This is a genomic window from Methylobacterium ajmalii (assembly GCF_036448855.1).
Taxonomy (GTDB): domain Bacteria; phylum Pseudomonadota; class Alphaproteobacteria; order Rhizobiales; family Beijerinckiaceae; genus Methylobacterium; species Methylobacterium ajmalii.
On record NZ_JAZFXT010000064.1, the window covers coordinates 55,190 to 95,949 of the forward strand.

Sequence of the window (40,760 nt, forward strand, 5' to 3'; positions counted from 1 at the left end):
TGGTGGTGCTGTGCACGCCGATCGGCGCCTGGAGGTAGGGCCGGTCGAGGGCCTCGCAGAGCAGCCGCCCGAACTCGCGGTAGAGGCAGATATTGGCGTCGGCCTCGACGAGGCGGGGGATGTCGGCGAGATGCGTGCCGAGGGGGAAGACGAGGTTCACCTCGGCGCCGATGCCCTCGACGAGGCGCCGGATCTCGGCGAGGTCGGAGGGCATGTTGAAGGTGCCGTAGGCCGGGCCGATCAGGTTGACCCGCGGCTTCACCCCCGGTGCCCGCTCCGGCCGCGGCGGGATCACCCCCTTCTTCGCGGCTTTCTTGGCCCCGTACTCGGCCCAGAGCCAGGACAGGGCCCGGTCGGCGGCCTGCCACTGGTCCTCGTCGATGGTGCGGGGCAGGAAACGCTGGAGGTTGGTGCCCTCCGGCGTCACGCCGCCGCCGATCATCTCGGCGATCGAGCCGGTGACGACGACGCTCGGCTGCGCCGGATCGAGCGTCGCGTGGGCGCGGCGCATCGCGCCCTCGGTGCCGTGGCGGCCGAGTTCCTCCTCGGCCAGCCCCGTGACGACGATCGGCAATTCGTGCGGAGGCAGCGCGTCGGTGTAGTGCAGCACCGAGGTCACCGGCAGGTTCTCGCAGCCCACCGGGCCGTCGATGACCACCTGCAGGCCCTTCACCGCGGTGAAGACGTAGACGGCGCCCCAGTAGCCGCCGGCGCGGTCGTGATCGAGGACGAGCATCAGGCCATCTCCCCGACCGGCTTCTCGGGCGCGGCACGCTTCACCGCCGCGCGCTTCTTCGGCACGTCCTCCCAGATCCCGGCGGCGTGCCCGGTGCCGACACCGGCGAAGAACGAGCGCATCGCGTCGAACCGCTCGGCCTGCCCCATCGCGCCGTTGATCACTTGCGCGAGCGAGCCGGCGCCTGCGACGCCCATCAGCGGGCGGGCCGAGATCAGGTTGGTGAAGTAGAGGGCGGGGATCGCCCGCTCCTTGGCCTTCTGCACCACCGGCGTCGTGCCGATGGCGAGATCGGGCCCGAATTCCTCGACGGCCTGCAGGTCCTGCTCCAGGGAGGCGCGGAACTGCACCCGGCAGCCCTTCGCCTCGAGCCAGTCGCGGTCGGCCTCGGAATGCCTGGTGCGCGGGCAGGCGGTGCCGACATACGGCACCTCGGCGCCGCTCTCGATGAGGAGGCGGGCCACCAGCAGTTCCGAACCCTCGTAGCCGGTGAGCGTGATCCGGCCGCGGATCGGGTTGGCGGCAAGCGCGCCGCGGATCGCCGGCAGGAACCGGTTCTTGGCCGCCGCGACCATCGCGGGCGCGACCCCGCAGGCCTCCCCCACCGCGTCGAGCCAGGCGGCGGTGCCGTCATGCCCGACCGGGGCGGAGGCGATCGCCGGGCGGCCCGCCGCCTCGAATTCTCGCAGGGAGGCGGTGTAGAACGGGTGGATCGCCGCTACCGCTGTGCAGTCGAGCGCGGCGTACAATTCGCGCCATTCCCGCGTCGGCACGACCGGGCCGGCGGCAAGTCCGAGCGGATCGAGGAGCGCGCCGATCTGCATCGGATCGGCCGGGAACATCTCGCCGAGGAGCGCAATCGTCGGGCGCCCGTCCCGGGGCTGGCGCGGCGCCGCGACGGGGCCGTGCTCGGCTTCCGCCCGCGCGACCTTCAGCATCGCGCCGGCGAGCACGTCCTTGGCCTCGGCATGCGTCGGTACGCCGAAGCCCGGAACGTCGATCCCGATGATCCGCACCCCGTCGATCTCCCGCGGCAGGAGCCGCAGCGGCACGCCGGAGGCGGTGGGAACGCAGAGGTTGATGACGACGACCGCGTCGTGGAGCGCCGGGTCGGCGGTCTCGCGCACCGCGTCGCGGATATCCTCGAACAGCTTGCCGGTGACGAGCGTCTCGGAGTTGAACGGCACGTAGCCGACGGTCCGTCGCGCGCCGTAGAAATGCGAGGTGAAGGTGAGGCCATAGACGCAGCAGGCCGAGCCCGACAGGATCGTGGCGGTGCGGCGCATCCTCAGACCCACCCGCAGCGCCCCGAAGGCCGGGCACATGCTCTGCGGCTGGTCGTGCGGGCCGACCGGGTAGTCGCGCTTCAGGGCATCCAGGGTCTCGCCCATGCCGGCGGAGTCCGCCGCCCGGCGCATCGTCTCCTTGCCGGAATGGCAGCCGAGTCCGTCCTGGCGCGTCGCCTCCAGGTTGACCGGGGCATCGACGGGCTTTCGGGCGCGCAGCGCCTTGAGGTCGAGGGAGGCGCCCATGGTCACACCGCCTCGTAGACGACTTCGAGGGAGGGCTTTCGCTCGACGGCCCGGCCGCGCATGTCGGCGTCGCTCGCCGGATCGAGCACCACGCCGCGCCCGACCGCCTCGCCCTTGAACAGGCCCAGCAGCTGGTCCTGGCTGAGCGGCGTCGGCCGGTGCGGCAGGGCGGTGCCGATATTGTCGGCGAGTTCGGCGAAGAGCGGACCCCAGCGCCCGTCCGGCCGGCCGATGATCTCGTAATTCGCGCTCTTCTTGCGGATGTCGTCGTCGGCGGGGATCGAGGCGAGGATCGGGATGCCGGCCGCTTCCGCGAAGGCCTGCGCCTCGCCGGTGCCGTCGTCCTTGTTGATGACGAGGCCGCCGACGCCGACATTGCCGCCGAGCTTGCGGAAATACTCCACCGCCGAGCAGACGTTGTTGGCGACGTAGAGCGATTGCAGGTCGTTCGAGCCGACGACGATGACCTTCTGGCACATGTCGCGGGCGATCGGCAGGCCGAAGCCGCCGCAGACCACGTCGCCCAGGAAGTCGAGCAGGACGTAGTCGAAGCCCCATTCGTGGAAGCCGAGCTTTTCCAGAAGCTCGAAGCCGTGGATGATGCCGCGCCCGCCGCAGCCGCGGCCGACCTCCGGCCCGCCGAGCTCCATCGCGAACACGCCGTCGCGCTTGAAGCAGACGTCGCCGATCTCGACCGATTCGCCGGCGAGCTTGCGCCGGGTCGAGGTCTCGATGATCGTCGGGCAGGCCCGGCCGCCGAAGAGCAGCGAGGTCGTGTCGCTCTTCGGGTCGCAGCCGATCAGCAGCACCCGCTTGCCCTGCTGGGCCAGCATGTAGGACAGGTTGGCGAGCGTGAAGCTCTTGCCGATGCCGCCCTTGCCGTAGATGGCGATGATCTGCGTCTCGCGGGTCGCGGTGGTGGGCACCGGGTCCGGCGGGATCGCGGCCTCGGCGCGCAGGATCGAGGCCTGGAGGGCGGCGCCGGTCAGCGAAGCGTTCATGGCTGGGCTCTCCAATCGAGGACCATCTTGAGGCAGGCGGGGTCGCCGAAGGCGACGGGGTAGGCCTGTGCCGCCTCCCGGGCCGGGCGGCGATGGGTGACGAGGCCGTCGAGGGACAGCGTCCCGGCGCCGGCGAGCGCCGCCACCGCGTCGAGGTCGCCGGGCTGCCACTGCGCGGCGACGCGGATGCGCGCCTCGCGCAGGAAGGCCGGCGGAAAGGCGAAGGCGAGCGGCGCCTCGTAGAAGCCGGCGAGCACCACCTCGCCGCCGGGCGCGAGCCGGGCGATCAGGGTGTCGAGGAGGCCGGCATCGCCGCTGGCGTCGATGATGCGGGCGTAGGCCGTCTCGTCCTGGGCCGGGTCGATGACCGCGTAGCCGTCGGCGCCGGCGCGGCGGGCGGGATCGCGCTCCCACACCACCGGGTCGTGGCCCGAGGCCCGCAGGAGGCGGGCGAGGAGCCGGCCGAGCACGCCGTGCCCGACGACGAGCTGGCGGCCTTCGCCTTCGCTGCCGTCGAGGGCGTGGCGGGCGGTGGCGGCAAGCGCCAGCAGGATGCCGCGCTCGCCCAGGGACTCGGGGACCGGCCGCAGCCGGTGGCCGGCGGAGACGAGGTGCGAGGCCGCGCCACCGAACAGCCCGCGGACCGGCCCGAAGCAGCGCGCGCCCGGCACGAACACCGTCTCGCCGACGCGGCGGCCGGACTGGGGGCCGGCATCGACCACGACGCCGACGGATTCGTAGCCCGGCACCAGCGGGTAGCCCATGCCGGGGAAGTCCGGCATCCGCCCGGACCAGAGCAGGCGCTCGGTGCCGGTGCTGATGCCGCTCCAGGCGACCGCCACGGTGGCGTCCGCGGGGCCGGGTGCGTCGAGAGCGAGGTCGGCGAGGCCGAGCCGTTCGGGACGGTCGAGGATCACGGCCTGCGCGTGCATGCGGTTCGGCCCCCGCCTGTGCGGTGACGCCGCTCGAAGCGGCAAATGTCATCTTATTTGGACGAATGCGTGCGTCAAGTTTACTTTACATTTTTACGCCGGAGACCTCCGATCACGGCGCCGCGGCGACGAGCAGGCGCACCAGCAGCGGCCGGCGGGTGCGGTGCTCGCGCACCCGGGCAAAGCCCGCCTCGCGGAGCATGGCGCCGAGCTCGTCGGCGGTACGGGGCCGGCCGCTGCCCATGGCGAGGAGGTAGAACCCGAAATAGGCGTCGCCGATCGGCTCAGCGCCCGGGGTCCCGGCCATCGGCTCGGCGACGAGGAGCCGGCCGCCGGGCGGCAGGGCGGCGCGCGCGCTGCGCATCAGGGCGAGCGCCGGCGCATCGTCGTGATCGTGGACCACGCGCACCAGCGAGGCGACGTCCGCCCCGCGCGGCAGCCCGTCGTGGAAGGAGCCGCCGACGGTCGCGGCGCGGGTCGACAGACCTTCCTGATCGAAACGACGCCCGGCCCGGGCCGCCACCGGCGGCAGGTCGAACAGGGTGACGCGCAGGCGCGGGTTCGCCCTCGCCGCCTCGACCGCGAAGGCGCCCTCCCCGCCGCCGATCTCGAGGAGATGGGCGTGGCGGCCAAGCGGATAGGCATCGAGGATGTCGCGGGCGACGAGGGCCTGCGAGGCGCCCATCAGCGCGCCGTAGGGCGCCACCACGGCGTCCCCGACCTGCGTCGGGTCGTCGGCGCCCGCATAGGCCCAGTAGCCGGAGAGCCGCGTCGGTCCGCCGGTGCCGCGCAGGAGCGCCACGGGGTCGCGCAGGTCGTCGTACAGGAGGGCGTGGTGGGCCACCATCGCGGCGACCGAGGGGTTGCCGAGCAAAGCCGCCCCGAGGTCGCCGAGCGCGAAGCGGCCGTCGCGCAAGCGTGTCAGGAGCCCCAGGGATGCGGCGGCCCGCAGGAGGCACACGGCCCGGTCCGGCGGTAGGTCGAGGCGGCGCGCGAGGTCGTCCGGCGTCATCGGCCCGTCGGCGAGGATGCCGAACAGGTCGAGGCGAAGACACGCCGTCAGCACCTGGGCGTAGACGAAGCCGGCGCAGAGATCGAACAGGGCCCGCGCGTTGCGGCGAGCCACCGGCCGCGTCGGCGGGAAGGCGGCGGCGAAGCGCTGGAAGGCGGGACTGGCGATCAGGCGATGGCGCCAGGCGAGGAGGCGGTCGCGCCAGGGGGCCGGAGCGGGCGGGGTCGCCGGAAGGACGTGCGGTTCGGACCTCACGACCCTCCCCCCTCTGCACGGAAGGGCGGCCTGCGGAGCAGGCCGGGAGAAGGGGAACACGCCTGCGGACGAGGCAGGACCGCTCCGAGGAGGGCCGTCCGGGTCGGCATCGCGCCGCCCCTCTCCCAACCGGCCACCCTCCCCCGCGGAGGGGGGAGGGTTCGGGCCCGCAGCCCGTCTTCCGCGCGAGCCGTGCGGGCCATCCCCTACACCACCAGGCTCTGCGCCAGCCGCTCCGGCAGGAACCGCCGCGTCTGGGCCAGGATCTCCTCCCGCAACGCCGCGACCCCGGGGCAGTCGGGGATCACCTCCATGGCCTCGTGGGCGAGGTCGGAGAGGCGGCGCAGGGCCCCGTCCATGCCCAGCAGGGCCGCGGCGTTGGGCCGCCCGAGGGTGACGTCGCGCCCGACCGGCTTGCCGATCTCCTCCTGGCGGCAGGCGACGTCGCGCAGGTCGTCGGCGACCTGGTAGGCCTCGCCGAGATATTCGCCGAGCAGCCGCCAGCCCATCGGCTCGGCCCCGGCCGAGGCGGCGCCGGTGACGGTGGCGGCGGCAAAGAGCGCCCCGGTCTTCGCCTGCTGGTAGGCCGAGAGCCCGACCTGCGGCTCGGATTCCCAGGCCTGGCCGGCGACGATACCGGCGGGCGAGCCGACGGCGCGCGCCACCAGCCCGACGAGGGCGGGCAGGCGCGCGGGGCGCCGCGCGGCACCGCGGGCGAGGGTCTCGAAGGCGAGCACGATCAGCGCGTCGCCCGTCAGGAGCGCCACCGGCTCGCCGTAGGCGACGTGGACCGCCGGCTTGCGTCGGCGTTCCGCCGCGTCGTCGAAGCAGGGCAGGTCGTCGTGGACCAGCGAGGCGCAGTGCAAGAGCTCGATCGCGGCCGCCGCGGCGTCCGCCGTCGCCGGGTCGTCGTCGCCGCAGGCCCGCGCCACCGCGAGGCACAGCCGCGGCCGGATGCGGTGGCCGCCCGGAAAGACCGCGTAGCGGATCGCCTCCGCCAGGCGCGGCGGCGCGCCGGGCGCCTCCGCGTAGGACACGGCCACGTCCAGGGCCTGCTCGATGCGCCGACCGTCGTCCATCCGATCCTCCTTGGCGTGCTCCCTCGACCGTGCGTCCCGGGCGCTCGTCCCGGGGCTTCGCGTCGAGGCGTCATTTTGTTTGAACATTTCAAACTGTCAATTTAGATTGACACCATCGGGGGAGGATCGACGCCGTGCCGGACGAACGGGTGGTGGTGATCGGCGCGGGGATCGGCGGCCTCGTCGCCGCCCTGAAGCTCGCCGCCGCCGGGCTTCCCGTGACGCTGGTCGAGAAGGAGGCCCGTCCCGGCGGCAAGATGCGCCGGGTCGCGGCCGGGCCGGTGACGGTCGAGGCCGGTCCGACCGTCTTCACGATGCGGTGGGTCTTCGAGGAGATCTTTTCGGAGTGCGGCGCGGACCTCGCCGCGCGGGTGGCCCTGCGCCCGGCCGACATCCTCGCCCGCCACGCCTGGGGCGCGGGCGCGCATCTCGACCTCTTCGCCGACCCGGAGCGGTCCGCCCGGGCCATCGCGGATTTCGCCGGCCCGCGGGAGGCCGAGGGGTTCCGCCGCTTCCGCGATCAAGCGGGGGCGATCTACCGCGCCCTCGAGGGGCCGTTCATCCGCGGCGAGCGCCCCACTCCCCTCGACCTCGTGCGGCGGGCCGGGCCGCGGGGCCTCGGCGGGCTGATGCGGATCCAGCCCTTCACCACCCTGTGGGCGGCGCTCGGCGAGCATTTTCGCGATCCGCGCCTGCGCCAGCTCTTCGGCCGCTACGCCACCTATTGCGGCTCCTCGCCGTTCTCGGCCCCGGCGACCCTGATGCTCGTGGCGCATGTCGAGATGGCCGGGGTCTGGACCGCCGCCGGCGGCCTGTCGCGGCTGGCCGGCGCCGTGGCGGACCTCGCCGCCGAGCACGGCGCGGATCTGCGCTACGGCACCGGCGTCGAGCGGATCCTGGTCGAGCACGGGCGCGTCGCCGGCGTCGTCCTCGCCACCGGCGAGCGGCTGCCCGCGACCCACGTGGTGGCGAATGGCGACGCCGCGGCCCTGGCCGAGGGGCTGTTCGGGCCGGAGGTTGCCCGGGCGGTCGACCCGGTGCCGGAGCGCGAGCGCTCGCTCTCGGCGGTGACCTTCGCGGTGGCGGGGCGGCCCGCGGGCTTTCCCCTCACGCGCCACAACGTCTTCTTCTCGGGCGATTACGCCGCCGAGTTCGCCGACCTCACCGACCACGCCCGCCTGCCGCGGGACCCGACCGTCTACGTCTGCGCGCAGGAGCGCGAGGACGACGGCGCGCCGCCCGGAGCGCCGGAAGCCCTGCTCTGCCTCGTCAACGCGCCCGCCCGCGGCGCCGCCCTGTCGCCCCAGGAGATCGCCCGATGCCACGACACGATGAGCCGGCGGCTCTCCGCCTGCGGCCTGACGATCGGCGAGACGGCGCGGACCACCACGACGCCGGCGGATTTCGCCCATCTGTTCCCGGCGACGGGCGGGGCGCTCTACGGCCGGGCCTCGCACGGCTGGATGGCGTCCTTCCGCCGCCCGGGCGCGCGCACGAAGGTGCCGGGGCTGTACCTGGCGGGGGGCAGCGTCCATCCGGGGCCGGGCGTACCGATGGCGGCGCAATCGGGCCGGCTGGCGGCCGCGAGCGTGCTGCAGGACCTCGCTTCGACCGCCCGGTCGCGCCGGGCGGCTATGCCTGGTGGTACGTCGATGCGGTGAGCGACGACGGGCAGCACGGCCTGACCGTGATCGCCTTCCTCGGCAGCGTGTTCTCGCCCTACTACGCCTGGAGCGGGCGCGGCGACCCGATCAACCATTCGGCGATGAACGTGGTGCTGTACGGTCGCCCCAAGGCCTGGGCGATGACCGAGCGCAGCCGGCGCCACGTCGACCGGACCGCGACCTCGCTCGCCATCGGTCCGAGTTCCCTCGACTGGGACGGCACCACCCTGACGATCCGGATCGACGAGGTGACGACACCCCTGCCCTCGCGGCTCTCCGGCACGATCCGGGTCCGGCCCGGCGGGTTCACGCCCGCCCCCTTCACCCTCGATGCGGACGGGCGCCACCGCTGGTGGCCGCTCGCGCCCTCCTCGCGGGTCGAGGTGGCGTTCGACCGGCCCGGCTTGCGCTGGAGCGGCCACGCCTATTTCGACACCAACGACGGCGACGTGCCGCTGGAGGCCTCGTTCAGGAGCTGGACCTGGTCGCGCGCGACGCTCCGGCACGGCGCGGCGATCCTGTACGACGTCGCGCGGCGCGACGGCAGCCGCCAGGAGCTGTCGCTGCGCTTCGATCCCGACGGCACCCCGCGCCCGATCGAGCCGCCGGTGCCGGCCGCGCTGCCGCGCACGCTCTGGCGCCTGGAGCGGGCCACCCGAAGCGACGACGGACAGGCGAGCGTGCTGCGTCGGTTCGAGGACGCGCCGTTCTACTCGCGCTCCCTGCTCTCGGCGCGGATCTGCGGCGAGGCGGTGGAGCCGGTGCACGAATCGCTCGACCTCGACCGTCTCACCCATCCGCTCGTGCGATTCATGCTGCCCTTCCGCATGCCCCGTCCCCACGGCTGAGGGCCCGCGCGTCCAGGGCCGAGCGCCGCCCCGCCCACCGTCCCCGGAGAACGCCATGGTGGAGACCGCGAAACTCGAGAAGGCCGAGAAGGAGGGCGGGTGGCTCACCCGGCTCTCCGCCTTCGTCTTCCTGCACACCGAGCACGCGATCTACGCCGCCCTCGGCGTGCTGCTGGCCCTCACCGCCGTGATGGCGCTGGTGGACGCCGCCGGCATGACCCTCAAGGCGGTGACCTCGATCGGCGCCGCCGCGCAACTCCTCGACGTGGTCGACCGGCTGCTGTTCCTGCTGATGCTGGTCGAGATCCTGCACACCGTCCGGGTGTCGATGCGCTCGGGCCGGCTGACCTGCGAGCCGTTCCTGATCGTCGGCCTGATCGCCTCGATCCGGCGCGTGCTGGTGCTGACGCTCCAGACCGCCGAGCAGATGCACGCCGCCGACTGGAGCCCGCAGAAGGAGGCGCTGTTTCGCGCCTCGATGATCGAGCTCGGCGTGCTGGCCGGGCTGATCCTGGTGATGGTGGTGTCGATCTTCCTGCTCCACCGCGCCCGGGACACCGGTGCGCCGGCGGGAGAGGAATAGTCGTGGGGACCGGCGTGCAACCCCCGCCGGCCGCACGGCATTGACGGGGTTGGATCTGGTGCAATCGAAGGAGGCGCGTGATGGGCTTGCTGTTCTTCCTGGTCTTCGTCTGTCCGTGGATCGTGGTGGCGATCGTCTCGAGCCGCGGCTCGCTGATGAAGGTGAAGCCCTTCTGAGCACGACGCGTCGCCGCCTCGGCGACGACACGACGCTTCGGGAGGAGCCGCGTCCCGCCGCTCCGCCCGAAGCCCAACCCCGGGTGACGGGACGCCCGCGCCCTCAGGCGAAGGGGCCGATCCGCCACCAGCGCCGGGCGCGCGCCCGCGCCTCGGCCGCATCCCGGGCGAGGCGGTGGACCAGCGGGTTGCAGGCCTCCTGGTCGGCCAGGAGCGGCGAGGCCGGCAGGCGCGAGAGGCCGTGCCGCGCCCGGTAGGCCGCGGCGTCGAACTCGTGACCGCTGTCGAGGTCCCGCCGGGCGCCGTGGCGCAGGAGATGCGCGAACGCATCCCGGTTGCGGCCGATCTCGGCGCCGTAGCGCGCGAGGTAGCCGGCGAGGTCGAACCGCGCGTTCGGCGCGTAACGCTGGCTGCGGCGGTGCTGCAGGTAGTGGTGCAGGGCCGGGGTGCCGCGGGGCAGCCCGTAGGTCGCCGCGTACCAGGCCGGATCGAAGTAGCAGATCGGGCGCAAGCCCTTGCGCTCGCCGACCTCGACGTAGTGCCGGACCGGGTTCACGCCGTCGCGCGCGCCGCCGAGATAGAGGTCGGCATACCAGCCGGGGTCGAAGTAGAGGTTCGGGCGCCGGCCCTCGCGGGCACCGAACCGGCAGAAATGCTCCAGCGGATCGGCGCCGTCCGCGACGACGTCGGGCGATTCGAGCAGGTAGTGATTGACGTCGAACAGGCCGGAGCGCTCGACGACCGCGTAGTCCCGCGCCGTCGTCACGGGCTGCCTGCCGGCGCCGGAAAACGCCCGTCCGGGGCGAGGCCGACCACCCGTAGCGGTGCCGGCCGCCGCGACGTCGAAGCCAAGCCTGCCCGCGCCGTCACGATGCCACGACGGACGCGTAGTAATGCGTCGTCTCGAACTGCAGCTCGACTCGCGACCCGGCGATCCAGTCGGTGGCGTGGTGCGTCTGGCCGCGGCAGCGTTCGATGAGGTCGGTGCGCTCGTTGGGAATCGCCAGGTGGTCGGTCGGCCAGTCGTTGCGGATCCGCAGCAGGCTGTAGCCGAGGCCGAGCAGATGCTCGATCACCGCCTTCGAGCTGGAGCCGTGCCGCCGCAGGTGCTCCTCCTCGATCTCGACGAACAGGACCGGACGGTCCCGGGCGAGGAGGTCGCGCATGCCGGCGAGCGCCACGGCCTCCGCGCCCTGGATGTCCATCTTGACGAGCGCGATCGGCGGCAGGGGCAGGTCGTCGATCCGGACCGTGAAGGCAAGGTCGCCGCCATGGCCGGATCCGACCCGGCCGATGCCGGTATGCCCGATGTTGAGGGCGCCGCCCGCCGTCAGGGTCGCCTCGAGCGGCTCCATCTCGATCGTGTCGCCGGAGCGGTCGGTGACCGCCATCTTGTAGGTGCGGACATGGTGGCAGCGGTTGGCCAGGACGTTCCGCTGCAGCAGCGAGAAGCAGAGGTCGAGCGGCTCGAAGGCGTGGACCGAGCCGCGCGGCACGAGGCCGGCGAGGCGGACGGTGTGGTAGCCGAGATTGGCGCCGAGATCGACGACGTTCGAGGTCTCGTCGAGGACGAGGCGGGCGAAGTCGATCAGGTGCGGCTCCCACTCGCCGGTCTGCGCGATGGTGCGGCCGATGAAGTCCTGCTCCACCACCACGAAGGTGCCGTGCCGCGCCTCGACCGTGCGCAGGCTCGGGACGAAGCGGGGGCTTGGTGCCGGCGCCGCGAGCCCGTCGACGAGGGCCTGCCAGGCGGGCACCCGCACCCGCCAGTCGTAGGCCTGCCGGCACTGCGCCTGCTGCGCCGCCGCCCGCTCGGGGACGCCCTGCCAGGGATCGGCCAGCTCCTCGGTGAGCAGGGCCGCGAAGGTGCGGGCGTGCTCGGCCGGGTCGGCGACGAAGGGATAGAGGCGCGCGAAGCCCGCGGTGGTCTCCGGCAGCGCCCCGAGGCTCGGGCAGATCACCCGGCAGCCCGCCGCCATCGCCTCGATGACCGCGAGGCACGAGGTCTCCGCGAAGGTGTTCGGATAGGCCAGGATGTCGATGTCGGCGAGCGCGGCGCGCAGCTCGGCATTGGGCAGGAGCCCGTGGTAGTGCACGTTCGGCAGCGCCGCGGCGCGGGCATAGAGCGCGGCGTAGGGCGCGTCGTCGGCGCCCGGGCCGTAGAGCTTGTGCGACGACCAGACGTGCAGCTCGGCCCCCTCGGGTGCGGCCTGCGCCCAGGCCTCGAGCAGCACCGACAGGCCGCGATAGGGCGTGCTGGTATAGGCGACCTTGAGCGGGCGGCGACGATCAGGCGCGCGGTCGCGGTCCGGCACCTCGGTGGCGTTGCGCAGCACCAGGCAGCGTTCGGCCGGCAGGGCGTAGGCGGCGAGGAACTGGGCCCGCTGCCACTCGGAGACGAAGACGAAGCGCGCCACGCGGCCCACCTTGGCGGGATCGCGCAGCCAGGCCACGGCGGGCTGGTCGGGGGCGTGGTGGATCCAGACCACGAGCGGGCGCCCGTCGATCCGGCCCTCGTCGTAGCCGTTGAGGCAGAGCTGGATGCGCTGGAGCGCCGGCCCGAGGCGCCGGGACAGGCCCTCGTGCATCAGCTCGGTGCCGCCCTGCGGCCGCGCCGGTACCCAGGGCTGGTGACGGGTCAGGCCGGACCAGAAGCCCGGCAGCTCGCTCGGGGCGATGCCCGGCCGCGTCGTCGACAGGAAGCCGCCCCGGGCCTCCAAGGGGATCGGCAGCTTCTCGAGGGCGAAGCGGGCATTGGCGGCGTAGCGCTTGCGCTCGCCCTCCGGCGCGGTCGGGCAGGCCAGCAGGTCGAGGCAGGCGGCGAGGCATTGCCGGTAATGGCCGGCCCAGTAGGCGTTGACCGCGTACTCGTCCCGCAGGCCGTACTCGTAGACCCAGGGCTCGACGAACAGCCCGCCCTCCGGCTTCACCAGGGCCAGGGCGGCCTCGGCGAAGCGGAAGCCCTCCTCGTACCGCTCGGCGAGGCGGCAGGCATAGGCGGCGTGATGGGGCGCCTCGGCCCGGCGCGGGCAGAGCGCGATGGCCCGGCGGAAGGCCGCCAGGGCGTCGTCGAGCGGGCGCCCGAGGGTGCCCATCAGCCGGGCCGCGGCGACGAGGGCGACGTAGGCCTCTTCGTGCCAGTATCCGAGATCCGCCCGCTGCAGGTAGGCGGCGACCGCCTGCTCGTAGGCGCCGCAATCGCGGTAGCTCTGGGCGAGGTAGAAGGTGTAGCGGGAAACGAAGAACGGGTCCGTCTCCGTCGCCAGCGCCGCCTCCAGGACCGCGGCGTCGCGCCGGTAGGTCTCGCCGTCGCGGCGGCGGGCGCCGTCGTGGTTGCGCCGCATGGCTAGGTCGAGGAGGGCGCGGTCCGTCCCGTCCGGGCATTCGACGAATTCGTGCAGCACCCCGCGGTAGCGCCACGGCAGGGTGTTCCGCACCAGCTGGATCCGCCGGTAGACGAGCCCGACATCCGCGATGACGACCTCGTAGGCATCGGCCGTGAGGTCGGGCAGGACGTAGCCCGGCGGTACGATCATCTCGTCGTCGGCATCGATGACCAGCGTGTAGGTGCCGTGCGGGCGCGCCAGCGCCAGCGCCTCGGAGCGGTTGTGGGCGAAATCGACCCAGGGGCGCTCGACCAGCTCGCCCGGAAGGTCGGCCAGGATCTCCCGCACAAGGTCCTGGGTCCCGTCGGTGGAGCCGGTATCGACGACGATCCAGCGGTCGATGAGCGGGCGCACCGAATCCAGGCATCGGCGGATCACCGGGGCCTCGTTCTTGACGATCATCGCGAGGCAGAGGGTCTGGCCGGACGGAGTCATGCGCGGTCCTGGTGCGCGGGCCGTGCCGCGAAGCGAGGGAGGGGCGGGCGCCGGCGGGGACGATCCGGACCAGCGGTGCTTCGGGCAGCGGTGCTTCGGGAATGAGGCCGGGGTGGGGTCGGCGCGCGGGCCGTTGCCTCTCCCAGCGGGGCTGGCGTGTGCTCACAAATCCGGTGCGAGCGCTTTTCTCCCACCGGAGGTCGCGCGCCCCTCTCCTCCGCCGGACGGGAGGGTCCGGCGCCCCGATCGTCCCCGCAACGCCCCTGCGTTCCGTGAAACGTCCCTGACGACGAAACCCGCGGCGCGCCTGTCGGGGCGCCGCGGGCCGGTCTGGTCACGATAGTCGGGCCGGCCCGGAGGCCGGCCGCGTCTCACGCCCGCCGCAGGAGGCGCGCGAGGAACGAGGGCCCGGCATCGGCCGTGCGCTCGGTGCCGGACCGGGCGTCCTGCGCGGCGAGCCGCGCCCGGACCCGGTCGACGATCGGGCCGTGGAGGACGACCGGCGCGCAGGCCAGCTCTAGGTTCAGCGCCGAGGCGACGAGGTCCGGATGCAGGGCGACCGGGCCGTCGTGGTTCTCGAAGGTGCCGCGGTTGCCGCAATCGAGGTAGCTCTCGGCGGGCATCCCGTCGGCGACCAGCACGTCGTGCACCGGCAGCTCGACGTGGTGGTAGATCACCTCCGCCCGGTCGAGCTGCGCCACCGAGGTGCCGTTGACCAGGCTGCCGGCCGGGATCAGCACGTCGTCGACGAAGAGCGCGTGGCCGGGCGACACGACGAGGTCGCGGTGCGGCAGGCCGGGCCCGAAGGCGTGCGCCGCGATCCGCACCGGCCGGGCCCGCTCGGGCCGCGGGTGACGGGTGAGGTCGAGGTGACGGTGACCGACCCAAGCGACCGGGACCGTCTCCCCGGAGGCGGTGACGACGACGTCGCCGGGCCGCAGGGCCTCCACCGGGCGCTCGCCCTCCGGCGTCAGGATCATCGTGCCGCGTGCGAAGCAGATGACCGGGCCGGTCGCACCGGTGGCTCCCTCCGGACCGGTCGCGCCCGTCGGACCGGTGGCCCCCGTCGCGCCGCCGGCACCCGTCGGACCGGTCGCGCCCGTGGTACCCGCGGATCCGGTCGGACCGGTGGCCCCCGTGACGCCCTGGGCGCCGGTGGCACCCTGGACACCGGTCGCGCCCTGCGAACCGGTGACGCCCTGGGCTCCCGTCGCGCCTTGCGAGCCGGTGACGCCCTGTGCTCCCGTCGCACCTTGAGAGCCAGTTGCGCCCTGGGCACCGGTGGCACCCTGGACGCCGGTCGCGCCCTGGACGCCGGTCGCGCCCTGCGAACCGGTGGCACCCTGTGCTCCCGTCGCGCCTTGCGAGCCGGTCACGCCCTGGGCACCAGTGGCACCCTGTGCTCCCGTCGCGCCTTGCGAACCGGTGGCACCCTGGACACCGGTCGCGCCCTGCGAACCGGTGACGCCCTGGGCTCCCGTCGCGCCTTGCGAGCCGGTCACGCCCTGGGCACCGGTGGCACCCTGGACGCCGGTCGCGCCCTGCGAACCGGTGACACCCTGGGCCCCCGTCGTGCCTTGCGAGCCGGTCTCACCCTGCACGCCCTGATCGCCGGTCGCGCCTCGCGAACCGGTGACACCCTGGGGACCGGTGGCACCTTGCGAGCCGGTCGCGCCCTGCACTCCCGTCGCGCCTTGGGCGCCGGTGGTGCCCTGCGCACCGGTCGTCCCCTGGGCACCGGTGGTACCCTGCGCACCCGTGGCACCCTGGACGCCGGTCGCACCCTGGGCCCCCGTCACGCCTTGCGTTCCGGTCGCGCCCTGAGAGCCGGTCGCACCCTGCACGCCGGTCGCGCCTTGGGCGCCGGTGGTGCCCTGCGCACCGGTCGTCCCCTGGGCTCCAGTTGTACCCTGCGCACCCGTTGCGCCCTGGACGCCTGTCGCGCCCTGCGCACCCGTCGTGCCCTGGGCACCGGTGGTACCCTGCGCGCCCGTCGCACCCTGGGAGCCGGTGGCACCCTGCGCGCCGGTGGTGCCCTGTGCGCCCGTCGTGCCCTGGGCACCAGTGGTGCCTTGCGCGCCCGTTGCGCCCTGTGCGCCGGTGGCGCCCTGCGCACCCGTCGCACCCTGGGCGCCGGTACTACCCTGCGCACCCGTCGTGCCCTGGGCGCCCGTAGCGCCCTGGACCCCCGTGGCGCCCTGCGCGCCGGTGGTGCCCTGTGCGCCCGTCGTGCCCTGGGCACCGGTGGTGCCCTGCGCGCCGGTGGTGCCCTGCGCGCCCGTCGCGCCCTGCGCGCCGGTGGTGCCCTGCGCACCCGTCGCACCCTGCGCGCCGGTGGTGCCCTGCGCACCCGTCGCACCCTGCGCGCCGGTGACGCCCTGCGCGCCCGTCGCACCTTGCGCGCCGGTGGTGCCCTGCGCACCCGTCGTGCCCTGGGCGCCGGTGGCGCCCTGCGCACCCGTCGTGCCCTGAGCACCCGTGGCACCCTGCGGGCCGGTCGCACCATCAACGGTTGCGGCGGCTGAATTGAGGGTCAGGGTGGCGTCCGTTGTTGACGACGAAGTACTTCCTCCGCCAACGGTGTCTGTTACAGAAAATACTCTACCGTTTCCATCTAGCGTGTAAGCGGTAAAACTTCCCGGAGCACTCGTAGGATCGCCGTTGTAAATATATTGGTAAAAATAGTTAACGGTACTATTGCTAGTAGGCAGCATCCCAGGCGAACCCGCAATAATTCCCTGCGTTCCAACATCTCCAATGTAATTTCCACTACCATCGTAGATACTTATTGTTGATCCTGCACTACCGCTGTCTCGATATGTTCCGAATATATTAAATAATGTTTGAGGCATTGCCGCGTCCAACCGTTTTCGTGTGAAGCGGGCCCCTCATCCGAGTGCCCGGCTTCATCCCTTCGCACTTACGACAAAATGCCTGCCGAGCACCAAAACGGAAAGATAGAAGATGTGTCTTCAGTCGATTCCATCAGAAATTTCAACCTCAGTGGTATTTTTCTCACTCGGAAAATTTTGATTATCGTCGGCTCGTAATAAAATGATCAATCGGAATATTGTTTCGATAAATATCATATCATAATTTTTTTGACCATAAAATCGCAAGCTCAATCCAAAAAGTAAAAGAATCTTTTATCAATTATATTTGATGAAACTGTCGAAGACTGTTGGCCATGTGGATCGACACTAACGCGCTTACCCCTGGCATCTCGTAAAGCACAGGCCGTCCTAGACTGAGCAACCAACGCTGCGGTGCCGGTCTGACGATGCCTGCCGGCCCCGAGCCCTTGCCCTGATCACCGGCCCCGAGCCCCTCCCCCGATCGGACGACGAGGGTAATGTCACAGCGGACCGGCGGGCCCGAGCACGACAATTCAACGAAACCTCCTGGGATCTGAAAAATATTTTTTTCTTGCGACGCTTGCGGGCAATCGTCGGGAAGTCGTAACCGTTTAGTCGCTCGACGAATCGGCGATTCATGACCGGTTCGGCAACCTGCTACGATTTCGTCTGCGCAATCAAAGGGGAGAACGATCAGTCATGGAAGTTTTCATCGGCACGATCCTGTCGTTCGGTTTCAACTTTTCGCCGCCAGACTGGCAGATGTGCGCCGGACAGCAGATGCCGCTCAACCAGTATCAGGCTCTGTACGCGCTGATCGGCACATATTACGGCGGCAATGGTACCACGTACTTCAACTTGCCGGATCTGCGTGGCCGCACCCCGATCGGCATCGGCAATGCGCCCTTCACCCCGCCCCAGACCTTCAACATTGGCCAAGCGACCGGCGCCCCAACGCAGGCGCTCGGCCTCGCCAACCTGCCGCCCCACAACCACGCGGCGACCTTCACCCCCACCACGGGGCCGCAAAACGTCACTATTCCGGGGACGACCGGCGACCTGGGCGTCACCGTCACGGTGAATGCTACGTCCAACACTGCCGTGGCCTCCGGCCCTTCGGTGGGTCTCAACTCCATGCTGTCCAGCACGGGGGTAAGTTCGCAGAAGGTGTACGGCACCACGGCGACTACCAACCTGGTCCCACTCAGTGGCGTCTCGGCGGGGGTGACGGGCAACCCGTCGATCCCGCAGCAGACCGTGTCCGTGCAGACGGTCACCGGCGGCACGGTGCAGACCGCGCTCGCCGGCAGCGGCACGCCGGTCAGTGTGTACCAGCCCTCCCTCGCCGTGAACTTCATGATCGCGGTGAACGGCCTCTTCCCCAGCCGTCAGTGACCCTCTCGCTCGGCACCCTCTCGGCCGCGCTGTTCTCCCCCCTGGTGGGAGAGGAGTGCCGGCTAGGCAGCCCGGACCACACGGCGGTGGCTGTGACCCTGGCGCAGTGCAGGGAATATCCCCGATCGACCATACCGGGCAGCGCACGCACGGCGTTCAGCCTGATCTTCACCTGCCCTGAGGACACGGTCGGCGGCTTCACGGGGGGCCCCTGCGTGCTGACCCACCCGACCCTGGCGGAGATCGAGCCGTTCCACGTCGAGAGGATCCTGGCGGTGGGCTACCCAGCCGGCACCGTCGCCCTCCAGGCGCTCTTCAACTGAGTTCCGGCGCCCCCGCATCCCGCATGCGGGGGCGCCTTTCGCATATCCCCTACCTGACAGGAGCCCAGCCCCATGGCCTCGCCCGCCGGTTCCCTCCGACTCTTCGGCGGCCTCGCCCTGTGCCCGATCCGCCCGTCCGACCAGGGCTTTCTGCTGCAACTCTTCATCGAATCGCGGCCATGGCTGTCCCTGGTCGATCTCGACCGCGACGCCCTTCAGGCGCTCTACGAGCAGCAATACCGGGTGCTGCGCGCCGGGCTGGAGAGCGTGTATCCCGAGCACCTGGACTTCATCGTCGAGCGCACCGGCCAGGCGGTCGGGCGCCTCGTCGTCGATCTCGGCTATGCCGACTGGCGCATCACCGAACTGGCGATCGTCCAGGCTGCCCGCGGCAAGGGCATCGGCACCGACCTGGTGCGCAGCCTGCAGGCGGCGGCCGAGAGCGTGCGCCTGCCGATCACCCTCTCGACCCCGATGGCCGGCGCCACCGACGGGCGCTCCCTCTACGAGCGCCTGGGCTTCCAGGTCACCGCCGTGCGCCCGCCGCTCTACGAGATGGCGTGGCTTCCGGCCTGCCTGCGGGCGCCGCAGCCGGCCGGCCTCGCCGCCGGCTGAAGCCGCGGGGCGTCCGGAACGGCGCGCTACGGGAACATCGCGTCGACGGCGTCCTGCGATACCGCCGCGGCGCCGGGCAGGGCCGGGCCGTTGAGGAGGGAGTCCTCCTCGCCGCGGGTGTCGGGCTTGGGCCGGGCGGGCGAGGGCGTGGCGCCGGACCACAGGCGCAGCATCTCGCCGACCCGCTCCTCGACGTCGACGATGGTGCGCACCACCTTGGAGATCCGCTGGCCGGTCAGGTCCTGGAAGTTGCAGGCCTCGAACACGGTCTGCATCTCGGCCTGGATCGCGCGGGCATCCTCCCTCGTCGCCTCGTCCTGCGCCCGCTTGGCGATGCCGCGGGCGAGGGCATCCACGGTCTCCGAGACGGTCAGGATGGTGTGGGTGGCCTGCTCGGTGCCCTGGACGACGGCGTGCAGTTCGTCGCGGGCGCGGCCGCTCTCCTGCTGCTCGCGCAGGTCGGCGATCTCCTGGCGCGTGCGGGCGATGGTCTCGGAGATCGACATCAGGTGACGCTGCAGCAGCGCCGTCGTGTCTTCGAGGGATCCCGGGCTCACCGTACCAGTCATCATGATCGCAGGCCGTTGCAAGACATCACGCTGCGAAAGACCGTAGCCCGTCCGACTTAATCAATTCCGAACGTCGCCGTACCGTCATCCGGGCGCCGCGCCGCCGGCCAATACTGTCGTGCGGCGGCCCCGGGCGGGCGGCCGGAACGGCGAAGGCCGGACCCCGCCCGCGGGCAGGATCCGGCCTTCGGCCGCGATCGATCGGTCCTGGCGGGGAGCGACCCGGTCAGGCGGCGCGGACGCTGGCGAGGAAGCCATCGACCTCCCGGCGCAGGCGGGCGCATTGCTCGGCGAGGTCGTCGGAGCCCTGCGACACCTCGGAGGCGGCGCGGCCGGCCGCGGCGGCGGCACCGGCGACCTCGTTGATGTCGGTCGTCATCGCGGCGGTGCCCTCGGTCGCCTCGGCCATCTGGCGCACGATCTCGTGGGTCATCGCGCCCTGCTCCTCGATCGCCGAGGCGATGCCGGTGGTGACCTGGCTCATCGCCTCGATCTGCGCGGTCACCCCGGCGATGGCGCCGCCCGCCCCCTCGCTGGTGGCCTGGATCGCCGCGACGTGACGGCCGATCTCCTCGGTCGCCTTGGCGGTCTGGCCGGCCAGTTCCTTGACCTCGGCGGCCACCACCGCGAAGCCGCGGCCGGCCGCGCCCGCCCGCGCCGCCTCGATGGTGGCGTTGAGCGCGAGCAGGTTGGTCTGGGAGGCGATCTGCGAGACGAGGCCGACCACGTCGCCGATGCGGGTGGCGGCAGCCGACAGCTCCGCCATCGTGCCGCCGGCACCGCGGGCCTGGGCCACCGCCTCGGCCGACATCCCGGCGGCCTGGACCACCTGCCGGCTGATCTCCGCCACGGTGGCGCCGAGTTCCTCGGCCGCCGCCGCGACGGCGCCGATGTTGCCGCTGGTCTGCCGGGCGACCGCCGCCACGGTGACCGAGCGCGACGAGGTCCCCTCGACCGCCTGATGCATGGCGCCGGAGGCGCCGATCAGCCCCTCGGCCGCGCCCGACACCCGGCCGACGATGCCGCCGACCGAGGCCTCGAACCGGTCGGCGAGGTCGCGCAGCAGGCTGCGCCGGGCCTGTTCCTCGCGCAGGCGCGCGGCCTCGGTGGTCTGGAGCTGCTGGGCGGCGTCCTCGAGCGACATGTCGCGGATCATCACAACGGCCCGGGCGATGTCGCCGATCTCGTCGCGGCGCTTGAAGCCCGGCACCGCGTCGAGGACCTGGCGGGCGGCGAGCGCCTTGAGCGCCGTGGTCAGGGCGCCGAGGGGCCGCACGATCGCCCGCGACATCAGGAGGCCGAGGAGCGCCGTGCCGGCGAGCACCGCGAGCCCGATCAAAACGAGGAGGCGAGAGAGCTCGCCCACCGCCTGGAGCGCCTCCGCCTCGGACTGCTCCGCGACCAGGGTGTAGGGCACGCCGAGCACCGGCACGACGGCGCTCACCGCCCGGTGGCGGCCGTCGGCGCTGTCGTAGCCGAAGGGCTTGTCCGCCGCCAGCTGGTCCGGCGCGATGCCGAGCTCGCTCAGGGGCGCGCCGGCCTTGACGGCGGGGTCGAGGGGCGGGTTGGCGCGCAGCTTGCCGTCGGCGCCGACCGCCAGGGTCTGGCCGGTCTCGCCGAGGCCGGCGCGATGGGTCAGGGTCTGGTCGAACAGGGCCGGGGTGATCCGCATCACCACGTAGCCGGCGCGCTCCACCGCCTGGGCGGTGCCCATCGCGACGTTGGCGCGCCGGTTCATCGGCTTGCCGATGAAGGCGGCCTGCCCGCCGACCGGGTAGGCGGCGAAGTCGGCGAAGCTCACGGCGTTGGGGCCACCCGCCTTCATCCGCTCGAACAGCTTGGCGAGGCTGGTGTCGCGCAGGGCCGGGTCGGAGAGCGAGGCGGAGAAGTCGTCGCCCTTGGTCGCCGTGTAGACGATGCGCCCGTTGGTATCGAGGAACATCAGGTCGGCGTAGCCGGCCGGGCCGACGAGCTTGCGGGCGACCTCCTGCACCTTGACGTGCCGGCGGCCGTACATGGTGTTGGTGGTGGTGCCGTCGAAGGCCAGCCGCGCCTCGATCCCCTGCGGCGCCCGGAACGCCGCCAGGATGCCGGCATAGTCGGGCTTGCCCGGATCGAGGGTCTCGATCAGGTCGGTGAAGTTCGAGGCCACCTGCGGGTGGTTGGCGGCGGCGACGAACTCGGCCTGGGCCCGGTCGGCGACGAGCGCCATGCCGTGGCCGGTCGCGGTCGCTGCGAGCCGCAGGCGGTCCTCGACGGCCGAGACGAGGCTGCTCCTGGCCGTGTACCAGCTCAGCCCCCCCATCACGGACGAGCTGACGAGGGCCAGGCCGACGATGGTGGCGGGCAGCCGGACGGCGAGCTTCGACAGGGTCAGCATGTAGGGTAATCCAGCTCGCGATGCGCTGCTTGCCGTTGAAGGCATGGGGATTCAAGGCAGAACCCCCGTTGTCCTGAGAGCATCATAAGCGAGGAAATTTTTCGTAAAGCGCAGCCCTCTGCGGCCCTCGGCCAAGGCGATAACAGTTACGACCGGACCTTTGGCCTAGTCCGGACTGGCGCCAGCCCGGTGGATTGGATCGCTTCCGCTACTGCCGTGTAGTTTCCGCGGCAGGTCTCATGCCGATGACCATCGGGCAATCGCCATGCCCGGAGCCGGCCTCCGGGCGCAGCGCCGATACTGGACTGCAGGCCGCCCTCAGGCGTAGTCGCCCGGCGCGATGTCGGCGCTGCGCAGGAAGATCTGGAGCGCGGGCTGCATCGCGCGGTGCAGCCGTGCGAGGTCGTCGCGGGGGCCGCCGAGCGCCCGGACCATCGCGTCGTCCAGCGTTCCCGGGCCGTAGGGAGCGTCGGCATCGACCGCCGGAACGCCGCGTGCCTCGTCCCACCCCAGGGCGAGGTGGCGGATCAGGGCGATGTGCTCGGGGCCGACCTCGAACACGATCTGCTCGGGCGAGGTGCCGGCGCTCTCGTCGCGAAACACGTCGGAGACGTGCGTCAGGTCGAGCTTGGTCAGCGGGTTGTGGTAGCCGTAGCGGCCGGGCTTCAGCTCGGCGTGGCGCAGGAAGGCGACGAGCGCCGCGCCCACCGCCCGGTGCTCCTCCGCCGCGCCCTCGTCGTCGCCGGTGACGTTGGCGATGTCGCCGTCGCGGTCGAGGCTGCCGTAGGGGGCGTCCGGGTGGATCGCCGGGGCGCCCTGCCCCGCCGGGTCCCAGGCCACGACCAGGCGCCGGATCAGGGCAATGCGCTCAAGCGTGATCTCGGTGGTGGGGGTGGTCATCGCTGGGTCTCCGTGCCGGGCCTCTGTAGAGCATCGGGATCGGCAGCGGGAGTCACGGATCAGATCCCGAGATAGACCCGGCGCACCTCCGGATCGTCGCGCAGGGTCGCGGCGGGGCCCGAGAGCATCAGCCGGCCGGTCTGGAGCACGTAGGCCCGGTCGGCGATGCCGAGGGATTCCGCGAGGCGCTGCTCGACCAGCAGGATCGTGGTGCCCGACGCCCGGATCGCCTCGATGGCGGAGAAGATCTCGTCGACGAGCTTGGGCATGATGCCCTGCGAGGGCTCGTCGAGCATCAAGAGGCGCGGCCTCGTCATCAGGGCGCGGCCGATGGCGAGCATCTGCTGCTCGCCGCCCGAGAGCGTGCCGGCGCGCTGCGGCAGGCGCTCCTTGAGGCGGGGAAACAGCGAGAACACCCGCTCCAGCGGCGCCTCACGGTCGGCCGCCTTGCGGTGGAGGTAGCTGCCGAGGCGCAGGTTGTCGGCGACCGAGAGGCGGGGAAACAGCCGCTTGTTCTCCGGCACGTAGGCGATGCCCCTGGCCGTGATGGCGTGGCCGGGCAGCCCGTCGATGCGGGCGCCGTCGAAGACGACCTCGCCGGCTTTCGGCCGCTCCATCCCGGCGATGGACTTGAGCAGCGTCGACTTGCCGGCGCCGTTGGCGCCCGCAACGACGACGATCTCGCCGCTCGCGACCTCGATCGAGACGCCCTGGATGGCGAGCAAGCCCTGATAGGCGGTGGAGAGCCCGCGGACCTCAAGCAGCACGGTGGCGCTCCCCCAGATAGGCGGTGATCACGCCCTCGTGGCGCACCACCTCGGTCGGGTGCCCTTCCGCGAGAACCCGGCCGAGATGCAGGACGACGGCGCGGTCGACGAGCGGCATCACCACCTCCATCACGTGCTCGACCATGATGACGGTGACGCCGCTCGCCGCCACCTTGCGGATCAGCTCGACCCCGGCCTTGGCCTCGCTCGGGGTGAGGCCCGTCAGCACCTCGTCGAGGAGGAGGAGCCTCGGCTCGGTCGCGAGCGCGCGCGCCACTTCCAGGCGGCGCTTCTCCGGCGGGGTCAGCTCGCCGGCCACGGCCTCGGCGCGGTGGGCGAGCCCGGCGAAATCGAGGGTCTCGAGCGCCCGGCGCCGGGCCGCTGCGGCGCCGGCGTGGCGGGCAAAGCCCCCGACGATCACGTTCTCAAGCACGTTCATCGAATCGAACGAGCGCGGCACCTGGAAGGTGCGGGCGATGCCGCGCCGGCAGCGCTCGGGGGCGGAGAGCGGGGTGATGTCCTCGCCCCGGAAAAAGATCCGTCCCTCGCTCGGCTGGTAGGTGCCGGAGATCAGGTTGAACAGCGTCGACTTGCCGGCCCCGTTCGGCCCGAGCAGGCCGAGGATCTGGCCCTCCGGCACGTCGAGGCTGACATCGGCGTTGGCGACGAGGCCGCCGAAGCGGAGCGTGACGTGGTCGATGCGCAGCAAAGGTTCGCTCACGGCGCGGCCTCCTCGTTGCGGGCCCGGCGGCTGCGGGCAAACAGGCTGAGCACGCCTTCCGGCCGGGCGAGCGCCACCACCATGACGAGGACGCCGTACAGCATCAGGTCGAGGCCGTTGCCGCTGCCGCCGAGATACGAGCGGCTGATCTCGGTGAGCGGGATCAGGATCGCCGCGCCGACGAGCGGCCCCCACAGGGTGCCGATGCCGCCGAGCACCGCCGGCAAGGCGAAGAGCAGCGAGAAGCGGAAGCTCATCACGCTCTCGGGGTCGATGTAGGAGACGTAGGCCGCGTAGAAGCCGCCGCCGATCGCGGTGAAGAAGGCCGAGACCGCGGCCGCCGCCATCTTGGACCGGAACACCTCGACGCCGAGGCTCTCGGCGGCCTGGGCATCGTCCTTGACGGCGCGCCACCAGTAGCCCCAGCGCGAGCCCTCGATCAGCCAGGTGACGAACCAGACGACCGCCAGGAAGCCGACCGCGAAGTGGACGTACGGGACCTTGTCGCGGGCGAACTGGAGCGTCCACCACGAATCGGGGTTGAACGGCCACTGAATGCCCATCGCGCCGCCGACGAAGTCCCAGTTGTGGACGAGCAGCAGCCCGATCTCCGCGATCACGATGGTGGCGATCGAGAAGTAGTGGCCGGCCAGGCGAAAGCACGGATAGCCGAGGACCAGCGCCACCGCGGCCGAGAGAAGCCCGCCCGCCAGCATGCCGAACCACGGCAGCACGCCGTAATTCACGAACAGGACCGAGGTCGCGTAGGCGCCGAAGCCGAAATAGAGCGCGTGGCCGAGCGACACCTGCCCGCAATAGCCGCCCAGGATGTTCCAGCTCTGCGAGAGCGCGGCATACATCAGGGTCAGGATCAGGACGTTCTGCAGGTAGACGTCGGTGATGCCGTAGGGCAGCGCGGTGAGGCCCGCGAAGACCAGGGCGGCGACGACGAGCTTGCGCCGGCGCCTGGCGGCGTGGCTCGCTTCGGCCCGCGCGAGGCCGGAACCCGGGGCCAGGGTGGTGGTCGCGGCGGTCATCAGAGCCTCCCGAACAGGCCTTGCGGCCGCACGAACACCACGGCGAGGTAGAGGGCGTAGACCCCGATCGATTTCAGCGCCGGCGGCAGGATCACCGCCGTAAACGCCTCGACGAGGCCGACGATGATCCCGGCGACTAGCGCCCCGGCGACGCTGCCGAAGCCGCCGAGCGCCACCGTGACGTAGGCGATCAGCGCGAAGCTCGCCCCGACCTGGGGGTGGATGTAGTAGAAGATCGCCAGCACCGCGCCGGCGAGGCCGACGAGTGCGGCGCCCAAGCCCCAGCCGAGGGCGAAGACCCGGTTGCGGTCGATGCCGACGAGCGCCACCGCGCCCTGATCCTCGCGCGTCGCCTCCAGCGCGCGGCCGAAATCGGTGCGGCTCATCAGGAGGTGCAGGCCCCCGAAGGCGGCGAGCGAGACCACGGCGCCGAACAGCTGCGGCCAGGGCAGGAAGATCCCGCCGAGTTCGAGGGTGCGCCCGCCGAGCCAGGTGTTCTGGACGTTGCGGTAATCGGGCGTGAACAGGTACTGGGCGGCGCCCTGGAGCAGGATCGCGAGGCCGAAGGTGGCGAAGATCTGCACCATGCCCTGGTTGGCCTTGGCCCGCATGGCGAAGCGGACCACGCCCAGATAGGCGGCGGCGCCGAGCACGAAGAGCAGGGCGGCGACCAGCGGCATCAGCACCACCGGATCGAGCCGGGTGACGAGCACCAGCCCGAAGGTCGCGTACATGGCGAGCATCAGGAACTCGCCATGGGCGAAGTTCACCACGTCCATCAGGCCGAAGATCAGCGAGAGGCCGACCGCGATCAGGGCGTAGATCAAGCCCATCAGGAGGCCGCTCGCCAGCACCTGCACAAGGGCTTGCGTGGTCATGGGGGTGGGGGGCTCCGGTGGGGGCGTGTGGTTCGCGGGCGCCTTCGCATCAAAAGGGAGCGCCTCCCCTCCCCCCTGTGGGAGGGGTAAGGGGGGTGGGGGTGGTGCCGGAGAAATCTCGCGCTCGATCCTGCACCACTCCCACCCCTGACCCCTCCCCACAGGGGGGGAGGGGAAAGTGCTTCATGCGTTCATCGGCCACTTGGCCGGCGCCACCGCGGCCGATTCCGGGAAGACGGTGATGAACTTGTCGCCGATCCACTGCAGCAGGACCGGATCGGCGTGGACGTTCTGGCCGTCGGGGCCGAAGGCCACCTTGGTCCAGGGCATCACCGTGCGGTTGCCCGGGATGTCGGTGGCGGCGAGCGCGGCACGGATCTTCTGGCCGTCGGTCGAGCCGGCGCGGTCGAGAGCGTCGGCGAGCACGATCATCGCCATGAACTGGCGCGAGGAGTTGTCGTTGAGGTCGCGGCCGGCGCGGGCCTTGTACATGGCGTTGACGGTCGCGACCATCGGGCGCTTGGCGGCGAGGTCGAGGGAGAAGCTGCCCCGCGAGATCAGGCCCTGGAGCTTGTCCCCGACCGCGTCGTAGGTGACCTTCTCGGAGAAGCCGGCCGCTTGCGCGATGATGCTCTTCGGCTTGTAGCCGAGCTCGGCCATCGTCTTCGTCAAGAGGATCGCGTCGGTGGTGTAGCTCGTCGGCAGGAGCACGTCGGCGTTGGCGGTCTTGAGCTGCTGTACCTCGGCGGTCAGCGAGGGCGAGTTGCTCTTGTACTTCACGTCGGCGACGAGCTTGTAGCCGCGCTCGGCCGCCAGCTTGCGCTGCACCGTCGAGGAATCGACGCCGTAGATGGTGTCCTCGAAGAACAGGGCGACCGAGTCGATCGTCTGGCCCCGCTTGCGCTGGGCGTCCAGGAAATCGAACATCGCGGTCGAGAACATCTCGTCGTGGGCGGCCGGACGGAAGAAGTACTTCAGGCCCTTGCGATGCAGGCTCGGCGACGAGGAATCGGCGCAGACGAAGGGCACGCCGTAGCGCTCGGCGGTGGCGCTGACGGTGGCCGAGACCGCCGACTGGTAGCAGCCGACGAGCGCCGCCACCTTGTCCTGGGTGATCAGGCGCTCGGCCTCGGCGCGGCCCTTCTGCGGATCGGCCTGATGGTCGGCGAAGACGAGGCGGATCTTGGCGCCGCCCATGCCGGCGAGCCCCACGCCCTTGGCGCCCGGCAGGTCGAGGTCGTGGTCGTTGTTGATCAGGTCGAGCGCGGTCTCGATGGCGTGGCGGGCGTCCACCCCGACCTGCGCGCTCGCCCCCGACATGGCGTAGAGCACGCCGACCACCACCTCCGGCGCCGCGGCGCGGGCGGGCGCACCGCGGAGCGAGGCGAGGGAGAGGGCGCCGGCGCCCACCAAGAGTTCTCGACGACGGATCATGCGCTGGCCTCCAGGGGTCGGGGAGTTCTTCTAAGCCTCATTCCGCTGCTTTTGAAAAGCCGACGCCGGCACCGTCGACGGCCCGAACGCGGGAATAACGCGAACAAGAGGCTAAGACGAAGTGATAGGGGACATCTGTTAGAGTACCGCATATTCGCTGTTGCGCCGGTCGGTGATCAGCATGCAGCCCGGGGCGTGGGTGATGGCGAAGGCCGGGCGCACCGCGGCGATGACCGATTGCGGGGTCACGCCGCAGGCCCAGAAGACCGGGATCTCGTCGGCACCGATGGTGACCGGATCGCCGTAATCGGGGGCGGCGATGTCCGCGATGCCGATCAGGTCCGGCCGGCCGAGATGGACCGGCGCGCCGTGCACGGCGGGGAAGCGCGAGGTGATCTGCACCGCCCGGATGGCTTGGGCAGGGGTGAGCGGGCGCATCGACACCACCATCGGCCCGGCGAAGCGGCCGGTCGGGGTGCAGGGGATGCTGGTGCGGTACATCGGTACCCGCACCCCCATCTCGACGTGGCGCAGCGGCAGGCCGTCCTCGGCCATCGCCGCCTCGAACGAGTACGAGCAGCCGATCACGAAGGCGACGAGGTCGTCGCGCCACAGATCGGCGACCTCGTCGCGCTCGGCCACCACCTCGCCGTCGCGCCAGACCCGGTAGCCCGGGATGTCGGTCGCGATGTCGAGGTCGAGGCCGAGCTCGGGGATCCGCCGCTCGCCCGGCGCGGAGACGCCGATGATCGGGCAGGATTTCGGGTTGCGCTGGGCAAACAGCAGGAACTCGGCGGCGAGGTCGGCCGGCAGCACCGCGAGGTTGCCCTGGACGAAGCCGTCGGCGATGCCGGCGGTGCAGCCCGTGATGGCGCCGCTGCGGCAGGCGAGCCGGGCGGCCTCGCCGCTCATCCGCGCCCGGTCGAAGGGAAGGGTCATCGCAGTTCCCCTGCTCGCGGCAGATGTCCTGCCCAAGGATGAAGCATGATCACATCGCAGGCACGTCACGGCCAATCATGATTTCGCATCGGTTTCGATAAGCGGGCCTTATCCGTGTCACTGGCGCCAATCCGGTGCGGCGGCGACCTCGCAGGCGAGCCGCGCGGCCTCCGCCGCGAGGCCGCTGTCGGGCAGGCTGGCATAGGTGGCCGTGAAGGCGATGTCGGGCAGGGCCGGCGCCGGGGCGATCACCCGCAGGGCCCCCTCCTCCAGGTCCCGGCGCACCACCTCGGGCGGGATCACCCCGATGCCGATGCCCTCGCGGGCCATGCGCACGATGGTGGAGAGCGAGGCGTTGCTGTGCAGCCGCGGCGGCGGCAGGTCGGAGCGCGCCAGCATCTCGCGCAAGGACACGTAAGGGTTGGTGTTCTTCGGGTAGGTGATCAGCGGATGCCGCAGGAGGCTCGCCAGGTTGACCTCGCCTGGGCCGAGATCGAGCTGCGGCGCGGCGATCCAGGCCAGGGACACGCTGCAGAGCGGCAGGTTGACGAGGCTCGGCATGGTGATCGGGCCGACCAGGAAGGCAAGGTCGAGGTCGCGGTTCAGCAGCGCATCGCGCATGTTGGGCGAGATGTCGACCGCGATGTCCACCGTGACCCCGGGATGGGTCTCGTTCATGCGGGCGATGAAGCGCATCAGCCAAGTGTGCACGATGGTCTCCGACACCCCGAGGCGCAGGACGCCCCGCATCGTGCCGGGCCCGGCCACGCTCCGCATCATCTCGGTGCGCAGGTGCAGGAAGCGCTCGGCATAGCCGAGGAGGTCGCGCCCCTTGGGCGTGAGCGCGACCGACCGGGCGCGGCGCTCGAACAGCCGCACCCCGAACTCCTCCTCCAGGGCGGCGATGCGCTGGGACACCGCCGGCTGCGAGGTGTTCATCCGTTCCGCCGCCTTGCGGAAGCTGCACAACGAGGCGGCCCAGTAGAAGATCTCCAGGCTTCGCAGGTCCGCCATGCCCCGTCCCGGTTCGCGTTCGCCGGGCATCTTGGAGCAAGGATCGGACCGGGCGCAAATTCCGGCCGGGGCGGGCGGTGTCAGCCCTCCGGGATGAGCGCGGCCACGCGGCGCGCGCCGTCATCGCCCGCCGCGAGCCCGGCCGCAACGCCGGCGCGGTCGGCCGCGCTGCGGTTCTGGCTCATCTTGCGCTTGCCCTCGAGCCGGGCGATCGGCAGCCGCAGGCCGACGATGCCGCGCAGTTGCGCGGCGACGAAGTCGGCCGGCGCATCCGCGACCGCCCAGGGGGCCGGCCGCGCGCCCTCGTGCCGCTCGGTGAGCCGGGTGACGACGGCGAGCAGGCGGTCGGGCTCGTCGAAGAACTCGGCGGTGCCGTAGGCGTGGATCGCGACGTAGTTCCAGGTCGGCACGACCTTCCCGGTCTCGCGCTTCGTCGCGTACCAGGACGGCGTCACGTAGGCGTCGGGCCCGGAGAAGATCGCCAGGGACTCCGCCAGGGCCGGCGCACGCCAATGCGGGTTGGCCCGGGCGAGATGGCCGTAGAGCACGCCCCGCTCGCCCTCCTCCGGCGCGAGGAGGAGCGGCAGCGGCGTGCACAGGAGCCCGTCCGCCGTCGCGGTCACGAGGCTCGCGAGCGGTGCGGCCCGCATCGTTTCGTGGATCGCGGCCTCGTCTGTCTCGCGGAAGGCGGGCGGGACGTACATCGAAGGTCTCCTCCGGCGGCGGGTCGTTTCGGGCGGCGGGTCGTTTCGGGCGACACGGGTCCGGCACTGGTCCTTGCCCCGAAACCGGCCCATGCTGAACGGCCAGTTCGCAGAGAAAACGGTGGGCCAGCTTGATCGACGCGTCACCCCGCACCGCGCCCGGCAGCCGCCGGATCGGCGCCGACCTGAAGGCGCAGATCGTCCGGGGGGTCTATCCGCCGGGATCGGCGGTGCCCTCGAGCCGGGCGCTCGCGGCCGAGCTCGGGGTCTCGCGCACCACCGTGACGGCCGCCTACGACCAGCTCGCCGCCGAGGGCTGGCTCGAGACGAGGCCCGGCGGGCGCACCCGCGTCGCCGCCGGCATCCTGCCCGTGCCGGCGGCGATGCCCGACGCCTCGGCTGCACCGCCGCGGCTCGCCGCCTTCGGGCGGCGCCTCATGGCTGAGCCGCCGCCCGACGCGCGCCCGGGCCCGGCGATCGATTTCCGCTACGGCGACCTCTCGGGGAGCGACTTTCCGGTCCTTGCCTGGCGGCGGGCGCTCAACACGGTCCTGCTGCGCCGGCCGGCCCGGCTCGGCTACGGCGACCCGCGCGGGCTGCCGGAGCTGCGGGCGGCGCTCCAGGGCTACCTCTGGCGCACCCGCGGCCTGCGCTGCGAGCTCGACCAGATCGTCGTGGTCAACGGCTCGCAGCAGGGGATCGACCTCTGCGCCCGGCTCTTCGTCGATCCCGGCGACCGGGTGGCGTTCGAGGATCCGGGCTACGGCACGGCGCGGCGGGCCTTCGCGGCCGCGGGCGCCGCGATCGTGCCGGTCCCGGTCGACGCGGAGGGAATGCGGACCGAGCGCCTCGCCGGGCTCGGGCCCGCACGGCTCGCCTACGTCACGCCCTCGCACCATTTCCCCCTCGGCGGCGTGATGCCGGTCGCCCGCCGGCAGGCCCTGCTCGCCTGGGCGGAGGACTGCGGCGCGATCGTCGTCGAGGACGATTACGACGGCGAGTACCGCTTCGACGGCCGGCCGGTGGAAGCGCTCGCGAACCTCGATCGCACCCGCCGCGTCGTCCATGTCGGGACGGTGTCCAAGACCCTCTCGCCGCAGCTGCGCCTGGGCTACCTCGTGGTGCCGCCGGCCCTCGCGACCGTCGTGGCCGAGGCCAAGCGCCTCGCCGACCGGCAGGCGCCGGGGCTCGAACAGGCCGCCCTGGCGGAGCTGATGGCCTGCGGCGCCTACGAACGCCACCTGCGCCAAGCCCGCCGGCGCAACGCCGCCCGCCGCGCCGCCCTGATGGCCGCCCTCGCCGAAAGCTTCGGTGACGCGGTCCGGGTCGAGGGCGCGGCGGCGGGCCTGCACCTCGTCGCCTGGTTCCCGTACGAGCCGGCCTCGCGGGAGGCCGCCATCGTGGCGACGGCGCGGGCGGCGGGGGTCGGCGTCTACCCGGTCGGCCCGCTCTACCACGATGCGGCGGCGCGGCCCGACCGGGCCGGGCTGGTACTGGGCTTTGCCGGCAGCGAGCCCGCCGCGATCCGGACCGGTATCCGGGGCCTCGCCGCCGCCCTCGCCGGCCACGCGGATCGGCTTAACGGGTGAGCCGGGCGGACCGGATCGCCCCGCAGCGATTCGGCAACGCTTTTCCGTTAGGCCCAGGCGACCCCGTCCCGCGGCCCCTCCCCTGGCCCCGCCGCGCGACGACACCGCGCAGCGTCGATCCAGCCTCGCCGGGGACTTCCGTGCAGCAACCCTCTCCGGAATCGGCCGCTTCCTCGGGCATGGCAGGAGCCGGGCCGACCCGGCGGCGGGAAATCGGGCTCGGTCGCAGGCTCCGGGGCACCGCCCTGCTGCTGGCGGCCGGCCTCCTCGCGCTGACGGCGATCGTCGTCGCCCCCTCGGTCACCGCCTACCGCGACAGCCGGAGCCACCTCGCGCGCATCGCCCGACTGCGGCAGGTGCTGGAGGCTGCCAACCGCCTCTCGGCCGAGCGCGGCCCCTCGAACGTCGTCATGGCGATCGCACCCGGAAGCGACCCGGCGGCCGAGGGCCGGCTCGCGGCGTTCCGGGGGACGAGCGATGCGGCCCTGGCAGTCCTCGAACGGGCCGGCCCGGCCGCCTCGCCGGGGGAAGACGGGTCCGTGCCGGCCCGCGTCGTCGCAACGACCCTGGCCCGGCTGGAGGAGGCGCGCCGGGAGGTCGACCGGGTCGCCGCGCTGCCGGCCGACGGGAGGCGGGCCGGCGACATCGCCGCGGCGATCGCCCGGATGGTGGAGGTGGTCGACGTCTTCCAGGAGGCGGTCGCGTGGGAGATCCGCGCCCTCGGCCGGGCCGACCCGGTCCTGATCGGGCCCGGCCTCGTCGCCCACGTGGTGAGCGACCTGCGCGAATATGGCGGCCGGATCGGCTCGGCGATCATCCCGGCGGTCGCGGTGCAGCAGCCGCTCGGCGTGGCACAGCTCGCCGAGGCGAGGCAGATGCGAGGCCGCATCGTCGAGCTGATGCGGCTCCTGCGCGGCCAGGCGGCGTTCGGGCCGGGTGGGCCGCTGGCGGACCTGCTGCGCGAGGTCGAGACGACCTTCGGCGAGACCGGGCTCGGCCTGATCGACGCGGCGATCGCGGAGGGCCGGGCGGACGGGCGCTACACCCTCTCGGCCGACGAGCTCACCCGCCGCTACGTCCCGACCCTGAAGCCCGTCGAGGCCCTGCGCGACCGCTACCTCGCCGGGATGGTCGCGGGCTTCGCCGCCGAGCGCGACGCCGTGGGGACCCGGCTCGCCGTCGTCGCCTGCGGCACCGTCGCGCTCCTGGCGCTGCTCGTCGCCCTGCTGCAATCGCTGCGCGCCTCGGTGCTGCGCCCGCTGCTGATCGCCCGCGAGACCGTGATGGCGCTGTCGCAGGACGGCGTGCCGGCCCCGCGCCGGCCTCTCGCCGGGCGGGTGACAGAGATCCGGCGGCTGTTCGATGCGCTCGGGGTGCTGGAGGAGCGGATGCGCGAGCGTACCCGCCTGATGGCGAGCCTGCGGCGCCAGGCCGAGACCGACGGCCTGACCGGCCTGAGCAACCGCCGGGGCCTCGCCCTGGCGATGGCGCGCCTCGCCGACGCGCCAGAGGGTTCCGGGGCCGCCGCCCTGATGATCGACCTCGACGGGTTCAAAAAGGTCAACGACAGCCTCGGCCACGAGGCCGGCGACGACCTGATCCGGCAGGCCGGGGCGCGGCTCTCCGCCTGCATCGGCCGGGACGGCCACGTCGCCCGGATGGGCGGCGACGAGTTCGCGGTGCTGATGCCCGGCTGCGGCGAGCCCGGGCCGGCGACGGCCTTGGCCGACACGCTGCTGCACAGCCTCTCCGAGCCGTTCCAGGTCGAGGATCAGGCCATCCATATCGGGGCGAGCGTCGGCATCGCGCTCAGCCCGCTCCACGCTCCCCTCGCCGACGGGCTGCTCGCCTGCGCCGACATGGCGCTCTACGAGGCCAAGCGCGCCGGACGGCACTGCCACCGCCTGTTCACGCCGGCCCTGCGCGACGCCACCCTGTCCTGGAACGCGCGCCAGCAGGAGCTGCCGCGGGCGCTGGCGGCCGGGGAGTTCGTGCTGTTCTACCAGCCGCAGCTGCGCCTCGCCGACCGCCGGGTGGTCGGCGCCGAGGCGCTGATCCGCTGGCGCCATCCCCGCCTCGGCCTCCTGTCCCCGGCGGAGTTCCTGGCTCCCCTCGAGGCGAGCCGGCTCGCCGTGCCGGTCGGCCGCTTCGTGCTGAGGGAGGCCTGCGCCCAGGCCGCCGCGTGGCGCCGGGCCGGAGCGGGCGACCTCCGGATCGGCGTCAACCTGTTCGGGGCGCAGTTCCACTCGGCGAGCCTCGTCGACGAGGTGAAGGCCGCGCTGGCCGATTCCGGCCTGCCGGCCTCGACCCTCGAACTCGAGATCACCGAGACCATCATCCTGCAGCACGACGAGGCCCTGATCGCCCCGCTGCGGGCGCTGCGCGCCCTCGGCGTCGGCCTCGCCTTCGACGATTACGGCACCGGGTACGCGTCGCTGAGCCTGCTCAAGCGCTTCCCGCTCACCCGGCTGAAGATCGACCGCTCGTTCGTGCAGGGCATGGTGGCCTCGTCCCAGGACCGGGCGATCGTGCAGTCGGTGCTGACGCTCGGGCGCAGCTTCGGGCTCGACGTCATCGCGGAGGGCGTCGAGACCGAGACGATGGCGGAGGGATTGCGGGCGGAGGGCTGCGAGGAGGCCCAGGGCTACCTGTTCGGCCGCCCGATGCCCGCCGAGGCGTTCACCGCCCTCGCCTGCCCCGGCGAGCGGCGTACCGCGTGAGCGGGGCCGCGCAGGACGGTCGTCCGGGAGGCGGACCGGCGGTTCGGGACGGGATACCACGATGGAAAAGCCGGCATGCGACCGCGCGGACCGGGTCTCCGTCGACCCGACGGTCGTTCGGCGGCCGCTCCGCGGCGCGGAGGCGGCTCAGCCCGCCGCCTTGAGCGACTCGCCGAAGGACTGCACCAAGCGGGCTTCGAGCTTGCCGTCCATGGCGGACAGGATCGCCATCGCGTCGGCCATCGGCATCGGCGCCTTGTAGGGGCGGCGCTCGGTCAGGGCGGCGTAGATGTCGCAGATGGTGAGCAGGCGCACGATGTCGCCGATCTGGCTGCCGACGAGGCCGTCGGGATATCCCGACCCGTCCAACATCTCGTGGTGATGGCGCGCGGCCGCGAGGGTGATCGGGTCGCGCTCGCCGCCCGCCACCAGGATCTCGTGGCCGATGGCGGCGTGGGTGCGCATCACCACCATCTCGTCCGGCGTGAGCCGGCCGGGCTTGTTGAGGATCTCAAGCGGAATGCGGGCCTTGCCGACGTCGTGGATCAGCGCGGCGCGCACGAAGCGGAGCTGGTCCTCGTGGCGGAAGCCCAGATGCAGCGAGAACTGCGCGGCGTGGCCGGCGACCAGCAGGCAGTGCTGGTAGGTGGCGTCGTCGTGGGTCCACACCGTGTCGAGCCAGCGGGCGAGGCCGCCCTCGCGCACCGCCGTCAGGATCGGGCCGAGGCCGGCCTCGACGGCGCCCATGCGCAGCGGCTGACCGGCCCGCGCCTCGGCGAGAAGGCCGTTCAACGCCTCGCCGGCCCGGGCCACGCCCTGGCTCACCGTCTGCGCCTCGCCCTCGGCGACGATCCCGACCTGGTTGGCGAGGGCCGCCACGATGGTCTCGGGCGGCACGTAGGCCGGCATGCACACCGTCGCCCCGAGGGTCTTGGCGTGGCGCAGCGCGTCCTGGGTCGCCTTCCGCAGGAGGCAGATCACCGGAAGGTTCTTGTCGGGGAACCGGCGCTGCAGGGTACGCAGGCAGTGGTCGGCTTCCGGCCGGGCCAGGGTCATGTCCGAGACCACCCCGGCGAGCGCCCGGCGGCCCCGCCACGTCTCATCGGGGCCGACGACGTCGCAGAGGCCGATCCCCCGCAGGGCCGCGCTGATCGCGGCACTGCGATCCGGCCTGTCTGTCACGAGGACGAAGGTCCTCTCGTCGGGCATCGCGTCCCTCCCGGCAGCCGCACGGCTCTCCTGCATCCCTCGATTACAGGTTTAGTCCCGAACAAATGCTTACGGCGATGGCGGAGGCGGCGGGGCGGCAAGCTAAAGATCGGGTCGTCGGCACGCCGTGGAGCGTCGTCGCACGGGCACGACGGCCTCGCCCGAGCACCCGTACGCAAAGCTGCCGCCGGCCGATGGATACAACCTGTGAATGGGGGCTGCACGGCGGCACCTGACCATGCGTTATGACGATCGTAACTGTTAGGCGTCAGACGCAACGGACAAGCCGACCCGATCGGAACCTCCCTTCGACACGCCACGCCCATCCCGCCCGCCGGTCCGCACCCGGCGAGCGGGCGTGGCCCGTCGCATCCGGAAGCCTGCCATGTCGCTCAAGATCGCCGCGCGGATCCAGTCCCTGACGGGCGTCGCCCTCGTGGGGCTCGCCCTGATCCTGGGCCTCGCCGCCTACGACCTCGCCGGCGCGGTGAGCGGGGCTCGCGCCCTCAAGACGAAGGACCTGGTGGAGACCGCCCACAGCCTGCTCGCGCATTTCGAGGCCGAGGAGCGGGCCGGCCGGATGACCCGGGAGGCGGCGCAGGCCGCCGCCGCGGCGGCGGTCACCGGCCTGCGCTACGGCGGCAAGGAGTTCTTCTGGGTCAACGACCGGCAGTCGCGGATGATCGCGCATGCCGATGCCCGCATGATCGGCCGGGACGCGAGCACCTTCACCGAGCCGTCGGGCCGCCGGTTCTTCGCCGAGATGATGCGCAAGGTCGAGGCGGACGGCGCCGCCTTCGAGACCTACACCTGGTTCCGGCCCGGCTCCGACGTGCCGGTCGAGAAGCTGTCCTACGCGCGCCTGTTCGCGCTCTGGGGCTGGGTGGTCGGCACCGGCGTCTTCGCCGACGATACCGCGTCCCAGGTCCATGCCTGGCTGCGCAACCTCTTCGCCGGGGCCGGCCTCGTGGCGCTCGTCGTCGGCGTCGTCGCGACGCTGATCGGGCGCGGCATCGCCCGGCCGCTAACCGCGCTGTCGGGCAGCATGGCGGCGCTGGCGCGCGGCCGGCTCGACGAGCCGGTGCCGGCGGTCGGCCGGAGCGACGAGATCGGCGCGATGGCGGGCGCCGTGCAGGTGTTCAAGGAGAGCATGCAGCGGGCTCGCGCCCTGGAGGAGGAGACCGCGCTCGCCAGGGCCTCGGCCGAGGAGCAGCGCCGCGCCGCGATGCGCCAGATGGCGGACGCCTTCGAGACGGCGGTCGGCGGCATCGTCGGCCAGGTCTCGGCCTCCGCGACCGAGTTGCAGGCGACTGCGGAGGCGATGACCGCGGCGGCGCGGGAGACCGCCGCGCAATCGACCAGCGTGGCGGCGGCGGCCGAGGAAGCCTCCTCCAACGTCGGCACGGTGGCGGCGGCAGCCGAGGAACTCGGTGCCTCGGTGGGCGAGATCGGCCGCCAGGTCGACGGCTCGGCCCAGCTCGCCCAGGCCGCGGTGGCGGAAGCCGGCCGGACCGCCGACCAGGTCCGCACCCTGACCGAGGCGACCCATCGCATCGGCGACGTGGTCGGGCTCATCTCGTCGATCGCCGCCCAGACCAACCTCCTGGCGCTCAACGCCACCATCGAGGCGGCGCGCGCGGGTGCGGCCGGCCGCGGTTTCGCGGTGGTGGCGGCGGAAGTGAAGGAACTGGCCGGCCAGACGGCACGCGCCACCGAGGAGATCACCTCGCAGATCGCCGCGATCCAGGCCTCCACCGGTCTGGCGGCCGGGGCGATCGGCGGGATCACCACGCGGATCGAGGAGATCGCAGGCGTCGCCACCGCGATCGCCGCGGCGGTCGAGGAGCAGGGCGCGGCGACCCGCGAGATCGTGCGCAACATCGCCCAGGCGGCGCTCGGCACCGAATCGGTCACCGGCAACGTCGCGGCGGTGGCGGGTGCCGCCGAGCAATCCGGCCTCTCGGCGAGCCAGGTGCTCTCGGCCTCCTCCGCCCTGTCGCACCAGTCGGAGCATCTCGGCGGCGAGGTCGCGCGCTTCCTCGCCTCGGTCAGGGCGGCGTGAGGCGAGACCGCAGGAGAGTTTTCCGGCGATCGGGCGGCATCCCCAGGGAAGCCGTCCCGCGCGCTTCGACCGGGAGCGGGCTGCGTGCATCGCCGACGCCTCCGGATCTTTCGAGGGTTTTCTCGACATAATTACTGGTGATCACGAAGATATTTTATACCGATCGAAAACCTGATCCGTTATTTCTGCCCATCAATTATCATATAATCGTGAACAATACATTCGGTTATTTGCAGATAGTTTTTTGAAACTTCTTTGAGATCGGTCGATCTGGGATCGGCCAGCATCTCAGAATGAATGCGAGCGTGAGACGAGATTTTCAATTCGGCCCACCAGACGCCGCTCCCCACCGCGCCGGAGGTCCGGACTGCCCGGACAGCGGCGTCCGACGGCTGGCAACAGGCGAAGCGAGCCGCTTCACATGCCCTAATGACGTAAAGTCATGTCGTAAAATCTTCAAAAAGCCCATCCAAAGCATCGGCGCAACGCTGCCGCCGGAACGGATCGCAGATCCTCGATGTCGAACTTGATGTTTCCTGATATTTCCATCGGCACATCGTCATCGGGACTTCATATGGCCACGCTAGGCGCCGGCCCGCGATAGAGAAAAATCTCTCGAGGGGTCCATGCGTCCGACGCTCAACGCCGCGCTTCTGGCGGCGACATGCCTGTTTCCGATCGACGCGTGGGCACAAGGGGTTCCGACCTCGCCGCCGGTGGGCTTTGCCAACAGCACCTCGGTCAATCCGGGCACGGTGATGAACCGCGTGCTCGACTCGTATACCGGGCTCGTGACCGGCAACCCGGCGGTGCTGACCCAGAACTACCAGACCGTCGTCGCGATGACGCGGGCGCGCACCGACGCGCAGACCCTGGCGGCGATCCACGACGACCGCACCGGCCAGGCCTACAGCATCCTCAACGGCCTCGGGCCGCTGACATCGGCCTATCTCACCGGCGCCGGCGCCTCGTTTTCCGGCACCACGCCGACGAGCCTGACGCCGACCACCTACGTCGCCACGACGCTCGCCGACTACGCCGCCAACATCCGCACCGGCAACGATGCCAATGCCGGGTCGCGGACCTTCGGCAATGGGACGGCGACGCCGCTCGCGGCGGCCGTCGCCTTCATCGACGATGTCGCCCGCGCCAGCGGCTCGACCGAGCCGGCCAAGCGCATCTTTGCCCGCTACCAGGGCGCCAATCCGGCCATCGACCCGCTCGATCCCCGCTTCGGCAACTACAGCGCGACGACGAACAAGGCCGGCCTCTCGACCCGCGATACCGCGGCCCTGGTGGTGCCGACCTACCTGGCGAATTTTTCCGTCCCGGCGGTCTACGGCACAGCGGATCGGTGGGTGCGGGGCTTCACCGTGACGCAAGGAATGATCGACGCCAATGGCGGCCGGCCGCTGACCGTGCCGAATGTCGGCACCTTCTCGGGTTCCGTCTTCACCGCGGCGACCTTCGGGGTCGGCGACTACGTGCCGGGCATCGGCACCTCGCCGCGGCCCTACCGCGTCTCGACCGACGTGAACATCCCGACGCTCCTGCAGCCGATCATCAACAGCACCAACCCCTATGCCGACGGGGCCTATCCGAGCGGCCACACCAATTCCGGCACGATGCAGGCGCTGGCCACCGCCTTCCTGGTGCCGGAACGGGCCCAGCAGCTCCTGACCCGGGCCTCGGAGCTCGGCTACAACCGCATCCTCGCCGGCATGCACTCGCCCGCCGACGTGATCGGCGGCCGGATGGAATCGACGGCGATCGTCGCCACCAACATCTACGGCGCGCTCTACGACGCGAGCGGCAACCGGGTCGACTGGACCAACCCGGCGAACACGACCGCCTACGGCGTCTACCAGGCCTACCGCCAGACGCAGTCCTACCTCGCTTCGGCCTGCGGCGCGTCGAGCGTCGCCGCCTGTCTCAACGCCGCCTCCGGCAGCCAGGACGCCTTCGGCAATACGGCGCAGAACAAGGCGGACTACACGGCCCGGTTGACCTACGGCTTCCAGCCCACCGGCCCGGTCATGCCGATGACGATCGCCGACGTGCCGCTTCAGGCGCAGGTGCTGCTGCTCACCCGCTTCCCCTACCTCACCGACGCCCAGCGCACGGAGGTGCTGGCGAGCACCGGCCTGCCCTCCGGCACTCCGCTCCTGAGCGGCAACACTTATGACGGCTGGGGCCGGCTGAACCTCTACGCCGCCTTCGACGGCTACGGCGCCTTCTCCCGCGCCGTCACCGTGACGATGGATGCCGCCCAGGGTGGCACCTCGGCCTTCGACACCTGGCGCAACGACATCTCCGGCCAGGGCTCGCTCACCAAGGCCGGCAGCGGCACTCTGGTGCTGACCGGCACCAACTCGTATGCGGGCGGCACCACCGTCGCGGGCGGCACGCTGGTGGGCCACGCCGGGGCCTTCGGCTCGGGTGCGATCCGCAACGATGCCAGCCTGGTTCTCGACCAGGCCGGCGACGCCACGATGGCGAACGCCGTCTCGGGCACCGGGACGCTCGCCAAGATCAATGCCGGCACCCTGACCCTGACCGGCCAGAGCGGCTTCACCGGCGCGACCGCGGTGCTCGGTGGCGCCCTGGCGGTGAACGGCTCGCTCGCCGGCTCGACCGTCACGGTCGGCGCGGGCGCGCGGCTCGGCGGCACCGGCACGGTCGGCGGGGTGGCGGCGCAATCCGGCGCCACGATCGCCCCCGGCAACTCCCTCGGCACCCTCACGGTCGCCGGCAACGCCAGCTTCGCCGCCGGCTCGACCTTCCAGGTCGAGACCGACGCGGGCGGCCAGTCCGACCGCCTCGCCGCCACCGGCACCGCCACGATCCAGGGCGGCACCGTCCGGGTGCTGGCGCAAAACGGCGCCTACGCCCCCCGCACCGGCTACACCATCCTGTCGGCCGCGGGCGGCGTCTCCGGCACCTTCGCGGGCGTCTCCTCCAACCTCGCCTTCCTCACCCCGACGCTGCGCTACCAGCCGGCGCAAGTCGA

The 40,760-nt window shown here is 72.0% G+C and carries 31 protein-coding genes (1 of these 31 cut by a window edge); 10 read left to right on the forward strand and 21 right to left on the reverse strand.

From position 1 onward, the window contains the following. From bchZ to V3T34_RS26550, 6 genes are all read right to left on the reverse strand, one after another. On the reverse strand, nucleotides 1–736 hold the 5' portion of the coding sequence (bchZ, locus tag V3T34_RS26525) for a chlorophyllide a reductase subunit Z (RefSeq protein ID WP_305078559.1). It extends 725 nt beyond the left edge of the window; the window shows 736 of its 1,461 coding nt (coding positions 1–736); it begins with the start codon at nucleotides 734–736; its stop codon lies off the left edge, out of view. Continuing rightward, nucleotides 736–2,268, reverse strand: a complete 1,533-nt coding sequence (bchY, locus tag V3T34_RS26530) for a chlorophyllide a reductase subunit Y (protein WP_305078560.1) — start codon at nucleotides 2,266–2,268, stop codon at nucleotides 736–738. Before bchY ends, bchZ begins: the two co-directional genes overlap by 1 nt. A gap of 2 nt (nucleotides 2,269–2,270) precedes the next feature. Next, the gene (locus V3T34_RS26535) at nucleotides 2,271–3,269 is read right to left on the reverse strand and encodes a chlorophyllide a reductase iron protein subunit X (protein ID WP_331369321.1); all 999 of its coding nucleotides are present in this window, start codon (nucleotides 3,267–3,269) and stop codon (nucleotides 2,271–2,273) included. After that, nucleotides 3,266–4,201: a chlorophyll synthesis pathway protein BchC gene (gene bchC, locus V3T34_RS26540; RefSeq protein ID WP_305078562.1), complete on the reverse strand. Its 936-nt coding sequence runs from the start codon at nucleotides 4,199–4,201 to the stop codon at nucleotides 3,266–3,268. The genes V3T34_RS26535 and bchC overlap by 4 nt, the downstream gene beginning before the upstream one ends. A 112-nt stretch (nucleotides 4,202–4,313) precedes the next feature. Beyond that, nucleotides 4,314–5,468 (reverse strand): methyltransferase, encoded by a 1,155-nt coding sequence (locus V3T34_RS26545; protein WP_305078563.1) that lies wholly within the window; start codon nucleotides 5,466–5,468, stop codon nucleotides 4,314–4,316. A 206-nt stretch (nucleotides 5,469–5,674) separates the two neighbouring features. Further along, complete coding sequence (locus tag V3T34_RS26550) at nucleotides 5,675–6,547, reverse strand: polyprenyl synthetase family protein (protein ID WP_091887767.1); 873 nt, start codon at nucleotides 6,545–6,547, stop codon at nucleotides 5,675–5,677. Between the two features lie 134 nt (nucleotides 6,548–6,681). Here V3T34_RS26550 and crtD point away from each other — a divergent pair, with 134 nt between their 5' ends. From crtD to V3T34_RS26565, 3 genes are read left to right on the forward strand one after another with little or no spacing between them, the layout of a single operon-like run. Further along, nucleotides 6,682–8,208 carry a 1-hydroxycarotenoid 3,4-desaturase CrtD gene (crtD, locus tag V3T34_RS26555; protein ID WP_305078564.1) on the forward strand — a complete coding sequence of 509 codons (1,527 nt, stop codon included), beginning with the start codon at nucleotides 6,682–6,684 and terminating at the stop codon, nucleotides 8,206–8,208. Beyond that, the gene (locus V3T34_RS26560) at nucleotides 8,205–9,059 is read left to right on the forward strand and encodes a carotenoid 1,2-hydratase (RefSeq protein ID WP_091887771.1); all 855 of its coding nucleotides are present in this window, start codon (nucleotides 8,205–8,207) and stop codon (nucleotides 9,057–9,059) included. The genes crtD and V3T34_RS26560 overlap by 4 nt, the downstream gene beginning before the upstream one ends. 55 nt (nucleotides 9,060–9,114) lie before the next feature. After that, nucleotides 9,115–9,642: a phosphate-starvation-inducible PsiE family protein gene (locus V3T34_RS26565; protein WP_060849998.1), complete on the forward strand. Its 528-nt coding sequence runs from the start codon at nucleotides 9,115–9,117 to the stop codon at nucleotides 9,640–9,642. Nucleotides 9,643–9,921: 279 nt separating this feature from the next. Here the strand turns inward: V3T34_RS26565 and V3T34_RS26570 are convergent, their stop codons facing one another. The 3 genes from V3T34_RS26570 to V3T34_RS26580 all read right to left on the reverse strand — a co-directional run bounded on the left by V3T34_RS26570 (nucleotide 9,922) and on the right by V3T34_RS26580 (nucleotide 15,438). After that, nucleotides 9,922–10,584: a hypothetical protein gene (locus tag V3T34_RS26570; RefSeq protein ID WP_091887773.1), complete on the reverse strand. Its 663-nt coding sequence runs from the start codon at nucleotides 10,582–10,584 to the stop codon at nucleotides 9,922–9,924. A gap of 100 nt (nucleotides 10,585–10,684) precedes the next feature. Continuing rightward, the gene (locus V3T34_RS26575; RefSeq protein ID WP_305079415.1) at nucleotides 10,685–13,639 is read right to left on the reverse strand and encodes an FkbM family methyltransferase; all 2,955 of its coding nucleotides are present in this window, start codon (nucleotides 13,637–13,639) and stop codon (nucleotides 10,685–10,687) included. Between the two features lie 371 nt (nucleotides 13,640–14,010). Next, nucleotides 14,011–15,438: a Hint domain-containing protein gene (locus tag V3T34_RS26580; protein WP_331369322.1), complete on the reverse strand. Its 1,428-nt coding sequence runs from the start codon at nucleotides 15,436–15,438 to the stop codon at nucleotides 14,011–14,013. 1,755 nt (nucleotides 15,439–17,193) lie between these two features. On the opposite strand from V3T34_RS26580, the gene V3T34_RS26585 reads away from it, so the two are divergent. From V3T34_RS26585 to V3T34_RS26595, 3 genes are all read left to right on the forward strand, one after another. After that, nucleotides 17,194–17,889 (forward strand): phage tail protein, encoded by a 696-nt coding sequence (locus tag V3T34_RS26585; protein WP_060849995.1) that lies wholly within the window; start codon nucleotides 17,194–17,196, stop codon nucleotides 17,887–17,889. Beyond that, nucleotides 17,886–18,212: a DUF6916 family protein gene (locus V3T34_RS26590; protein WP_060849994.1), complete on the forward strand. Its 327-nt coding sequence runs from the start codon at nucleotides 17,886–17,888 to the stop codon at nucleotides 18,210–18,212. Before V3T34_RS26585 ends, V3T34_RS26590 begins: the two co-directional genes overlap by 4 nt. A 72-nt stretch (nucleotides 18,213–18,284) precedes the next feature. Continuing rightward, on the forward strand, nucleotides 18,285–18,827 hold the full coding sequence (locus V3T34_RS26595; protein ID WP_305079417.1) for a GNAT family N-acetyltransferase: 543 nt from the start codon (nucleotides 18,285–18,287) through the stop codon (nucleotides 18,825–18,827). 26 nt (nucleotides 18,828–18,853) lie between these two features. On the opposite strand, the gene V3T34_RS26600 is transcribed toward V3T34_RS26595, so the two are convergent. From V3T34_RS26600 to V3T34_RS26650, 11 genes are all read right to left on the reverse strand, one after another. Continuing rightward, the gene (locus tag V3T34_RS26600; protein WP_244533727.1) at nucleotides 18,854–19,384 is read right to left on the reverse strand and encodes a protein phosphatase CheZ; all 531 of its coding nucleotides are present in this window, start codon (nucleotides 19,382–19,384) and stop codon (nucleotides 18,854–18,856) included. A 238-nt stretch (nucleotides 19,385–19,622) separates the two neighbouring features. Next, on the reverse strand, nucleotides 19,623–21,776 hold the full coding sequence (locus V3T34_RS26605) for a methyl-accepting chemotaxis protein (protein WP_305079418.1): 2,154 nt from the start codon (nucleotides 21,774–21,776) through the stop codon (nucleotides 19,623–19,625). A gap of 318 nt (nucleotides 21,777–22,094) precedes the next feature. After that, nucleotides 22,095–22,676 (reverse strand): hypothetical protein, encoded by a 582-nt coding sequence (locus V3T34_RS26610; protein ID WP_305079419.1) that lies wholly within the window; start codon nucleotides 22,674–22,676, stop codon nucleotides 22,095–22,097. Nucleotides 22,677–22,735: 59 nt separating this feature from the next. Continuing rightward, nucleotides 22,736–23,440 carry an ABC transporter ATP-binding protein gene (locus tag V3T34_RS26615; RefSeq protein ID WP_060850849.1) on the reverse strand — a complete coding sequence of 235 codons (705 nt, stop codon included), beginning with the start codon at nucleotides 23,438–23,440 and terminating at the stop codon, nucleotides 22,736–22,738. Then, nucleotides 23,433–24,164 (reverse strand): ABC transporter ATP-binding protein, encoded by a 732-nt coding sequence (locus tag V3T34_RS26620; RefSeq protein WP_305079420.1) that lies wholly within the window; start codon nucleotides 24,162–24,164, stop codon nucleotides 23,433–23,435. Before V3T34_RS26620 ends, V3T34_RS26615 begins: the two co-directional genes overlap by 8 nt. Beyond that, nucleotides 24,161–25,201 carry a branched-chain amino acid ABC transporter permease gene (locus V3T34_RS26625; protein ID WP_060849988.1) on the reverse strand — a complete coding sequence of 347 codons (1,041 nt, stop codon included), beginning with the start codon at nucleotides 25,199–25,201 and terminating at the stop codon, nucleotides 24,161–24,163. The genes V3T34_RS26620 and V3T34_RS26625 overlap by 4 nt, the downstream gene beginning before the upstream one ends. Then, a complete protein-coding gene (locus V3T34_RS26630; protein ID WP_060849987.1) occupies nucleotides 25,201–26,079 on the reverse strand; it encodes a branched-chain amino acid ABC transporter permease in 879 nt (292 codons plus the stop codon). The genes V3T34_RS26625 and V3T34_RS26630 overlap by 1 nt, the downstream gene beginning before the upstream one ends. Before the next feature lie 183 nt (nucleotides 26,080–26,262). Next, the gene (locus V3T34_RS26635) at nucleotides 26,263–27,513 is read right to left on the reverse strand and encodes an ABC transporter substrate-binding protein (RefSeq protein ID WP_091887789.1); all 1,251 of its coding nucleotides are present in this window, start codon (nucleotides 27,511–27,513) and stop codon (nucleotides 26,263–26,265) included. Nucleotides 27,514–27,651: 138 nt separating this feature from the next. Continuing rightward, nucleotides 27,652–28,452: a putative hydro-lyase gene (locus V3T34_RS26640; protein ID WP_060849985.1), complete on the reverse strand. Its 801-nt coding sequence runs from the start codon at nucleotides 28,450–28,452 to the stop codon at nucleotides 27,652–27,654. A gap of 117 nt (nucleotides 28,453–28,569) precedes the next feature. Next, on the reverse strand, nucleotides 28,570–29,466 hold the full coding sequence (locus V3T34_RS26645) for a LysR family transcriptional regulator (RefSeq protein ID WP_305079421.1): 897 nt from the start codon (nucleotides 29,464–29,466) through the stop codon (nucleotides 28,570–28,572). Nucleotides 29,467–29,546: 80 nt separating this feature from the next. Then, nucleotides 29,547–30,170: an FMN-binding negative transcriptional regulator gene (locus V3T34_RS26650; protein WP_091887791.1), complete on the reverse strand. Its 624-nt coding sequence runs from the start codon at nucleotides 30,168–30,170 to the stop codon at nucleotides 29,547–29,549. A 131-nt stretch (nucleotides 30,171–30,301) separates the two neighbouring features. On the opposite strand from V3T34_RS26650, the gene pdxR reads away from it, so the two are divergent. After that, on the forward strand, nucleotides 30,302–31,759 hold the full coding sequence (pdxR, locus tag V3T34_RS26655) for a MocR-like pyridoxine biosynthesis transcription factor PdxR (protein WP_305079423.1): 1,458 nt from the start codon (nucleotides 30,302–30,304) through the stop codon (nucleotides 31,757–31,759). A gap of 140 nt (nucleotides 31,760–31,899) precedes the next feature. Beyond that, nucleotides 31,900–34,479 carry a putative bifunctional diguanylate cyclase/phosphodiesterase gene (locus V3T34_RS26660; protein WP_305079424.1) on the forward strand — a complete coding sequence of 860 codons (2,580 nt, stop codon included), beginning with the start codon at nucleotides 31,900–31,902 and terminating at the stop codon, nucleotides 34,477–34,479. Nucleotides 34,480–34,626: 147 nt separating this feature from the next. Here the strand turns inward: V3T34_RS26660 and V3T34_RS26665 are convergent, their stop codons facing one another. Next, nucleotides 34,627–35,688: an HD-GYP domain-containing protein gene (locus V3T34_RS26665; RefSeq protein WP_060849980.1), complete on the reverse strand. Its 1,062-nt coding sequence runs from the start codon at nucleotides 35,686–35,688 to the stop codon at nucleotides 34,627–34,629. Nucleotides 35,689–36,073: 385 nt separating this feature from the next. On the opposite strand from V3T34_RS26665, the gene V3T34_RS26670 reads away from it, so the two are divergent. Continuing rightward, nucleotides 36,074–37,750, forward strand: a complete 1,677-nt coding sequence (locus tag V3T34_RS26670) for a methyl-accepting chemotaxis protein (RefSeq protein ID WP_305079425.1) — start codon at nucleotides 36,074–36,076, stop codon at nucleotides 37,748–37,750. Nucleotides 37,751–38,376: 626 nt separating this feature from the next. After that, on the forward strand, nucleotides 38,377–40,760 hold a 2,384-nt coding region (locus V3T34_RS26675; RefSeq protein WP_331369323.1), incomplete at its 3' end, for an autotransporter-associated beta strand repeat-containing protein.

Coding starts and splice junctions, on each gene's coding strand:
- bchY (WP_305078560.1), bottom strand. CDS start 2,268: ATGGGCGCCTCCCTCGACCTCAAGGCGCTGCGCGCCCGAAAGCCCGTC.
- V3T34_RS26535 (WP_331369321.1), bottom strand. CDS start 3,269: ATGAACGCTTCGCTGACCGGCGCCGCCCTCCAGGCCTCGATCCTGCGC.
- bchC (WP_305078562.1), bottom strand. CDS start 4,201: ATGCACGCGCAGGCCGTGATCCTCGACCGTCCCGAACGGCTCGGCCTC.
- V3T34_RS26550 (WP_091887767.1), bottom strand. CDS start 6,547: ATGGACGACGGTCGGCGCATCGAGCAGGCCCTGGACGTGGCCGTGTCC.
- V3T34_RS26565 (WP_060849998.1), top strand. CDS start 9,115: ATGGTGGAGACCGCGAAACTCGAGAAGGCCGAGAAGGAGGGCGGGTGG.
- V3T34_RS26575 (WP_305079415.1), bottom strand. CDS start 13,639: ATGACTCCGTCCGGCCAGACCCTCTGCCTCGCGATGATCGTCAAGAAC.
- V3T34_RS26585 (WP_060849995.1), top strand. CDS start 17,194: ATGGAAGTTTTCATCGGCACGATCCTGTCGTTCGGTTTCAACTTTTCG.
- V3T34_RS26595 (WP_305079417.1), top strand. CDS start 18,285: ATGGCCTCGCCCGCCGGTTCCCTCCGACTCTTCGGCGGCCTCGCCCTG.
- V3T34_RS26605 (WP_305079418.1), bottom strand. CDS start 21,776: ATGCTGACCCTGTCGAAGCTCGCCGTCCGGCTGCCCGCCACCATCGTC.
- V3T34_RS26610 (WP_305079419.1), bottom strand. CDS start 22,676: ATGACCACCCCCACCACCGAGATCACGCTTGAGCGCATTGCCCTGATC.
- V3T34_RS26625 (WP_060849988.1), bottom strand. CDS start 25,201: ATGACCGCCGCGACCACCACCCTGGCCCCGGGTTCCGGCCTCGCGCGG.
- V3T34_RS26630 (WP_060849987.1), bottom strand. CDS start 26,079: ATGACCACGCAAGCCCTTGTGCAGGTGCTGGCGAGCGGCCTCCTGATG.
- V3T34_RS26635 (WP_091887789.1), bottom strand. CDS start 27,513: ATGATCCGTCGTCGAGAACTCTTGGTGGGCGCCGGCGCCCTCTCCCTC.
- V3T34_RS26640 (WP_060849985.1), bottom strand. CDS start 28,452: ATGACCCTTCCCTTCGACCGGGCGCGGATGAGCGGCGAGGCCGCCCGG.
- V3T34_RS26645 (WP_305079421.1), bottom strand. CDS start 29,466: ATGGCGGACCTGCGAAGCCTGGAGATCTTCTACTGGGCCGCCTCGTTG.
- V3T34_RS26650 (WP_091887791.1), bottom strand. CDS start 30,170: ATGTACGTCCCGCCCGCCTTCCGCGAGACAGACGAGGCCGCGATCCAC.
- V3T34_RS26665 (WP_060849980.1), bottom strand. CDS start 35,688: ATGCCCGACGAGAGGACCTTCGTCCTCGTGACAGACAGGCCGGATCGC.
- V3T34_RS26670 (WP_305079425.1), top strand. CDS start 36,074: ATGTCGCTCAAGATCGCCGCGCGGATCCAGTCCCTGACGGGCGTCGCC.